Below are 57,671 nucleotides of genomic sequence, written 5' to 3'. Positions count from 1 at the left end.
GTCAACGTTGGGTTGACCATTCTGTATGCTATTTTAGCATTGGTCTTATTATTCACCATGTTCAATTATAATTTCCTATCCTTTAGGTTTTTGAACATCATTATCACCATTGGTTTGTTGGTAGTTCTTGCTATTAGCATCTTCCTTCAGAAGACTAAGAAATCACCACTAGTGACAACGGTTGAACTGGTTATCTTCTCGCTAGTTTCTCTGGTTGGTATTTTTGGTTTTAAACAAATGATTGACATCACTAACCGTATGAATCAGACGGCAGCATTTTCTGAAGTAGAAATGAGCATCGTGGTTCCTAAGGAAAGTGACATCAAAGATGTGAGCCAGCTTACTAGCGTACAGGCACCTACTAAGGTTGATAAGAACAATATCGAGACCTTGATGTCAGCTCTCAAAAAAGATAAAAAAGTTGATGTTAAAGTTGATGATGTTGCCTCATATCAAGAAGCTTATGATAATCTTAAGTCTGGCAAATCTAAAGCTATGGTCTTGAGTGGCTCTTATGCTAGCCTATTAGAGTCTGTCGATAGTAATTATGCTTCAAATCTAAAAACAATTTATACTTATAAAATTAAAAAGAAGAATAGCAACTCTGCAAAACAAGTAGATTCAAAAGTCTTCAATATTTATATTAGTGGTATTGATACCTACGGTTCGATTTCAACAGTGTCACGTTCAGATGTCAATATCATTATGACCGTTAACATGAACACACATAAGATTCTCTTGACGACCACTCCACGTGATGCGTACGTTAAGATTCCTGATGGTGGGGCAGACCAGTATGATAAATTAACCCACGCAGGTATTTATGGTGTCGAAACATCTGAAAAAACTCTGGAAAACCTTTATGGCATTAATATTGATTACTATGCACGAATTAATTTCACATCTTTCCTTAAGTTGATTGACCAACTTGGTGGTGTGACAGTCCATAATGATCAAGCTTTCACAAGTCTTCATGGGAAGTTTGATTTTCCAGTTGGAGATATCCAAATGAATTCAGAGCAAGCACTTGGATTTGTTCGTGAACGCTATAGTTTAGATGGCGGAGATAATGACCGTGGTAAAAATCAGGAGAAAGTTATTTCTGCGATTGTAAACAAGTTGGCTTCTCTAAAATCTGTATCAAACTTTACTTCAATCGTTAATAATCTCCAAGACTCTGTTCAGACAAATATGTCTTTGGATACCATTAATGCTTTGGCTAATACACAACTTGATTCAGGCTCTAAATTTAAAGTAACGTCTCAAGCAGTAACTGGTACTGGTTCTACTGGTCAATTGACCTCTTATGCTATGCCAAATTCTAGTCTTTACATGATGAAACTAGATGATTCGAGTGTGGCAAGTGCCTCTCAAGCTATCAAAAATCTGATGGAGGAAAAATAAGTGATTGACGTTCACTCACATATTGTTTTTGATGTTGATGATGGTCCTAAAACTTTAGAAGAAAGTTTAGACCTTATTAGTGAAAGCTATGCCCAAGGGGTACGTAAGATTGTTTCAACATCTCACCGTCGTAAGGGGATGTTTGAGACTCCAGAGGATAAAATTTTTGCCAACTTTTCTAAGGTAAAAGCAGAAGCAGAAGCACTTTATCCAGACTTAACTATTTATTATGGTGGTGAACTTTATTACACCTCAGACATTGTGGAGAAACTTGAAAAGAATCTTATTCCGCGTATGCACAACACTCAATTTGCTTTGATTGAGTTTAGTGCTCGCACATCTTGGAAAGAAATTCATAGTGGGCTTAGTAATGTTTTGCGAGCGGGGGTAACGCCTATTGTTGCTCATATTGAGCGCTATGATGCCCTCGAAGAAAATGCTGACCGTGTTCGAGAAATCATCAACATGGGGTGCTATACTCAAGTTAATAGCTCTCATGTTCTAAAACCAAAGCTCTTTGGAGATAAAGATAAAGTAAGAAAAAAACGTGTTCGTTATTTCTTGGAGAAAAATTTGGTTCATATGGTTGCTAGTGACATGCATAATCTTGGTCCAAGACCACCATTTATGAAAGATGCTTACGCTATTATCGAAAAGACTTACGGAACGAGACGTGCTCGTAACCTTTTTATCGAAAATCCACAAACACTACTTGAAAATCAATATATATAGGAGAAACTATGACTCAGGAAAACACGAAGCGTGTTGAAATCGATGTACTTGCACTATTGCAAAAACTTTGGACTAAAAAAGTATTTATTTTATTTACAGCCTTTTATGTCGCTGTCTTTGCCTTCTTAGGAACTTACTTCCTCATTCAGCCAACATATACATCGTCTACACGTATTTATGTGGTTAATCAAGCTAATGATGGCAAAAACCTTTCTGCTCAAGACTTGCAGGCCGGTACATTTTTGACAAAAGACTACAAAGAAATTATTACATCAAACGATGTCTTGTCAGAAGTTATCAAAGATGAAAAATTGAATATGACAGAAGCAGAACTTGCTAAAATGATTTCAGTTAATATTCCTACTGATACTCGTCTTATTTCAATTTCTGTTAATGCTAAAACTGGTCAAGATGCGCAAACACTTGCCAATAAGGTTCGTGAAGTTGCTTCAGAAAAAATCAAGAACGTGACAAAAGTTGAAGATGTTACAACGCTTGAAGAAGCTAAATTGCCAGAGTCACCATCTTCACCAAATATCAAACGTAATGTGCTTCTTGGAGCAGTGCTTGGAGGATTCCTTGCAGTGGTTGGTGTATTGGTACGTGAAATCCTAGATGATCGTATTCGCCGTCCAGAAGATGTGGAAGATGCCCTTGGAATGACACTTCTTGGAATTGTCCCTGATACAGATAAAATTTAAGGAGAAGAAATGCCTCTATTAAAGTTAGTAAAATCTAAAGAAAACTTTGCCAAACAAACAGAAGAGTATTACAATGCCATTCGCACAAATATTCAATTTTCTGGTGCTCAGATGAAAGTGATTGCGGTTAGCTCTGTTGAAGCTGGTGAAGGAAAATCAACGACATCTGTTAACTTGGCGATTTCATTTGCTAGTGTCGGGCTCCGAACACTTCTCATTGATGCAGATACTCGTAACTCTGTTTTGTCAGGTACATTTAAATCAAATGAGCCTTATAAAGGCCTTTCAAATTTCCTTTCTGGAAATGCTGATTTAAATGAAACGATTTGTCAAACTGATATTTCAGGTTTGGATGTCATTGCATCTGGTCCTGTACCACCTAATCCAACAAGTCTTTTGCAAAATGACAATTTTAGACATTTGATGGAAGTTGCTCGTAGTCGTTATGATTATGTCATAATTGATACGCCACCAATTGGTTTGGTCATTGATGCTGTTATTATTGCCCATCAGGCTGACGCTAGTCTTTTGGTTACAGCAGCTGGGAAAATCAAACGTCGCTTCGTAACTAAGGCTGTTGAACAATTGGAACAAAGTGGTTCTCAGTTCTTAGGTGTCGTCCTTAATAAAGTTGACATGACAGTTGATAAATATGGATCATATGGTTCTTACGGATCATATGGTGAGTACGGGAAAAAATCAGACCAAAAAGAAGGTCATTCAAGAGCACATCGTCGTAGAAAAGGATAGCATTAATGGGGATGATGCGGCTCCTTATACCTTAACAGATTAAAAAGGGGTTTAGAGTGAAAGAAAAACAAGAAATTCGTCGCATTGAAATTGGTATTATACAGTTGGTTGTGGTTGTTTTCGCGGCCATGGTAGCTAGTAAAATACCATTTACAGAGATTACCCAAGGAAGCATTGTCCTTTTAGGTGTCGTACATGTAGTGTCTTACTATATCAGTAGTTATTATGAAAATCTTAAGTATAGAGGCTACTTGGATGAACTCATTGCAACTGTCAAATATTGTTTCATATTTGCTCTAATTGCAACATTCCTCTCGTTTTTTGCAGATGGAAGTTTTTCAATCTCACGTCGCGGACTTCTTTATGTCACCCTAATTTCAGGTGTTCTCTTATACATTACAAATACAGTTCTTAAGTATTTCCGCTCATCTATTTATACACGTCGTAAAAGTAACAAGAATATTCTCTTGATTTCTGATCAGGCACGTCTTGAAAATGTTTTGTCTCGTATGAAAGACAATATGGATGGTAGGATTACAGCAGTTTGTGTCTTGGATAATCCTTATTTCACTGATCCATTTATCAAGAGTGTTAAACCTGAAAATTTGATTGAATATGCGACACACTCAGTAGTAGACCAAGTTTTGATTAATCTGCCAAGTGAGCAGTACAAGATTTGGGATTATGCGTCACCATTTGAACTTATGGGAATCCCAGTATCCATTAATTTGAATGCCCTTGAATTTATGAGTCAGGGAGAAAAACGTATCCAACAATTGGGTCCTTTCAAAGTTGTTACGTTTTCTACGCATTTTTATAGCTATGGAGATATCTTGGCGAAACGCTTCCTCGATATCTGTGGAGCTCTAGTTGGTTTGGTGCTCTGTGGTATTGTTGGAATCTTCCTTTATCCTCTTATTCGTAAAGATGGAGGGCCAGCTATTTTTGCTCAAGATCGTGTGGGAGAAAATGGACGTATCTTCAAGTTTTATAAATTCCGTTCTATGCGTGTTGATGCGGAAGAAATCAAGAAGAATTTGATGGCACAGAATCAAATGTCTGGTGGTATGTTTAAGATGGACAATGATCCACGTATTACCAAAATTGGACATTTCATTCGTAAAACGAGTCTTGATGAACTTCCACAATTTTGGAATGTTCTAAAAGGTGATATGAGCTTGGTAGGAACACGTCCACCAACATTGGATGAGTACGAATCTTATACACCGGAACAAAAACGTCGCCTCAGCTTTAAACCAGGTATTACTGGTCTTTGGCAAGTAAGTGGTCGAAGTGAAATTACTGATTTTGATGAAGTTGTAAAACTAGACGTTGCTTATATGGACGGATGGACAATCTGGCGCGATATCAAAATATTATTGAAAACAATTAAAGTAGTAGTAATGAAGGATGGAGCAAAGTGATGGCTTTCTCCATTTCTTTTAATGGTGATTAAATGACAAAAACAGTTTATATCGTTGGTTCTAAGGGAATTCCAGCAAAATATGGTGGATTTGAGACCTTTGTTGAGAAGTTGACAGAGTTCCAACAAGACAAAGATATCCAATATTATGTAGCTTGTATGCGTGAAAATTCTGCTAAATCAGGAATTACAGCAGATACTTTCGAACATAACGGTGCTAAATGCTACAATATTGACGTCCCAAATATCGGGCCCGCACGTGCCATCGCTTATGACATCGCAGCTCTTAATAAGGCCATTGAGATTGCTAAGGAAAATAATGATCAAGCACCAATCTTCTATGTTTTGGCCTGCCGAATTGGTCCATTTATCTCAGGTATTAAAAAGAAAATCAAGGCTATCGGTGGTACCCTTATGGTTAACCCGGATGGTCATGAATGGCTTCGTGCAAAGTGGAGTCTTCCGGTTCGTAAGTATTGGAAAATTTCAGAGCAACTCATGGTTAAACATGCAGATCTCTTGATTTGTGATAGTAAAAACATTGAATCTTATATTCAAAATGATTATGCGAAGTATCGTCCTCAAACAACCTATATTGCCTATGGAACTGATACAACTAAATCTCGATTGACTAAGGTTGATGATAAGGTACGCACATGGTACTTCGAAAAGGGTGTTATTGAAAACAATTATTATCTTGTTGTAGGACGTTTTGTGCCTGAAAATAACTATGAGGCTATGATTCGTGGTTTTATGGCGTCTAGCTCCGATAAGGATTTTGTTCTCATTACCAATGTTGAAGAAAACAAATTTTACGACAAGTTGCGCCAGGAAACTGGTTTTGACAAGGATCCTCGTGTGAAGTTTGTCGGAACTGTTTATGACCAAGAATTGCTCAAGTACATTCGTGAGAATGCCTTTGCTTATTTCCATGGTCATGAGGTAGGTGGAACCAATCCATCACTTCTTGAGGCACTTGAGTCAACTAAGCTCAATCTCTTGTTGGATGTTGGCTTTAACCGTGAAGTCGGTGAAGATGGTGCTCTCTATTGGAAAAAAGACCAATTGGCAAGTGTCATTAATCAAGCTGAACAATTGGATGAACAAGCTATCGCAGACCTCAATCAAAAATCAAGTAAACGTATCGAAGAAGCCTTTACTTGGGAAAAAATTGTTACAGACTACGAGAAAGTATTTAAAGGATAGAAATGCAGAAAATTTTATATCTTCACGCTGGTGCCGAAATGTATGGTGCTGATAAGGTTTTGTTGGAGCTTATTAAAGGATTGGATAAAGAAGCCTTTGAGGCTCATGTCATTTTGCCCAACGATGGCGTCTTAGTGGGTGCATTGGAAAAGGTTGGTGCTAAGGTAAAAGTTATCGATTATCCAATCTTGCGCCGGAAGTATTTTAATCCTAAGGGAATTCTTGAGTATTTTGGCTCTTATAATCGTTATTCAAAGCAAATTGCTAAATATGCAAAGGAAAATGGCATTACTCTTATTCACAATAATACGACTGCGGTACTTGAGGGAATTTATCTCAAACGTAAGTTGAAACTTCCTTTGATTTGGCATGTTCACGAGATTATCGTCAAACCAAAAGCAATCTCTGATTTCATCAACTTTTTGATGGGGCGTTATGCTGATACGATTGTGACAGTTTCAAATGCTGTGGCCAACCACGTGAAGCAGTCTCGCTTTGTAAAAAATGACCAAGTTCAGGTCATCTATAATGGTGTTGACAATGCCGTCTATCATGAAATGGATGCCAGCGCAGTTCGTGACCAGTTTGGTATCGCACAGGATGCCTTGGTTATCGGAATGGTTGGTCGAGTGAATGCTTGGAAAGGTCAAGGCGATTTCTTGGAAGCAGTGACTCCAATCTTAAAGGCTAATCCAAAAGCAGTAGCCTTTCTGGCAGGGAGTGCTTTTGAAGGTGAAGAGTGGCGTGTTGATGAGCTGGAAAAGGCAATATCAGACTCACCAGTAGCTGGACAAATCAAGCGTATCAATTATTATAGTAAGACAACTGAGCTCTATAATATGTTTGATATCTTTGTCTTGCCAAGTACCAATCCAGATCCCCTACCAACCGTAGTTCTCGAATCAATGGCTTGTGGCAAACCTGTAGTCGGCTACCGTCATGGTGGTGTCTGTGAAATGGTTAAGGAGGGTGAAAACGGTCTTCTTGCCACACCAAATCAGCCTGCAGAATTGTCTAAGGCCATCCAAGAATTGGCTGATAACACTGAGAAGAGAGAGCAATTTGGCAAGGCCTCTGTTAAACGCCAAAAAGAACTCTTCTCATTACAAAGTTATATTCGTAATTTCTCAGAGCTATATAAGAAATAAAAAGAAGTTCTAAGAAGTACTAATATGAACAGTGAAACACTAAAAAATAAATTATAACCAATCGTTTATCCAATTATTAATTTTATTCCTAGACGAAGACTTAAGAATAAAAATTTTACGATCATTTGTGATAATTGTTGGGCTGGAAAAGTCTATCAGGAATTGGGCTTACCTTATCAAACACCATTTGTAGGGATGTTTGTCTTTTCTCCTGATTACATCAAGATGCTTAAGAATTTAAAACACTATTTGAGTGGTAGTATCTCTTTGACATTTGTTAAGGAATCGAAATACATCAAAGACTTTGATAATGCCTATCCTCTAGCACTTCTTGATGATATTGAACTTCATTTCCTGCATTACGCTGATGAAGAAGAAGCAACTCAAAAATGGAATCGTCGTTTAGAAAGAATACATTGGGATAATTTGTATTTCAAGTTCAATGATAATGATGCCTGTACTTACGAGCTGATGAAAGAGTTTGAAGAACTTCCATACAAGAGTAAGGTGATTTTCTCTTCGAAGAATTACAGTGATCTACCTTCATTGGTCCACTTTAAATCAGCTGAGAAGCAAGGACATGTTGGGATTGATTTAAAAACTTACCACCGCTATTTTAATGCTGTTACCTGGTTGAATAAGGGTGGTGAAGATTTAACATAAAATAAAAATTTAGGTGAAGAATCCATGAAACCACTTTTAACTGTTGTCATTCCAGTTTATAATGTCGAAAAGTATTTAAAACGTTGTGTAGAGAGCGTTCTTGTCCAAGAGTGGCATAATTATGATATTTTACTTGTAGATGACGGAAGTACTGATAGTTCTCCTCAAATCTGTGATGATTATGCTAAAGTTTATGACTTTATCTCAGTAATTCATAAAGAAAATGGAGGGCTTTCTGAAGCTCGCAATACAGGGATTTTACATGCAAAGGGTGACTATGTTTATTTCCCTGATTCTGATGACTGGCTTGAACCACAAACTTTTAAAGAATTAGCAGAGGTGTTGGAATCCCAAGAGTTTGATATCGTTTCTTTTAACCGTGAGTTTGTGAAGGGTGAAGAAGATCCTATAGTTTCAGATCCATTAGTAACTCAAGTGTTTGAAGGTAAAGATGCTTTTGTCCAAATGCTCAAGCATAGTTATATCACAGGTTTTGCCAACGACAAAATATATAAAAAGTCTCTATTTATTGATAATAATATTTCTTTTCCAAAAGGAAAATATTATGAAGATTTGGGAACCAATTACAAGCTTTTTCTTTCAGCCAAAAATGTCTTTGCTACCAATCAAAAGTATTATCACTATTTAATTGATAATCCCGATTCTATTACTCAGTCATGGAACGAGAAGAAATTTAGTGATATGTTTGGATTCTACAAAGAAGTTTTCTATTCTGACTTTGTTCGTTCACAATTAAATAAAGAAGAATTACAAATTTCGCAACTTTATTATGTAAACGGATTGGTTCATATATTAGCAAGTTTGTATAAATCTAAATTAGATAAACAATATATAGAAATTACGAATGAAGTGAAACAAGAATTGCTTAAGAATAGTGTTTCTCTTTCTCAAATGAAAGACCAACCAAATAAGTTGAAATATGTACTGTTTAGACTAAAATTGTTAAAACTAGCCTTCAGTATACAAAACGTTTTTTGATGTTATTTTAGGAGTCTAAATTGAAATACTCTGTTATTATTCCAGTTTATAATGTTGAGAAATACATTGACCGTTGTTTGAAAAGTATTATTTCTCAAAATTATGATGACTTGGAAATTATAGTGATAGACAATGGATCTACTGATAGTAGTGGCAGTATTTGCGATACTTATGCTAGTGAATACTCAAATATCTCAGTCTATCATATTGAAAACCACGGTGTTGGTTCGGCACGAAATTTTGGCTTGTCCAAAGCCAGGGGAGAGTTTATCTACTTCGTTGATAGTGACGATTATCTTGTTGGTAATCTCTTTGCTGATTTTGCAGATAAGCTAGTCTCAGATTTGGATTTGGTTGTTTTTAGTTATTATAATTCTTTTGAGGAAGATTTAACTGAGAAGAGCCGTACTGAAAAGTCACTTCCGTTTAAAGGGAGTTACGACAAGGATGGTTTTATCAAGATATTTAAAGAACTATTCTTATCGGATATGCTTTACACAGTTTGGAATAAGATATATCGCAGAGAATTTCTTCTTGAAAATAACCTTTCTTTTGAGCAGTATGAGTTAGGTGAAGATGTCCGCTTTAATCTTGATGTTTATCATAAAGTCAACAAGATTTATCTTTCTCAAGATTCTTACTACGTTTATGTCATTGGTAGAAAAGGTTCCGCCATGTCGGGCTATAACCCCAAACGTCTTCAGTATCAGCTTCAAGAGTTGAAGATGGTTGATAATCTACTTTCTGACTGGAATTTGGATAGTTTTGATTTTGATAATACTGTAAAAGCAAGAATACTGATGAGTAACATCTACAATATAACGAAACAGAATTTATCTGTAAATAGAAAAGTTAAGCTCGTTAAAGATACATGTGAGAGACAAGATATGGAGGATTTTATAAAGAATGATTCTTCTGCATTAAATCCACTCATAAAACTGTTGCTGAAATGTCGAATGTATGTTGTTTTGATTTATCTTAAAAAGATACAGATGGTATTACAACATTTATAAGAATAATTGAAAGGTATGGAAAGTACTTGTGAATAGCAGTCGCTTTATCTCAGAGAAAATCTATTTATTTACTCTTTTTATTTGGGTATTATTTGCATCTCTGGTAACTACAACTTATTTTGTAAGGGTGGATGGTTTTTTGTCACTCTATCGTATCTTGCTATATTTTACAATAGGTATGATTACGATAAAGGAACTCATTAATCTTCCTGATACCATAAATTATTTCAGATACCACTTGAAGGAATTAATAATTTTCCTATTATTTACCTTGACCATGTTAATTGTGTCAAAAAATCGAGATGGTCTTTCTGATATTAATGTTTTGCTGTTGGTTTTTTCAGCTAGGGATATAGAGTTCAAGAAGTTATTAGGGACCTTTTCTTTTGCTACCTTTTTAGTGCTATTTGTAACTATTTTAGCTAGTAAGATGGGCTTTATTTCTAACATGTTGATGAGTGCTGACAATGGTTATCGTTATAGTTTGGGATTTAACTATGTTTCCTTTGCTTCTCAACGTATGTTTTTTGCCCTATGTAGCTATCTTATGTTTAGAGGGAAGAAGGTTACTTATATAGAGTTGTTAGCTCTACTATTTGCTACGTTTTATATGTACCAACAGACCTCAACCTCAAGTCCACTTTATCTAAGTCTCTTGATTTTGACTTATGCTTTAATTAGTCTTAAGGTCTTTAAATTTGATTTTATAGATAGAAATGTTATAACAGCAAATCTTGCCAAATATGGTTTTATTATAGCATTGGCTATAATCCTCTATTTCTGTTTCTATTCAACTGGTGATTTATTCCATCTTGTTGACCAATTTACACATAATCGTCTAAGACTTAGTGTTCAAGGATTCCGAAACTTCGGAGTTTCCTTATTAGGTCGACCAATTTCATTTACAACCATGGACATCTTCGGTAATTTTTCAAGCAACTATAACTTTATTGATAGCTCGTTTGTGCAGTTACTCGTAATTGATGGATTGGCTGTTAGTGCATTTATGTTATTTGCTTTAACACGTGTCATGAATTATTTTGTGACTAATCGAAAAGATATTGTCCTTGCTTGCTTAGGTGTTATGATTATTCATGGCATGTTTGATCCGCAAATGCTTGTTCTTCGTTACTCACCTCTTATCTTATTGATTAGTCGACTCTTTGTGATGAAGACTGATAAAGATTTTTTGTAATTGAAACAGAGGTATATCATCAAGAAAGTCTAAACAGAGTCATATACATATGAAAGTTTTAAAAAATTACGCCTACAATCTTTCCTATCAATTACTGGTCATTGTTTTACCAATCATTACGACACCTTATGTTACTAGGATTTTTAGTTCTAAGGATTTAGGTACTTATGGTTACTTTAATTCGATTGTGACCTACTTTATTCTTTTGGCGACTTTAGGTGTTGCTAACTATGGTACTAAAGAGATTTCAGGACATCGAAAGGATATTCGTAAAAATTTCTGGGGTATTTATACCCTCCAATTGATTGCGACTATTTTGTCTCTTGTCTTGTATACATCATTATGTTTGTTCTTTCCTGGTATGCAAAATATGGTGGCTTATATCTTAGGATTAAGCTTGATATCGAAAGGAATGGATATTTCTTGGTTATTCCAAGGTTTGGAGGATTTTCGTCGTATTACCGCTAGGAATACAACGGTAAAGGTTTTAGGAGTTATTTCTATCTTCCTATTTGTGAAAACACCTGGTGATTTGTATCTCTATGTTTTCCTATTGACCTTCTTTGAATTGCTTGGGCAATTAAGTATGTGGTTACCAGCGAGACCTTACATTGGAGAACCACAATTTGATTTATCCTATGCTAAGAAACATCTTAAACCTGTTATTTTGCTGTTTCTCCCTCAGGTTGCCATTTCACTATACGTGACTTTGGATCGTACAATGTTGGGTGCCTTGTCATCGACAAATGATGTAGGGATTTATGATCAGGCTTTGAAAATAATTAATATTTTGTTGACGTTGGTGACTTCATTGGGAAGTGTAATGCTTCCAAGGGTATCTGGTCTTTTGTCTAGTGGAGACTATAGGGCTGTTAACAAGATGCATGAATTCTCTTTCTTGATTTATAATCTCGTCATTTTCCCAATTATTGCTGGTCTCTTGGTTGTCAATAAAGACTTTGTTAGTTTTTTCCTAGGAAAGGACTTCCAAGCAGCTAATATTGCCATTGCCATCATGGTCTTTAGGATGTTCTTTATTGGTTGGACAAATATTATGGGAATCCAGATTTTGATTCCACACAATAAACATCGTGAGTTTATGCTCTCTACGACTATTCCGGCTGTTGTCAGTGTTGGACTTAATCTCTTGTTAATTCCTCCATTTGGCTTTGTTGGGGCCTCAATTGTATCAGTTCTAACAGAGGCTTTGGTATGGTTCATTCAATTGTACTTCAGCCTTCCTTACCTCAAGGAAGTACCGATTCTTGAGTCTATGGCAAAAATTGTATGCGCATCTGCTATGATGTATGGCTTGTTGCTAAGTGCAAAACCATTCTTGCATTTTCCACCTACTTTAAATGTTCTTGTGTATGCAGTGCTTGGTGGCCTCATTTACCTTCTTGCTATTCTAGTTTTGAAAGTGGTAGATGTTAAAGAATTAAAAGAAATAATAGGAAAAAATTAGGAATGAAGAAAACACGGAATATAAACTTAGACTTGATAAAAGTAATTGCTTGTATAGGAGTTGTTTTGCTTCATACTATGATGCCAGGGTTTAAGGAAACAGGGCGATGGAATTACTCATCTTATTTATATTATCTAGGTACTTATTCAATTCCCTTGTTTTTTATGGTAAATGGTTATTTATTATTGGGTAAGAGCAAGATAACATATCCCTATATACTACATAAAATAAAATGGGTTCTAATAACAGTGTCTTCATGGACCGTTATCATTTGGTTTCTTAAAAGAGACTTCACAATTAATCCAATTAAAAAAATTTTGGCTTCTTTGATACAAAAGGGTTATTTCTTCCAATTTTGGTTTTTCGGCTCACTAGTACTTATTTATTTATGCTTGCCGATATTGAAGAAGTATTTACATTCAAAAAGAAGTTATTTATACTTTCTATCTGTATTAACAATTATTGGTTTGATTTTTGAATTGATAAATTTTTTGCTTCAAATGCCAGTGCAAATTTATGTTATACAGACGTTTAGATTATGGACTTGGTTCTTTTACTACATTTTAGGTGGTTTTGTAGCACAATTCAATATAGATAATTTAAAATCAATCTTTAAGGGATGGATGAAAATAGTTAGCATACTTTTGTTATTGATTTCACCGATAGTATTATTTTTCATAGCAAAAACTACTTATCATAATCTTTTTGTTGAATATTTTTATGACAATCTTTTGGTAAAAGTAATTAGTTTAGGACTATTTCTTACCTTATTGACGCTAACCATTGATGCTTCTAAACATAGAATGATCTACTTGTTATCAGTCCAAACGATGGGGGTATTTATTATACATACCTATGTTATGCAAATATGGCAAAAGTTGATAGGGTTTAACATAGAAGGTGCACACTTATTTTTTCCTGTTTTCACATTAGTGATTAGTTTTCTAATAAGTATGATATTAATGAAAATCCCTTATATCAATCGAATAGTTAAATTATAAAAAGGAGTTTATAATGTACGATTATCTTATAGTTGGTGCTGGTTTGTCTGGAGCAATCTTCGCACATGAAGCTACAAAACGTGGCAAAAAAGTAAAAGTGATTGACAAGCGTGATCACATCGGTGGCAATATCTACTGTGAAGATGTTGAAGGTATCAACGTTCACAAGTATGGTGCCCACATTTTCCATACCTCAAATAAAAAAGTTTGGGATTATGTCAACCAATTTGCTGAGTTTAATAACTATATCAACTCACCAATTGCTAACTACAAGGGCAGTCTTTACAACCTTCCATTTAACATGAATACATTTTATGCTATGTGGGGCACTAAGACTCCTCAAGAAGTTAAGGACAAGATTGCTGAGCAAACGGCTGATATGAAAGATGTTGAGCCTAAAAACTTGGAAGAACAAGCTATCAAGTTGATTGGCCCAGATATCTACGAAAAGTTGATTAAGGGATACACTGAAAAACAATGGGGACGTTCTGCCACAGACCTTCCACCATTTATCATCAAACGTCTCCCAGTCCGTTTGACTTTTGATAACAACTACTTTAATGACCGTTACCAAGGAATTCCGATCGGTGGTTACAATGTCATCATTGAAAATATGCTTGGAGATGTAGAAGTAGAGCTTGGAGTTGACTTCTTTGCCAATCGTGAAGAGCTTGAAGCTTCAGCTGAAAAAGTTGTCTTTACAGGAATGATTGACCAGTACTTTGATTATAAACATGGTGAGTTGGAGTATCGCAGTCTTCGTTTTGAACACGAAGTCTTGGATGAAGAAAATCATCAAGGAAATGCCGTGGTCAACTACACAGAGCGTGAGATTCCTTATACTCGTATTATTGAGCATAAGCACTTCGAGTATGGTACACAACCTAAGACAGTTATCACACGTGAATACCCAGCTGATTGGAAACGTGGAGATGAACCATACTACCCAATCAATGATGAAAAGAACAACGCCATGTTTGCTAAGTACCAAGAAGAAGCCGAGAAAAATGACAAGGTTATCTTCTGTGGACGTTTGGCAGACTATAAATACTACGACATGCACGTGGTTATTGAGCGTGCTCTAGAAGTCGTTGAGAAAGAATTTACTAAATGACACAAGAAAAAATTGATATCGTTGTTCTCTGGGTGGATGGAAGTGACCCAGAGTTTATCCATGAAAAACAGGCTGTGACTGCTCAAGTCTCAGATTTAAACCAAGAAATTGATGGAGAGCAACGTTATCGTGATTATGGCATTTTTAATTACTGGTTTCGAATGATTGAAAAGCATGCTCCTTGGGTAAATCATGTTTACTTAGTCACCAATGGACAAAAACCTGAATGGTTGGACTTGGAGCATCCAAAACTTAAATTGGTAACTCATAAGGAATTTATCCCTAAAGAGTATTTACCTACTTACAATTCAGCAGCAATTGAGCTTAATCTTCATCGTATCGAAGGCTTGTCGGAAAACTATCTCTATTTCAATGATGATATGTACTTGATTAGAGACAGTCGGCCTTCCGATTTTTATAAAAATGGTCAACCTAAACTTTTAGCTGTATATGATGCTTTGGTTCCTTGGTCACCATTTACGAATACATATCACAATAATGTTGAATTGATCTATCGTCATTTTCCTAATAAGAAGGCTTTGAAATCTTCACCTTGGAAATTCTTTAATTACCGTTATGGGTCCTTGATTTTGAAAAACCTGTTACTCTTGCCATGGGGACCTACGGGATATGTAAACCAGCATTTACCTGTTCCGATGAAAAAGAGTACCTTAGCACATTTGTGGGAAATTGAGGGACCAACATTAGATAAAACGTCACGAAATAAAATTAGAGACTATGGAGTAGACGTCAATCAATACATCTGTCAGCATTGGCAAATTGAAAGTAATCAGTTTTATCCTATGTCAAAGAATTTTGGAGAGTCGATAGATCTGAATCAAGTTGATAGGTTAGAGAGTATCTTTAAAGATAAACATAAAAAACTGCTTTGTGTGAATGATGATGTTGACTTTAAAGAGGAGAATATCCTTCGTTTTAAGGAAATCTTGAAAGAACGCTATCCTGAAAAATCAGCTTTTGAAAAATGAGAAATAAGAGATGAAATACTATTTAAAAGAAGAATTTTTACACGATAACAATGTTAAAAATGCCGGTAATAAGGCACGGAATGATGTTGAAGAAATTGTAAAGAGAGAAGGTTATCAAGCCTTGGTTCTTTCAGTTGATAATTGGTACGAGATGAGTACACTTAAAGCACAGCTTCATAAATCTAAGGCTTTTGATCAGGCCTTAAATGAACTAAAGCAAGGTGATGAGTTACTTATCCAGTTCCCAATGCTTCATCATAGCTTTTTCACAACACATCATGTAAAGAAAGCACAGAAAAAAGGCGTAAAAGTTAATTTTATTATCCACGATTTAGAAGCTCTTCGTTATATCAATGTTGAGAATTTCCCATTGAAGCATAAGATTCGCATTCAAATTCAAGAATCAGGTCTTCTTGGTGCTGCTGATGGTATCATTGCCCACAATCCAATTATGAAATCTGTTTTAGTGGATAAAGGGGTTGCAGAAGATAAGATTGTCAGTCTTGGTATTTTTGACTATTTGATTCCAAATTTCCAAGAGAAGACAGGTTTCACGAAGAATCAGCCAATTATTGTAGCTGGTAACTTGGCACAAGAAAAAGCTGGTTATCTTTACTCTCTTCCTGCAGAACCTGCTTATAACCTTTATGGTGTCGGCTTCGACGAAAGCAGAGCTCTTGAGAATGAGAACTACTTTGGTTCCTTCCTACCTGATGAGCTTCCTGCAGCTCTTGAGGGTGGTTTTGGGCTTGTCTGGGATGGCGACAGTGCTGAGACATGTAGTGGTGTTTTCGGCGAGTACCTTCGCTATAACAACTCTCACAAGGCGTCACTTTACTTGGCCTCAGGATTCCCGCTTGTCGTTTGGAAACAGTCAGCCTTATCTCATTTTGTGCTTGAGAACGGCTGTGGAATTGCAGTAGAGTCACTTCATGAATTGAAGGCGACAATTGACAATCTTTCAGATACTGATTACCAAGATTTGGTTGAAAACACCAAGCGTATCGGTAAAGGTATTCGTGATGGTCACTACCTACTTACTGCATTGAACAATTTAAAATAAGATAAAAAATCCTCATTTTAGTGAGGATTTTTTGCATTATTTGGAGACTTCAAACTGGTATTGGGTTCCTGGAACTTTTCCATTTGAATAGATTGCTTCAATATAGTCGTCATAAGTGATTGACTTGGATTTACCTGCTTTTACGAGCTCTGGATCACGCCATATATTTGGATCAGCAGCATTAGTATCACGCTTGGTGAGGTAGAGGTACTCAATATAGGTTCTATTGTCGACAAAGGCACCAGCAACCTTTTCCTTACCATTATCAGATCGCGTGTACATACGAGTCGTTCCACCACCATCTAGTAGGAAGGCAAGACGAATATTCGAGTAGCCTATATTTTTTAAAAGCTTATAGATGTCTTCGTGATTCAAGCCCTTATTGAGGGAGTTGTGGCCATAGGTTTGGATAATACGGATAATACCATCATAGGTCTCTACGTAAATGGAACGAGCATTTGGTTGGTCAGGATCACCTTTTTCCCAGGTTTTATCTACTTTTTTATCTTTAATGAGAATACCAAAGGCACCTGTATCCCAACCGTTGCTTCCCATGTGGGTAAACATTTTAGCTGTGTCGATATTTGGATAGGTTCCGGCAGTGATATTATTTTGATCATCTCCATATAGAAGGCCTGTTTTACCCAATTCGATTTCCTTTTGAGCGAAAGGACGATCTAGCCCTTCGTAAGACCAAAAACCAGAGTTAATAAGAGCAAGAGCTTCTCGTCGCTTAGCTTCGTACTTAATACTTTGCTCTGTGAGTTCAGGATTATTGTCTTCGGTTCTTCCTTTTTGTAGGACATACTTTCCGTCCTTCTTGAAGGAGAGAATCTGCATGTCTACATTTTTAATATTGCCTTTTTCAAGTAAGACAGACTGATCTAAGAGCTCTTTATTCTTTATGGTAAAGTTCAATCCATCCTTATTTGATGGCATGGAAAGCTTCTTAATATCTCGATTGTTGAAATAGATGGTGAGGTAGAGCAGTCCACCAACTATGGCACCTATCATTAGAAGAGAAAATAGTATTCTTAAAATATTCTTCAATTTCATACTATAATTATAAACAATCTAGGCTTACAAAACAATCCTAAGACCATTAAATATCCAAGAATAGTATCAGTTTTTCCTAGTATGGTACTGGTAAGCGTTTTCCAAAAGGGTTATAATAGGATAAGTTAGTCAAGGAGGTGCTTTATGACCATTAAGGTGATTGCATCAGATATGGATGGAACATTTTTAGACGATAAAGGGAGCTATGATAAGGAGCGTTTTAGTCAGATTTTGGATGCCATGGCTGCGCGTGATATGCACTTTGTTGTTGCCTCAGGTAATAGTATGAGTCGCCTTAAACCTATGTTTGCGGAGACTTTTGACCGCCTGCATTTTGTAGCCGAAAATGGTGGTCAGGTGGTTAGCTATGGCAAGCTTCTGTGTCAGGAGTTTATGGCATCAAATGATGTTGAAAACTTGCTAAGCTATTTTAATTATGATTTGTTAGATAAACCGACTATATTTAATGGGTCTAAATCTGCTTATATGCTATCAGGAACGAAACTACATTTTGGTAAAGAGATGATAACAGAAGAAGAGCAAGCCGCTATGGAAGCATCCATTCACCGTTTGAATAGGTTGGAGGATTTAGAGGATGATTTCATAAAGATCACCATGTTGCTGAGTCCTGAAGAGGCTAATCAGGTTTCGCAAGCCTTTAATCGTGATTTTGATGGTAATTTTGTCGCTGTTCCAAGCGGTTTTGGTGCAATTGACTTCATTCAAAAAGGCATGCACAAGGCTTGGGGGCTTAAGCAGCTTCTTAACCATTGGGACTTGAATGAGGCATATGTTATGGCTTTTGGTGATGGTGACAATGATATTGAGCTCCTGCGTATGGCTAGTCATTCTTATGCGATGGAAAATGCCAGCCCTGCTCTTTTGCAAGTGGCAGACCAAGTAGCACCGCATCATAAGGATCAAGGTGTCTTGACTATCTTAGAAGATTATTTAGGTTTATATTAAAAAAGGGTGGTAAAGTAATGAAATTATATTTAATGCGACATGGTGAGACATTATTTAATACACAAAAGCGTGTTCAGGGATGGTGTGACTCTCCCCTAACTGAAAATGGAATCTGTCAGGCAGAACAAGCTAAGCAGTACTTTGCGAAGAAAGGTATTTCTTTTGATGCTGTCTATTCATCTACGCAAGAGAGAGCAACTGACACGGCAAAGATTGTGGCGCCTGAGTACACTGTAACCCAGCTCAAGGGAATTAAAGAAATGAATTTTGGGTCTTTTGAAGCTCAACCAGAGCATCTCCTACCCAAACATCGTCCAGGTTCACGATCCTTTGAAGATCTCTTGGTCCCATACGGTGGCGAAGATATTCGCAAGGTTGGACAGAGGGTTTTAAAGACTGTATTAGAGAAAGCAGAAGAACACACTAAAGATGGTGCTGAGAATCTCCTATTTGTCAGTCATGGGGCGGCTTTATGGGGATTAATCATTACCATGGACTTAGCCTTTCCTGAAGGAGTACGTTTTGGGAATTGTAATATTTGTGTTTATGATTATAACCAAGGACAATTGGAGCTTCTTCAGGTGATTGATCCGATTTCTGGTTTAGAGGTAACATTATGAAAGAATTTTATTTAATGAGGCATGGGCAAACACGATTTAATGTTCAGCATAGGCTTCAGGGGGTCTGCGATGCCCCTTTGACGGAAGTCGGGATTGAACAGGCTAAAAAGGCTGGTCAGTATCTAGCCAAGCAAGAGCCAATTTTTGATCATGTCTTTACGTCAACCTCTGAGAGAGCTAGCGATACTCTAGAAATTGTGACAGGACGAACAGATTATGAAAGACTTAAAGGCCTTAAAGGACAGGATTTTGGAGCTTTTGAGGGCCAACCAGAATATCTTACCCCTAAAACCTTACCTGATGGCCAAGGCTATGGTGATTTCTTTGTTCAATTTGGTGGCGAGAGTACGAGCCAGGTCCGGGATCGTATGGAGTTGACGATTAGGGCCATCATGGAGAGTGTGGCCGATGGTTCTAAGTCCTTGCTGGTTAGTCATGGTCCATCTATTTTGCAATTCTGTAGACGTGTTTTAGATCCTGTTCCAGATATTCGTGGTCTTAAAAATTGTTGTATTTTACACTTTACTTATGATCAAGGTCAATTTGAACTGGTCTCAGTTTATAATCCAGTAGAAGAAGAGTATATCTATGGAGGTGAAGAATGACACGATTCTATTTAATGCGACATGGACAAACACTTTTTAACACACTCAATCGAATTCAAGGTTGGTGTGATTCCCCTTTGACTGAAAAAGGTCAGGAACAAGCTCGTCAGGTGCGTGACTATTTTGAAAAACATGGTTTGACTTTTGATCAGTATTATTGCACGACTACTGAAAGAGCTTCTGATACGCTTGAATTGGCTACTGGGCGTACTGATTATAAACGTGTTAAGGGTCTTAAAGAGTTTCACTTCGGTATTTTTGAGGGGCAACCGGAGTATCTTCATCCTAAAACTCAAATTCTGGGTCATTTCGGTGACCATTATGCGCAGTTTGGCGGGGAAAGTCAAGCCCAGTTTGTAGATCGAGTGGTAAATTGTGCGAGAGAGATTGTAGATAAACATCCTGATCAGTCTATTTTGGCTGTCAGTCACGCAGGAGCCTTGATGACTTTTCTTCATGCTGTGGAGCCAGATCAGGCGTTTGAGTCGTGTCCAGGCAATTGTGCCATCTTAGTTTTTGATTATGAAGGATCGGACTTTCACTTTGTCAAGCTGATTGATCCTTTAACGGACCAAGAGTTGGTGGAATTTTAGTGGCTTTCATGATCAAAGATAGTAAGAAACCCTTTCTTAGTGTATAATGGAAGGGTATTTTAAATTATGGAGTGCCTATGAAATTTACAAAAAATCAGTTCATTTGGTTGGCTGTCCTCTTTTTCAGCTGTTTCTTGATTTATACTTACTGGGAAACAGTTGTTTCAATTTGTAACACCATTTACGTTGCCAGTCAGCCCTTCCTGGTTGGAGCAGGGATTGCCTTTGTGGTAAATATCCTGATGTCTTTTTATGAGAAGCTGCTGGTCAAGTTTATACCATTTGGTTTTATCGCTAAAATCAAGCGTCCTATTGCTCTGCTCTCGGCATTGGGAACCATTGGTTTGGTTTTTACTTGGGTCGTGTTCACTGTTCTTCCTGATTTGATTGACAGTATCAACACCTTGATTAGTCAAGACCGCTCAGCTATTAATAACTTGATTAATTGGTTGCTTAAGAACAAATCCTTGCAGAAGGTCATCCAAGACCTGGGTGGTGTGACACAGGTTAGAGAACTAATCAATAGCTATAGTGCTCAGTTGCTTCAACAAATCATGAATGGTTTGTCGAGCTTCTTGACTTCTTTAACGAGTCTGCCATCAACCTTGATTAATCTTTTTATCAGTATTGTCTTTTCTTGTTATGTCTTAGCTGGAAAAGAGAAACTTGGGAATCAGGTCAATCGTTTGGTAGACGTCTATTTAGGACGTTATGGTAAGACTTTCCACTATGTAGTTGCTATTCTCAATAATCGATTCCGTAATTTCTTCGTCTATCAGTCGCTTGAGGCTTGTATTTTGGGGACCTTGTGTTATATTGGGATGCGTATCTTTAACTTCCCTTACGCAGCGACTATCTCTATCCTGATTGGTTTTTCAGCAATGATTCCAGTTGTGGGGGCTTATATTGGTGTGACGATTGGTACCATCTTGATTATGACACATTCTGTGACCTTGGCGCTTTTGTTTGTTGCCTACGTGGTTATTTTGCAGCAGTTTGAAGGGAATCTCATCTATCCTTATGTGGTCGGTGGATCTACCGGACTTCCTGGTATTTGGGTTATCTTCGCAATCACCATAGGTTCTGCCTTGGGTGGTATCTTAGGTATGTTGGTTTCTGTGCCAGTAGCCGCAACCCTATATCAGATTGTTAAAGATAATGTTGTTAGGCGAGAAGAAGCCAAAGCAGCAAATGCTCTTGAAAGTAATGACTAATTCAAACAGACTTCGGTCTGTTTTTTTCGTGCTATAGTATCAGATTTCAATAATATAGTATAAGTGTAATCGTTTTCCAAGTGTTATACTATTAGTAACTTGAACAATGCAAGGAGATAAACGATGACATATACATTTCCAAAAGATTTTCTCTGGGGTGGTGCAACAGCTGCCAACCAGTTTGAGGGTGCTTACAACCTAGATGGCAAAGGGTTGTCCGTACAGGATGTAACGCCAAAAGGCGGTGTTCCCTTTGAACCCGGGGCCTTGAATCCTTTGATTACTGACCAACCAACACTAGATAATTTAAAACTAGAAGGTATAGATTTCTATCACCGTTATAAAGAAGACATAGCACTTTTTGCAGAGATGGGCTTTAAGGTCTTCCGCATGTCAATTGCATGGACTCGTATCTTTCCAAATGGTGATGATGCCGAGCCAAATGAAGCAGGTCTAGCCTTCTACGATAAGGTTTTTGATGAATTGGCCAAATATGGCATCGAACCGCTTGTAACCTTGTCCCATTATGAAACACCACTCAACTTGGCGCGTGAGTACAATGGATGGACTAATCGTAAATTAATTGGTTTTTATGAGAATTATGTTCGTACAGTCTTCACACGTTATAAAGATAAGGTCAAATATTGGTTGACCTTTAATGAAGTGAACTCTGTTTTACACGCACCGTTCATGTCAGGCGGGATTGCAACTCCGATGGAAGAGCTCTCTAAACAGGATCTTTACCAAGCAGTTCACCATGAGTTAGTCGCTTCGGCTTCAGCAACCAAGATTGGTCATGAAATCAACCCTGACTTTAAGATTGGTTGTATGGTTCTTGCCATGCCAGCTTATGGAATGACAGCTAATCCTTTGGATCAGTTGGCTGTTCACGAGTTTGAAAATCAAAACTATCTCTTCTCAGATATCCATGCGCGTGGGAAATATCCAAACTATATTAAACGCTATTTCAAAGAGAATGGTATTGAAATACAATTTGCTCCAGGTGATGAAGAAATCTTGAAGAATACCGTTGATTTTATTTCATTCTCATATTATATGTCTGTGGCAACAGCACACAATCCGCAAGACTATAAGGTTGGAAAAGGCAACATTTTAGGTGGTGTCGAAAATCCCTACCTTGAAAAATCTGAATGGGGTTGGGCTATTGATCCAATAGGTCTTCGACTAGTTTTGAATGACTTTTATGATCGATATCAGTTGCCATTGTTTATCGTCGAAAATGGTTTGGGTGCTAAGGATGTACTTGTTGAAGGTCCAGAAGGTCCAACAGTTGAAGATGATTATCGTATTGATTACCTTCAAAAACACTTGATTCAAGTTGGCGAAGCCCTTCAAGATGGTGTAGAACTTTGGGGCTATACGACATGGGGGCCAATTGATTTGGTATCAGCTTCAACGGCTGAACTCAGTAAACGTTATGGCTTCATCTACGTTGATCGCAATGATGATGGTAGTGGTAGCTTGGCTCGTTATAAGAAAAAATCATTTGCTTGGTATAAGTCTGTTATCGAAAGTAATGGTGCAGCTCTTTACAAATAGAAAACCGGCAAGAATCTCAGCAAAAGCTTGAAATTCTTGCTTAGTATTTCACTACAACCCTGATAGATAAGCATTTGTATACTTATGCGCGACATTTAAGTATTTAGATACTAAATACAATCATCTGCGTTAATTAACATATTTTCTGAAAAAGTGGTAAAATAAAAGTGTGAAAACGTTCTTATATTTTCCGAAGAAGTAGCGAGTCTATCTCTTTGCTTTTCCTACTTAGATGGAGGTAACGATAATGAATGATTTGAAAAAAGTTCTCTTAGCTGGAATCGGGTTGACTGCTATGACAGTTGATAAGGCCGATAGCTTTGTCAAAGAATTGGTTGAAAAGGGGCGTTTGACTGTTGAAGAAGGTAAGGAACTGGAACAAGAGCTCAAACGTCAAAGTAAGGAAGAAGCTCAAGAATTTTTAGCGAAACTTGATGCTAAGAAATCTTCAGTTGAGTATGCGACTAAGGATGATGTGAAACGTCTTGAAGAAAAACTTGACGCTTTGCTCAGTCAAAATAAATAAAATGTAAGGAGTCTAAAATGGCTAGTAAACGATTGAGACATGTGTTGAAGGTTTTCTCGTCAGTTGGTCTCCTTTCTTATCGCGAAAAGCATCTTCCTCAAGACCAACAGACAACACCTGTCAAGCTACGCCAAGCCTTTGAGCAATTAGGACCTAGTTTTGTTAAAATTGGTCAAATCCTATCCACGCGCTCTGACCTTTTGCCAGAAAACTATATCAAAGAATTATCAAAGCTTCAGAGCTCAGTTCCTCCCTTGAATAAAGAGGAAGTCATGACTGTCATTAGGCGAGAATTACCTAATGAGCTTTCTGACAGTTTCCTTGATTTTTCGGAAGAGCCCTTAGCTTCTGGTTCTGTCGCTCAGACCCATAGAGCTAGATTATTGTTTGGTCAGGAAGTGATTGTAAAAATCCAGAGACCTGGTATTGATGAGGTCGTTAAGGAAGATATTCAGCTTCTCATTAAGCTTGCACGGCATATACCAAAGCATTTTATCCCCATGGTCGATGTTCAGGAGGTTTTGGAAAATCTGCGTGAAACCTTAATTAAGGAGCTAGATTTCAGGAATGAAGCAGAGGCCATGAAGTGCTTTAAGGCCAATAACAGGGCTATTGCTTGTCTAGGTGTCCCCGAGGTCTATGATACCTTCACGACACCTCACCTCATAGTCGAAGAGTACATCAATGGGATTCCGCTTAATCATTATAGCCAACTGGCTGAAGCTGGTTATGATCTGGAAGATGTGGGCAAGAAGCTTATGCTGTCATTTATCAAGCAAGTCTTCAAAGATGGCTATTTTCATGGTGACCCCCATCCTGGAAATCTCTTGGTACGTGATGGCAAGATTTATTTCATTGATTTTGGAATTATGGGTGAGTTGGAAGTGGGGATGCGTGCGTCCTTAAATGACATCCTGTACAGTTTTACCGCACAAGATGTTGATGGTATGACTAAGGCCATCTTGTCCGTTACACAATTTGATAATGGTCTTAATCGTGCAGTCCTAAGTCAAGATGTAGAGCAAATGTTAGGTCGTTATTCTGGTATTGACTTGGGAAGTCTCTCTATAACAGATTTGCTGCAGGATTTGATGGCTATTTTCCAGAAAAATCATCTTAAAGCCTCCTCTCAAATTACCATTTTGGAGAAGGCTTCGCTTCAAATTGAGGGGATTTTCCGAGAGTTAGCGCCAAATATGGATCTTATGACCCTGGCCAAGGATTACTTCCTAGAAAATATGGGACCTGACATGCTTAAGCAGGCCCTGAATAAAGAGAGTATCTTGATTGAACTCTTTTATCTGATTCGCAATGGGAAGAACATTCCACGTCGTCTGCATCAGCTCTTGGAGCAAATTTTAAACGGACGAATTGTGGTGAACCATGATTTTATTAACTTTTCGGGTCGAATTAAAGTTTTTGAGAAAATATTAAATAATCTGGTTTTAGCCTTATTGACATTGGGATTTCTACTTTCCGGTGCCCTTTTGGCTAATAAATCAGGTTTTGAAAATCTTGCCTGGCTATTTCTTGGACTTGGAACTTTTCTAGCTTTAATCACAGTAGTGCGTATAATATTTAAGAAAAAGGATAAAGTATGATTGAAACAACTAGGCCTGAGCTTGTGGCCTATCAAGAAGAGCGTTTAGCCAAATTTGTGAATGAAAATCAAAAGTTAGACAAAGGCCAAATCGTTTTTGCAGGGGACTCCATCACGGAGTTTTTTGCATTGAAAAAATATTTGGGTCGAGAGTTTCCCCTTGTAAACCGTGGGATTGCAGGAACAGACTCGGTTTGGCTTTTAGAACACCTTAAAGAGCAGGTCTTAGATTTAGAACCAAGTAAATTGGTGCTCTTGATTGGCATTAATGACATCGGAAGAGGTTACCCTATTCGAGATATTGTCACTCGTATTTCCGATATTATCATGACAGTTCGTCAGGAATCCCTCTTTACTGAGATCTATTTGCTGAGTGTCTTTCCAGTTAGTGAAGAATCACAGTATGCTTCTAAGGTTAAGATTCGAAATAATACGACTGTACGTGAGCTAAATCAACAATTAGCTGTCCTCCCCGGTGTGACCTATGTCGATTTTTTTGATTATCTTACTGATGACATGGGACAGTTAAATGACAACTATACAACGGATGGTTTGCACTTGAGTCCACAAGGTTATCAAGTCCTTGCGGAACCAATCATAAAGGAGATCTTAGAATGAAAGTTGGCTTAGTCCTCGAAGGCGGGGGGATGCGTGGCTTATATACGGCTGGTATATTAGATGCCTTTTTAGAAGCTGGAATTAAGGTGGATGGCGTTGTTTCGGTATCGGCTGGAGCACTTTTTGGTGTTAATTACCTTTCTAACCAGCCCCAAAGAGCCCTTCGCTACAACAAGCGTTTTATGGGAGACCGTCGCTATATGAGTTTCTGGTCATGGCTGACAACAGGTAACTTCGTTAATAAGGAATTCTCCTATTATAAGGTTCCCATGGAGTTGGACGTTTTTGATCAGGAGGCCTTTGCTGATTCAGGTGTTCCCTTCTATGTGGTCACTACAGATATTGAGACCGGAAAACCAGACTATATCAAGATTGACCATGTCTTTGAGCAAATGGAAGCCCTTCGTGCAAGTTCCGCCCTACCTCTGGTTTCTGAAATTGTCGAGTACAAGGGTAAACGCTACATGGATGGTGGTCTGTCTGATAGTCTCCCTATTGATTTTATGGAAAATTTGGGATTTGATAAACTCATTGTAGTTCTGACACGTCCTAAAGGCTACCGTAAACAGCCATCTAAAACGAGTAAGCGAATCTACAAGCTCTTTTATCGTAAGTATCCTGAGTTTGTCCAAGTGGCTTCGAATCGCCACCTCCACTACAATAAGAGTATTGAAAAGATAGAGGCTTTGGAAAAAACTGGCAATCTTTATGCTATCCATCCAGAACACGCACTTGAAGTTAGTCGTTTGGAGAAGGATCCTGAAAAGTTTGAAGCCATTTATCAAGAAGGATTGGATCAAATGCGTAATGATATGTCTAATCTCAAAACATTTCTTGGAGACAACTAAAAACGTGCTCAGTTGAGCACGTTCTTTTAGTTATTCATTTGTCTTGCTTGACGACGTTCTTTAACTTTTTGACGACGTCCTTTTTCATTAAGGTAAATCAAGTAGAGGAGTCCAACTGGGACAAGACATAGCAACCAGAAATAAACTGGGAGTTGGCTCTTATCTGTTGTTTTAGTAGCCTTTTTATCTTTCTGGTTACTTCCAAAATCGAACCATCCCTTAACTTTAGTTGCCTTAACAGAAGTAGCTTTGATATTAGGTGACACTGTCTTCAGACCATTATCAATGACAATGTGATCATCTTTAACAGAGATTTTAGGCTCTTTACCTTTTTTAACGGTGGCATAGACGTCTTTTTCGACATTATATTTTTTACCGTCGATTTCTTGTTCACCCTTGCTAAGAACTTTCTTGTAAGAGAAGTCTTTGTACATCTTCTCAACGAGAGCATTACCAAAGGTATGACGAATCTCTTCACCTGTTTGGTCAGACCAATCACCAGAACCCATGATGACAGCAATCATACGTTGATCACCACGCTTGATGGTATCAATATAGTTGAAAGCACCTTCTGGGCTAGATCCTGTCTTCAACCCATCAACCCCATCAATTCCGTATTTGGCACCTGGAATAGAGTAGTTGTAGGTTTCAAAGGTTTCCTCGTAAGGTGTTCCCTTTTTAACTGTGACAACAGGTTTGCTAGTGTACTTGAGAATTTCTGGGTATTTCTTGATGAAGTTATAGGTCATGATAGCCAAATCACGCGCAGTAGTTTGGTTGGTTTGGTTGTTATCATAACGTTGAGGACTGTAGTAACCTTTGAAGGCAACAGCAACGGCACCAGAAGCGTTGAACCATTTGGTATTGGTCATCCCTAGCTCTTTAGATTTCTCATTCATCATGTCTAGCCATTTATCAGGATCATTATTGGTCAAGTAGTTGGCTAGCATCACGGTTGTAACGTTAGAGGAAGGCACCGCTGTCATAGTGATGAGTTCTGAAACGGTATAATCAACACCCGCAACAATCTTGTTGTTTGAAATTTCGTAAATATCGGCAATAGCTTGGTCGGTTGGAGTAGCTGTGATAACAGTATCTTCAGAAATCTCTCCTTTAGACATAGCTTCAAAGACCAAATAAAGTGTCATGGCCTTAGACATAGAAGCAGGGTCACGCACCTCATCAGCATTTTCTTCCCAGAGGACATCTCCGGTATTTCCATCGATTAAGAGGGTTGATTTTGGGCGATAGGCCTCAGTGGCTTCAGTATAACCAGCAGCGCGTGTGATATCCATCAATTCGTCTGCACTAGACAAACTCGGTGCTAGGGCTAGACAAGCTGCTAAAAGGATGGCAACAATTTTCTTTTTCACAATGTGTCTCCTTTAATATCTATGGGGTTCTGTAGCTGCCAGAACCTATTTTTATCTATTAATATCATTTGCCTGTCAAAACCCTAAATTCGGTAGTGACAAACATCTTCATTATAACATATAAAAGTTAGAGTTTTCCTAACATTTAGTATTTTAATGTAATTTTTAGAATCGATTGAATGTTACACAAAATCTATTTGAAAGCAGAAAAAAACGAGCTTGCTTGCTCGTTACTTTTCATCTTTTATCCTTGTGACTTGGTGGTAAATCATGAACCAGGTTTCATTTCGACGCCAGATACTAGTGTGGAAATTTCCTCCCAACTCATAACTAATTAATTTCGTTTTTTGACTAACAGATGTCATCTTGAAGCTGTCAAAATTATTGAGAAGTGGTTGGTGATTGGCAATGACTTCTTCACGATTGTGGTGGTGACCATTTTCATCGATTAAGTAGAAGTCTGGTGCTAGGAGATTTTCATAGTCAGGAATTTTTGACAGAATAATCTTTTCATTGCGAGAGAGTTTGTGAAGGACATTGCCATAAATTTCATCTTCGGGAATAGCAGCTGGTTCTACATGGACGTCAGTGTCATAGACAGAGAAACGCTTGCTGAGAACCTCTTCAATTTGTTCAGTAATGGCATGACTCTCGTAAACAGAGAGGTCAGGATTCATTTCAACCACAATATCAAGATAGACGTTGCTACCATAAGAACGGCCACGCTGCTTTTTAACCTTAGTGACTTTTGGAATCTCAAGAATCGCTTTCTCATAGGATTTGAGGTTTCTCTCATCGAAACCGTCTGACAAACTAAAGGTTGCTTCCATGAAGATATCATAGGCTGTCTTTAGAATGAAGGAGGTAATGATAATAGCTGTAATATAGTCAATAATCGTGAGGTTGAAGGATGCTGCAACAATGGCGATTGACGTTCCAATAGAAGTTACGGCATCGGAGAGATTATCCTTAGCAGCCGCAATCAAAGCGCTAGATTTCAGCTTTTTGGCAAGTCCTTTATTGTATAAGTAAACGCCACACATGACGATAGCAGAAAGAACTCCGACGGTTGCACCAAGGGGATCGACTACAGTTTCCTCTCTTAGAAAAATCTTTCGGACTGTTTGAATTAGGACTTGGAAGCCCACCACGAACATGATAAAGGAAGTGACTAGGCTTGATAAGTCTTCAATCTTCCAATGACCAAACCTATGATCTGCATCAGCAGGTTGACTAGCTAGGTGCAATCCAATGAGTAGGGCCACGTTCCCTAAAATATCTGACAAGTTATTGAAACCATCGGCAATCAAAGAGCTAGAATTTAAAAAGTGTCCAGCTAGAAGTTTTGCAATGGTAAGAAGAAGGTAGGCAGCGATGCTGACAATGGGACCTCGTCTGGCTGCTCTTAAATTTTCATACGTAGTCATAGGGTTACCTTTTCTGTTAAAATACAAGTTTAAATTATAGCATAAAACTATAACGAGTTAAAGGTTGTAAGCCCTTTAAACTTGTGGAGTAATGTATTTTTAAAACTTGATAGGAAATGCTTCGTAATCATGGTGCTTTTTCAGTATTTTCCGAATATTCCCTACAAATTATGGTATAATTTAGGGTGTAAAACAGTCTAAAAAGAGGTTTTTATGGAACATTCGACATGGCACGAGCTTCTGAAAGAGGAACTGCCTGACCATTATTTTTCAAAGATAAATCAGTTTATGGACCAGGTTTATAGCCAGGGGACGGTTTATCCGCCGCGTGACAAGGTTTTTAATGCCTTGTTGGAGACTCCGTTTGAAGAAGTGCGGGTGGTAATCCTTGGTCAGGACCCTTATCATGGGCCTCATCAAGCACAGGGACTTTCCTTCTCGGTACCTGATAGCCTTCCAGCTCCCCCGTCTTTGAAAAATATTCTCAAGGAATTAGAGGAAGATTTAGGTCCTAGATCCTTTCATGATTTAACGTCATGGGCCGAGCAGGGGGTGCTTTTGCTTAATGCCTGTCTAACAGTTCCAGCAGGTCAAGCAAATGGGCATGCTGGTCAGGTTTGGGAACCTTTTACAGATGCTGTGATTAAGGTTCTCAATCAAAAGGATACTCCTGTTGTCTTTATACTTTGGGGTGGCTATGCTCGTAAGAAGAAGGCACTAGTGACTAACTCTAAACATGCCATTATTGAGAGTGCCCATCCGAGTCCCTTGTCGGCCTATCGTGGTTTTTTTGGCAGCAAGCCATTTTCAAAAGCCAATGCCTACCTTGTATCTCAAGGCCAATCTCCAATTGATTGGTTGAAGTAAAATAGAAAGTTGGAAGATTATGTTACTGATTAAAAATGGTCGTGTTGTAGACCCTAAGTCTGGTTTGGATACGCAAGCTGATGTTCTTGTTGATGGTAAAAAAGTTGTTAAGATTGCTGAAAATATCGAAGATGGAGATGCTCAAGTCATCGATGCGACTGGTCTTGTGGTTGCTCCTGGCTTGGTGGATATCCATGTTCACTTCCGTGAGCCAGGTCAAACTCATAAGGAAGACATTCATACTGGAGCCTTGGCAGCAGCTGCTGGTGGTTTTACAACAGTTGTAATGATGGCTAACACTAATCCAACGATTTCAGATAAGGAAACCTTGGAGGAGGTCTTGACTTCGGCATCTAAGGAAAATATCCATGTTAAGTCTGTTGCGACTATTACTAAGAATTTTGATGGTGAAAACCTCACTGATTTCAAGGGTTTGCTTGAAGCCGGTGCTGTCGGATTCTCAGATGATGGTATTCCATTGACCAATGCTGGTATTGTCAAAAAAGCCATGGAGCTAGCTAAGGAGAATAATACCTTCATCAGCCTTCACGAGGAGGATCCTGATCTAAATGGTATTCTCGGTTTCAATGAAAATATTGCTAAAAAAGAATTTCATATTTGTGGGGCAACTGGCGTAGCTGAGTACAGTATGATTGCGCGTGATGCCATGATTGCTTATGATACACAAGCCCATGTTCATATTCAACACTTGTCAAAAGCTGAATCTGTAAAAGTCGTTGAGTTTGCTCAAAAACTTGGAGCACAAGTCACTGCTGAAGTAGCACCCCAACATTTCTCTAAGACTGAAGACCTTTTGCTTTCAAAAGGTGCTAATGCCAAGATGAACCCACCACTTCGTTTGGAATCAGACCGTCAAGCCGTTATTGAAGGTTTAAAATCAGGAGTAATCTCAGTCATTGCTACGGACCACGCGCCACACCACGCAGATGAAAAGAATGTGGCTGATGTGACTAAAGCACCATCAGGAATGACAGGACTTGAAACATCACTCTCTCTTGGCTTGACTTACTTGGTTGAGGCGGGTCATTTAAGCTTGACTGAACTTTTGAAAGTGATGACTAGCAACCCATCTGATCTTTATGGTTTCGATGCCGGTTATTTGGTTGAAAATGGACCAGCAGACCTTGTTATCTTTGCAGATAAGGAAAAACGTCAAGTGACAGCAGACTTTAAGTCTAAAGCAGCCAATTCACCATTTGTAGGCGAAGAGCTTACTGGAAGTGTTAAATACACTATCTGTGATGGTGAAATTGTCTATCAAGCCTAGTCATAAGAGAAGAGAGGTAAAACGCTTATGTTTCAATCTCGATATTTAAAGATTGACTGATATGTAAGGAGTGACTGATGAAAAAAGGACTGCTTTGGTTAGGACTAGTCTTAGCTATGATACTAACGATTGGAGCTTGTGACATCGCTAAAGCCAGTGATAGCGATAATGAGGTGTCGTATAGCATTCCAAGTTATAAGGGACACTTGGCTATTCACGAGGATGGCGGAGCGACCTTTACCCAAGAAGTGACTTATGATTTTTCAAGTTCTTATAATGGTCAGTACGTGACATTAGGCAGTGTAAAACCACTTCCAAAAGGTTTTAATATTGAAGAAAATCCAACTGTCACAGTCTCTGATAAAGCTGAAAAAATAACCACAGAAAATGGTGTGGAAACTGTCTTTACGAAAAGACAGATACGTGTGGAATCAGAAAAACTCAAAGACGGTATCAAACTAAAGGTCTATAATCCTGGGGCTTATGATAAAGTGGTTCTTAAGGTGACTTGGCAAATCAAGCACATGTTAGACCTCTATTCTGATGTGGCTGTCCTCAATTGGTTTCCGATTTCCGATTGGGATAAGTCAATTGGTCATGTTGATTTTACTGTTGATGGTTTAGATTCCAATAAGGGTGAGCTTTATGCTCATGCAGGATTCTTTCAAAAAAATCCTCAGGTTCAAAGGACGGATGAAGGCTATAATATTCAGTTTGATAATTTTCCTGCAAAGGGAAAACTCGAACTTCATGCTTATTGGCCTATGACAGCAAGTCTAAAATCTAAAAATTCCACTAATATCATCGATAGTTCAGCTAAAGATAAATTCCTAAAACAGGAAAATGATATTGTGAGAAATAGAAAGATTTATCACATCATTTTCTATGGTCTTTTTCCAGGACTTCTCCTCGTCTTGTTTGTTATAGCAATCGTTTTATATAGTTCAGTCTTGAGAAGCACGAGACCACCACGTTTCCCAAAGGATAGTAGACTTTATGACATTCCTCAAAATCTAGCTCCTCTTGTTCTTGCTCAGAACGTCTACAACCAACGATTTGACATTAGTGGTCTGAATAGTGTGACTTACCCAATATCCTTTAACCATATGGTTCAAGCGACGATACTGGATCTTATAGATAGAGGAAACTTATCCTTTAGTCAATCAACGGAAGAGCCAATTCTTGAATTTGTTAAAAGGGATGGTTTAGCTGATTTTGAATTAGCTTTTATTGAGATGCTTTTTGATGGTCAAACTCAAGTCAAAGAGAAAGATATGTTCTCACGATACTATATTAACGAAGATGAAATTGAAAGTCAGTATAAAAAAGCTAAAAATAGGACAGAAAGAGATAAGCTTCGTTCTATAGGTAGAAATATTAGAAGTCTGTTTTTAGAAGATGCTACAAGGGTTACCGAAGGTGTCGAAAGGCAAGAAAAGCAACTCGGACTACCAAGCCTATATAGGCAACTTACTTCTTCAGAAACTCATTTATCTTCAGTGGCGAACAACATATTTGTATTCCTCTACATACTTATTGCGATTGGTTTCTTCCTTCTCTCAATTGGTTTCTCCTCTAATTTATCCTTGTTATATTTACTCTTTTTCTTCCCAGTTATTACCATGCATCTTATTTATCGTTTTCAAATCAATGGGCGGGCAAACGGATGCCTTGTTCCAGAAAACTCAGATATTTATTATCAATGGCATAGTTTTAACAACATGATTAAGAGTATTGGGCAGTTTAATCAAGCGGAATTACAATCCATTGTTTTATGGAATCGTATTCTAGTTTATGCGACACTTTATGGAGAGGCCAAGAAAGTCAGTGATGTTCTGAAACGTTACAACATTCACCTTAGCAATCCATCTTTAGACGCTTTTACTTATTCACCTGTATCTTTTGCAATGCTATACAATTCAACTGCATTGCAAAACTATGTTTCTGCTTCAGATACCGTAAGTAACTTCTCTATTAACTCAAGTAGTGGTAGTGGAGGCTTTAGTGGCGGTGGCTTCTCTGGGGGCGGAGGAGGCGGTGGCGGCGGTGCCTTCTAAACCCCACCTATCCATCGTAGAATATTAGCAGAAAACGTCACTCAGGTTTGTAAACTGGGTGTCCTTGTTTAGCACGAGGATTATCTGGTTTACCTCCTCTCATTTCAAGATATTTTAGTAAGAAGATATATGAGGTTGCAAAAAAAGAGCCATTGGCTCTTTTTCTTATCGTTTAATAACCAGGTTCAAAGATTTCAATAATTTGAGTCAGATAACCTGCATGTAAACCGATACGATAGTCAACATTTGGCAAACTCTTTACTAAATCATTCAGTTCTTTATCTTTGCTAACCTTATCAGCCAAAACTGGTAATTCAACAACAAGGAGTTGTGAGTGATCTAGTTGAAGGTAACTACTATTGACCTTGACATCAGGACGAAGTAGTTTAAATATCGCTCTTTCCGAAGCTTGGAGCAGTTGATATAAATCGAGGTCAGATAAAGGAATCTCACCAAACTGAGGACTGATGTTTATAGCAATATCAATATGAGCAGCTCGCATTTCTAAAATGCGGTTAGAGAGGAAACTAGATATTATTGGATTGCTAAGCCTATCTAAGTTTTCTTGAGTCTCTGGATTACCAATGCTAGCATTGTCCGTTTTATAAATCTCAAGTAGACTAGTAGCTTTGGCAGTATCTTCATTTTCCAAGGCAAGAGAAACCTCCTTGAGATTTTTCTTGAATAAGTCGAAGGACGTTTGCTTTTGCATAATAATCTGGATAAAGGATTTGCTATAGTTAGTCATAGTACCCAACAATTTATGACGTTCTTTGTTCAGTCTATCGATAGATTGTTGGTGGACAGCCTGGTTCCAATTGTAAAAATCCCATAGTAGTAGGGCAATATAGAGAACTAAGATAACAGAACTATTAGGACTGACCTTGAAAACTATTTCAAATAAATTTTTAGGGTCATTTGCTGTTGGAAGAATACTGTTAAGACCATGGATAACAGTAAAGAAGACATAATAGACAGCTAGGAAGGCAGTGCTTCGCAACCAGTTACGTCTAGCCCAAGCTTCGTCAAGACTACTCATCTGATTTAGGTCTACAGCGAAGATTTTAAGCATTAGGTAAATGATTAATGGTGCTAAGATGTAGGTCAAGATATGTAAGTTAGTGTTGAGGGTAACATCACCTTTGATATGTAAGACGTGAGGGATAATGACAATTGAAAGTAGTCGTGTTGCCATATCAAAAAGGATAGTTGGATAAAAAGCGTAAAGCAATCGATGATAGAAAGAACGCTCTTTGACAAGGGCCAAATCGGCAACAAGGAAGAAAAGCGGGTCCACAACGATTTTTACGAGACTAAAATAGGACGCTGCAGCTACATAGGACAAAAATAGAAGTAAAAGGTGTCCTCGTAGTGGCTTAATCTTAGACATAGTCTGGTAGAGGTACCAAATAGAAATGAAACTAACGGCCTGTAAGAGAGGATTGATAATATTAGTAATCATTGTAACCTCCTTTAGTCATGTCAATTTCAATTTGTAAGCGATAAATCCCAGCACGTGTATTTGAAACAATGTTAACGTTTGAATAAGTAGATAGAATAGTATTGACGCGTTTTAGTTCAGGATCAGAGAAATCAGATGTAATAGCTGAATCTTCTTTAGTGCTTGAACTTTCAACGACAAAGTGTTGACTATCCTCATCCTTAAAATAAGCATAGCTAAGGTATTTCTGTTCACTATCTTGTGCTTGGTCAATGACATGATCCAAGATAGTTGATAGGACATATACCCAGTCTAAAGGATAAATAGGATAGACGGTAATAGGTTCTGGGACCTCCATACTAACCCAAACATCCAGTTCTTTTGCCTTTAGAAATTTAGCTTCAAAGAGTACCTGTAAATCTGGCAGTTTAATATTTTCTAGTTTGTCTCGATAAAAATGATCAATCTTCTTATCTAGCGGATTCGGTGTCAGCAAGTAGTCAATTAACTCATGAGCTTCCTCATTTTGTTGAAAACGGATGATATCGTAGAGGTTTTCAGCTTCGTCTTTGATGAAGAGCTCTTGGCTAGTCTTTTTCTGGTACCAGGTATTGATGTTCTGACTTGATTTTTGAAGAAGGAGAGAATGTTCCTCTTGGGCTGCTTGTGTTTGAGCATTGAGGTCTTTTCTATAGAGATTAACCTGCTTAGATAGAATCAGAGCCGTAATGATAAGAAAGGCAATGGTAAAGTGAATGTCTGTTGAAACGAGTTCAGAAGCAAAGTAAATAAAGGCTAAGCTACAAAGAGCGACAGACGTTGACCTGTACCATGGTCTTGCTTTATCAATTTGCATCATTCGAGAGTAGTCCACCTGAAGAAGGGCACTTTGTGCAAACCAAAGTAAAAAAGCAAGAAAGAGAATAAAGGGACCAGCAAAATAATAATCCAAGACTGCAGGGAAAAAAATTGGAATAATCAGGAAAATGACCAATCTTACCATTAAGGCAAAGGTGAAAGGTATGAAGAAAGTCTCCAAAATGGTATGTCTTAGATTTTTGTAGGATTTGGCAGCTAGAAAGAGTACAAGTGCAATAAAACCGGATTTTGGATAAAACATGCCAAAATAACTAGAGGCAAAAATTGCTATACCAGCTAAAATAATAATCCAGTATCTAAGCGGCCTTTGCGTGGTCACCTTGAAGATAATAATTTGTAAAATAAAAGCTATACATGCCGTAAGCCCGTGAATTATGACATCACTCAATATCAAATATTCTCCTATTCGGGTAAAATCTATATAATCATACCATTATACCATATCGCAAACAAAAAGAGCATACGAATTGACTATAAGTGATAAGGATGTAAGGCTTTTCATTTTTCAAGCATATTTCTTGCTCATTAAGTTTTTTTAACCTATCCTAGATGTATAGAAAAATTTCGATAGAGGAGATCGATATGGTAAAACTTTCTAAAGAGACACATCTTGAGATGTTCACTAAAATGGAACGTATTCGTGAATTTGATTCACGTATTAATAAATTGGTTCGTCGTGGTTTTGTTCAAGGAATGACTCACTTTTCAGTTGGTGAGGAAGCAGCCAACGTTGGGGCTGTTCAACACTTGAGCTATGACGATATCTTCTTTTCAAATCACCGTGGTCACGGACAATCTATTGCCCAAGACATGGATTTGAATAAAATGATGGCGGAGCTTGCAGGTAAGGCGACAGGTGTTTCTAAGGGCCGTGGTGGTTCTATGCACTTGGCTGACTTTGAAAAAGGTAACTACGGAACTAACGGTATTGTTGGTGGTGGTTATGCTCTTGCAGTAGGTGCGGCTCTCACTCAGCAATACAAAGAAACAGGAAACATTGTTGTGGCCTTTTCAGGAGATGGTGCAACTAACGAAGGTTCATTCCATGAGTCAGTCAATATGGCAGCTACTTGGAAATTACCTGTTGTCTTCTTTATCATCAATAACCGTTATGGTATCTCAATGGATATCCATAAAGCTACAAATACACCTCACCTTTATACACGTGCGGAAGCTTATGGTATTCCTGGTTTCTACTGTGAAGATGGTAACGATGTTTTGGCTGTATACGAAACAATGGGCAAGGCTGTTGAGCATGTCCGTGGTGGCAACGGTCCCGCGATCGTTGAGGTAGAATCTTACCGTTGGTTTGGTCACTCAACTGCTGATGCAGGTGTTTACCGTACTAAGGAAGAAGTTGACGAGTGGAAGAACAATAACGACCCAATTATTAAATACCGTGACTATCTCGTTTCTGAAAATATCGCAAGCGCTGAAGAGTTAGATGCTATCCAAAGCCAAGTCAAGGCTGAGGTTGATGCAGCTTATGAGTTCGCCCAAAATAGCCCAGATCCAGAACTTTCAGTTGCCTTTGAAGATGTATGGGTAGACTAAAGAGAAAGGTTGAGGAATACAAGTATGAGTGAAACAAAATTGATGGCCTTGCGTGAGGCAGTAAACCTTGCTATGAGCGAGGAAATGCGTAAAGACGAAAACATCTTCCTTATGGGTGAAGATGTTGGTATCTATGGTGGTGACTTCGGTACATCAGTTGGGATGTTGGCAGAGTTTGGTGAAAAACGTGTTAAAGATACACCAATTTCAGAGGCAGCTATCGCTGGTGCAGCTGTTGGCTCTGCCATCACAGGTCTTCGTCCAATCGTTGACTTGACTTTCATGGACTTCATCACGATTGCCCTTGATGCTATCGTTAATAATGGTGCAAAAAACAACTACATGTTTGGTGGTGGTTTGAAGACTCCTGTAACCTTCCGTGTAGCTTCTGGTTCAGGGATTGGTTCTGCGGCACAGCACTCACAATCTCTCGAGTCATGGTTGACTCACATTCCAGGGATTAAAGTGGTTGCTCCAGGTAATGCAAACGACGCTAAAGGTCTTTTGAAATCTGCTATTCAGGACAATAACATTGTTATCTTCATGGAACCAAAAGCACTTTACGGTAAGAAAGAGGAAGTGACTCAAGATCCTGATTTCTACATTCCACTTGGAAAAGGTGAAATCAAGCGTGAAGGGACAGACCTTACTATTGTCACATATGGTCGTATGTTGGAACGTGTTCTTAAGGCTGCTGAAGAAGTGGCTGAACAAGGTATTAACGTTGAGGTCGTTGACCCACGTACGCTTATCCCACTTGATAAGGAATTGATTTTCGAGTCAGTTAAGAAGACTGGTAAACTGATGTTGGTCAATGATGCATATAAGACTGGTGGATTCATCGGTGAGATTGCTGCTATGGTTACTGAAAGTGAAGCATTTGATTACCTTGACCACCCAATTGTACGTTTGGCAAGTGAAGATGTGCCTGTACCTTATGCGCGTGTCTTGGAACAAGCAGTTCTTCCAGATGTTGAAAAGATTAAGGCTGCTATTATCAAGATGGCCAATAAAGGAAACTAACTTTCTAGCGACGGTTAAGTGATATGTCTCGCTAGTAAAATCTGTTTCTTGTTTTAACTGTGAGAGTATCGGAAAATATAATTTAAAGTAGAAAGGAGAGGGCGTTAAAGCGTTTGAGTTGATTTGAACTCGAACGAAATGCTTCGGAATTTAGATAGTTTTACTTGTGTGCAAGCACACTAACGTAAAACTCCTAAAATTCTGTCGCATTTTAGCGTTCTTAGTATCATAAAATATGGCTTTTGAGATTATTATGCCTAAACTTGGTGTGGACATGCAGGAAGGTGAAATCATCGAGTGGAAGAAACAAGAGGGTGATGTGGTTAATGAGGGGGATATCCTTCTTGAAATCATGTCAGATAAAACGAACATGGAACTTGAAGCAGAAGATTCTGGTGTTCTTTTGAAGATTACCCGTCAAGCTGGTGAAACAGTTCCAGTTACTGAGGTTATCGGTTATATTGGAGCAGAAGGTGAAGTTGTGGGCGATAATGCTGCGACCGCACCGGCTGCAGAAGCTGCTCCGCAAGTTGAAGAAGTTGCTACTGTGGAAGCACCTGTAGTGGCAGCACAAGCCCAAGCCCCTGTCGTACACGAAGGTGGCAAAGTACGTGCAACACCTAAAGCACGTAAAGTAGCGCGTGAGTTGGGGATTGACCTCGCTCAAGTTCCAGGAACTGGAGCAAAAGGTCGTGTTCATGCTGATGACGTTGAGAACTTTAAGGGTGCTCAACCTAAGGCAACTCCGTTGGCACGTAAGATTGCAGCGGACCTTGGTATTGATTTAGCTACCGTATCTGGAACAGGCTTTGGTGGTAAGATTACCAAGGAAGATGTCCTTGCAATCAGTGCCTCAGCTCAAGTTAAGGAAGCTGCAGCTGCACCTGTGATTGAAGCTAAGCCAGAAAAAGTCTTGCCAGAAGGTGTGGAAGTTATCCCAATGTCTGCTATGCGTAAGGCTATCTCTAAGGGAATGACGCATTCTTACTTAACTGCGCCAACCTTCACCCTTAACTATGACGTAGACATGACTAACCTTATGGCTCTTCGTAAGCAAGTCCTTGATCCAATCATGAATAAGACTGGCATGAAGGTAACCTTCACTGATTTGATTGGTTTGGCAGTTGTGCGTACCCTTATGAAAGAGGAACACCGTTACCTCAATGCATCCTTGATTGATGATGCGCAAAATATCGAATTACACAAATTTGTTAATCTCGGTATTGCCGTTGGTCTCGATGATGGCTTGATTGTACCGGTCGTTCATGGTGCAGATAAGATGAGTTTGTCTGACTTTGTGGTGGCCTCTAAGGATGTCATCAAGAAAGCTCAGGCTGGTAAATTGAAGGCGGCAGAAATGTCAGGTTCTACTTTCTCTATCACTAACTTGGGAATGTTCGGAACCAAGTCATTCAATCCAATCATTAATCAACCAAACTCAGCCATCCTTGGTGTTTCAGCAACTATTCAGACACCGGTTGTTATTGATGGTGAAGTTGTCGTACGTCCAATCATGGGTCTATGCTTGACTATTGACCACCGTATTGTAGATGGTATGAATGGTGCCAAATTCATGGTTGATTTAAAACATTTGATTGAAAATCCAATGGAATTGTTAATTTAAGTAAAAAAATATCTGAAAACTGAAGTTTTAAATAGAAAGGAGAGGGCGAACCAGAGGGTGTAACTGAACCCGAGCGGAAAGCTTGGAAAATAGACCGTCCGTCTACGTCAGCAGGCTGACGTGTCGGACGCCTAATTTTCAGTCGCTTTCTGGTCGCTCTTGGTATCTTATAAATGGCTTTTGAGATTATTATGCCTAAGCTTGGTGTGGACATGCAGGAAGGTGAAATCATCGAGTGGAAGAAACAAGAGGGTGATGTGGTTAATGAGGGGGATATCCTTCTTGAAATCATGTCAGATAAAACGAACATGGAACTTGAAGCAGAAGATTCTGGTGTTCTATTGAAGATTACCCGTCAGGCTGGTGAAACTGTACCAGTTACTGAGGTTATTGGTTATATTGGAGCAGAGGGCGAAGTTGTGGCTGATAATGCAGCCAGTGCACCTGTTGCAGAAGCAACTGCTCAATTAGAATCTGCTGGTCTTGAAGTTCCTAAAGCTCCTGCCCCAGCTGCTCCAGCAGCTACTGCAGAAAAAGCACCACTTGCTGATAATGAGTACGATATTATTGTTGTCGGTGGTGGTCCTGCTGGTTACTATTCTGCCATTCGTGGGGCACAACTTGGTGGTAAGGTTGCTATCATTGAAAAATCTGAATTTGGTGGAACATGTTTGAATAAAGGATGTATTCCAACTAAGACCTACCTTAAAAATGCAGAAATCCTTGATGGGCTTAAGATTGCTGCAGGTCGTGGTATCAACCTAGCGTCAACAAACTACACTATCGATATGGATAAGACTGTTGACTTTAAGAACTCTGTTGTTAAGACACTTACTGGTGGTGTTCAAGGTCTTTTGAAGGCTAACAAGGTTACTATTTTCAATGGTCTTGGTCAAGTAAACCCAGATAAGACAGTTACTATTGGTTCAGAAACAATCAAGGGACGTAATATTATCCTTGCGACTGGATCAAAAGTTTCACGTATCAATATCCCTGGAATTGAGTCACAACTTGTGATGACATCAGATGATATCCTTGACTTGCGTGAATTACCTAAATCACTTGCTGTTATGGGTGGTGGTGTCGTTGGTATCGAACTTGGTCTTGTTTATGCTTCATACGGTGTAGAAGTAACTGTTGTTGAGATGGCTGACCGCATTATTCCTGCTATGGATAAAGAAGTGTCACTTGAACTTCAAAAAATCCTTGCTAAGAAGGGTATGAAGATCATGACATCTGTCGGAGTTTCTGAGATTGTAGAAGCTAACAACCAATTGACCCTTAAACTCAATAATGGTGAAGAGATTGTAGCTGATCGCGCCCTTCTTTCAATCGGTCGTGTTCCTCAGTTGGATGGTCTTGAAAATCTTAACCTTGAATTAGACCGTGGTCGTATCAAAGTGAATGCTTATCAAGAAACATCAATCCCTGGTATCTATGCACCGGGTGATGTAAACGGAACTAAGATGCTTGCTCACGCTGCTTACCGTATGGGTGAAGTTGCAGCTGAAAATGCTATGCATGGTAACGTTCGTAAGGCTCACCTTGACTACACACCTGCAGCTGTTTACACACACCCAGAAGTCGCAATGTGTGGTCTTACTGAAGAAGATGCACGCGCTAAATATGGTGATGTCCTCATTGGTAAATCAAGCTTTGCTGGTAATGGACGTGCTATTGCTTCAAACGAAGCTCAAGGTTTTGTTAAAGTCGTTGCAGATACGAAGTACCATGAAATCCTTGGTGTTCATATCATTGGACCGGCTGCAGCTGAATTGATTAACGAAGCGTCAACAATTATGGAAAATGAATTGACTGTAGATGAGCTCTTGCAATCTATCCACGGTCACCCAACCTTCTCTGAAAACATGTACGAAGCCTTTGCTGACGTACTTGGAGAAGCAATCCATAACCCACCAAAGCGTAAATAAGGATAAATTAAATTCTCGGACAAAGGTTCGGGAATTTTTTCATACATTTTCATTTGTATTTATTTGAAAAAATCGTTACGGATTTTCAATAGTTTTGTAGAAACATACGAATAATAAGTTAAAGAGTTTTCTATCAAAAGAGAAAGTTTATTTATAATTTTATAATATTTCTATTTTATTTAGAAATTTTTTAATAATAACCTTTCCACGAGAGTTTTTCTGTGGTAAAATGGTTCAAGTATTACAAATGCAAAAGGAAAGTTAAATGCGAACGAAAGATTTTATATACTATGCCAGTGCGGCTGTTCTCTTGGCTGTAACTACTCAGGTTGCTCAAGCAGACGAAGTGGCGACACAAACGCCTTCTATTACTGAAGGAAATCAGTATCAACCTGCAACAGCGGCTGAGATTTTTGGTGGAGAAGCAGCCTTACCTGTAACTCCTAGTTCAACGGTTTCAGCACCCGCAGCTTCGAGTGAAGTGGCAAAAGCTAGTGCTCCAGCGGTATCTACGTCTCCTGCTTCACAGAGTTCCGAGGCTGCAACGGCAACGGCATCAACTTCGGTAGCTAACTCTACTGTTACTGCAACATCAAATTCAGTTGCGACTTCTGTAGTAAGTTCAGACAGTGGAACTGCTTCTACAAGTGCGACAAGTTCAGAAATGTCAAATAGCACTGTAGCAACACCTGCTAAATTAACGAATTCTACGGATGTTCCTTCGCCAACCCTTAAGGTGCAACCGAAGACTTTTATCGATGTCAGCAGCCATAATGGTGAAATCAGTGTAGATGACTATCGTGCTCTTGCACGCCAAGGTGTTGGTGGTGTCGTTGTCAAGTTGACTGAGGATACTTGGTACAACAACCCTAAAGCACCATCACAAGTTCGTAATGCTCAAATTGCCGGTCTTCAAGTATCTACCTATCATTTTTCTCGATACACAACAGAGGAAGAAGCACGTGCAGAGGCTCGTTTCTACATTCAAGCTGCACAAAACCTTAACCTTCCAAAGAGTACTGTTATGGTTAATGATTTCGAAGACTCTAAGATGCTTCCAAATATCAACCGTAACACTCAAGCATGGGTTAACGAAATGCATAAGCATGGCTACAACAACTTGATGTTCTACACAAGTGCTAGCTGGTTGGATGAGAATAATCTAGGCTACCGTGGACCTGTCTCAACCTCTCAATTTGGGATTGAAAATTTCTGGGTTGCACAGTACCCATCATCAACTCTTACAGCAACGAGTGCCAAAAATATGCGCTATAATGCCAAAACTGGTGCATGGCAGTTTTCAGCTACGGCTAATCTCTTGCCAAGTAAACATGTCTTCGACCACAGCGTGGATTATACAGGACGTTTCACAGCTAATGCTAGTGCTGAGGTTGATGCAACTCAAGGCAATTTGAGTGGAACCATTTCTATTGTCAACAATAATCCAACTGTTGGTAGCTTTGATGTAGTCATCTCTAATGTCAAAGCACCAAATGGTGTTGAAACGGTCTCTGTTCCAATTTGGTCAGAAATTAATGGTCAAGATGACATTATCTGGTATACGGCTAACCGTCAAAATAATGGAACTTATACAGTAAACGTTAAGGCTTCAGCTCATAAAAACTCGACAGGGCTTTATAATATCCACCTTTATTATGTTCAAAAAGATGGTCAATTGACGGGTGTTGGTGGAACAACTACTCAAGTTTTCATTGGTAAGACACCTGAGCAGTTGAAACCTAAAGCAAGTTTTGCTATTGAAAACAATAATGCTAAGGCTGGAACTTTTGATGCCGTTATCACTAATATCTCAGCACCACTAGGTGTTAAAGAAGTTTTGGTGCCATCATGGAGTCTTGAAAATGGCCAAGACGACCTTATTTGGCATAAGGCGACTAAGCAAACTGATGGCAGCTATCGTGTAACCATTAAGGCAAGTGAGCATAAGGGCACTAAAGGAAATTACCGTGCCGATGCTTATATCGAGGATAACTCTAACAATCGCCATTATATTGCTGAAAAAGTAGTGGCTGTTGATTATGCTCGACCAAGTGGTGTCCTTACGATTGAAAACAACAATACTGCAGCAGGCACTTTTGATGCAGTTGTTCGTAACATTGTTGCTCCTACAGGTTTGAAAGAAGTTCTTGTTCCTTCATGGAGTTTAGCTGGTGGTCAAGACGACCTTATCTGGCATAAGGCAACTCGTCAAGCCGATGGTTCTTACCGAGTGACTATCAAAGCAACGGATCATAAGAATTCAACTGGTAAATACCGTGCCGATGCCTACCTTGTAGATGACTCTAACAAACGTTTCTACCTTACTGAAAAAGTGGTAGAAGTTTCTCAAACTCGTCCTAGTGCAAGCCTCTTTATTGAAAATAATAATGCTGATTTAGGTACTTTTGACGCTGTTATTCGCAATATCGTAGCACCAAATGGGGTTAAGGAAGTCTTAGTTCCATCATGGAGCTTGGTTAACGGACAAGATGATCTGGTTTGGCACAAAGCTAGTCGCCAATCTGATGGTAGCTACCGTGTTACTATTAAGGCAAGTGAGCATAAGAATTCCCTAGGAAATTACCGTGCTGACCTTTATATCGTAGATAATGCCAACCAACGTCATTATGTCACTGAAACAATTGTAGACGTAAAACATAATAAGCCAGTCGGTACTATTTCAGTAGTTAATAATAATAAAGACACTGGAACTTTTGATGTCATTATCAGTGATGTTTATAGTCCTAAAGGTGTTCGTACTGTTCAAGTACCTATTTGGTCTGAAAAAGACGGACAAGATGATATTCGTTGGTATGAAGCAACACGTCAAGCTAATGGCACTTATACGGTAAATGTTCAAGCTACTAACCATAAAAACTCAACAGGCTTGTACAATGTTCATTTGTACTACATTTTAAATGATGGGTCACAAGTTGGTGTTGGCGGTACAACGACAACTCTTGAATTCCGTAATGCTAAGACTAAAACGCAAACCTATATCACTAATGTTAACTCAGAAGCAGGTAGTTTTACAGTTGTAGTTGATCAAGCGCCACAAGGACGTCAGATTAAGAATATCCGTGTAGCTGTATGGTCAGAAAGCAACCAAGGAAACCTTTCTTGGTACAATACGGCACCTACTGGAACACATACTGAAATCAATGTATCGACTGTTAATCATAAGAATCTCATTGGTAACTATACGACTCATGTTTATGTAGACTATGTAGACAATACTGTAGACGGATTCAACCTTGGTGAGACAGCTCTTGCTCCACGTAATCGTCGTGTTGAGCCTCAGACGACTTATTATTCTCAACGTGATCCTCGTTGGGCTTCTAAGTGGTATGGTGTCAGCAATATGGATCAGTCAGGCTGTGTTCCAACATCACTTGCCATGACCTTTACAGATATCTTGGGAACTGTAATTGCACCAACGACAGTTGCGGATTATTTGTACTACAATACAAATTCATTCAATAAAACATCAGTTGCTGGTACAGACGCGGATGGTATTGTATTAGCAAGTAAAAATTGGGGTCTCAATAGCAACGTGCTTTCAAGCATTGCTAACATTGCTTCAGCTTTGATGTCAGGCCAACATGTTCTGGCAGCAGTAGGAGCAAGCCAATTTATCAATTATCCTTACACGCATGAAATCGTGCTTCATGGCTATGATAATGGTAAAACTTATGTTCGTGATCCATTTAACGCCAATAACAATGGATGGTATTCATTGGATTACATTCATGGTGTTCAGAGTAGAGATGCAATGGATACTAAGCTTGGTGCACCATTCTTCTCTGTCTTTGCTTAATCTATCAATCAAAGGTCTTTAGAAGGAAACTTCTAAGGGCTTTTTTAGTGTTGATTTTTGATAGTTATGTTGTTATTTACCTATTTTCATAATATTATATACAGGATTGAAATCTTATATTTATAGGTTTTTACGTTATTATTTTGGATTGTGTTAGTACTATTAGCATAGAAATTACTTAAAATTTTATCATTTTTGTAGTTTTTTTAGAGAATTATCACTTTTCCTCTATTCGTAAGATATTTTCTATGGTAAAATGGGTGACGTATTAAAAAGTGTCAAAGGAAAGTTAAATGCGAACAAAAGATTTTATCTACTATGCTAGTGCAGCTGTCCTCATGGCGGTGACCACTCAGGTAGCCAGTGCGGATGAGGTAGCCACTCAAATGCCTACAGTTACTGAAGGGAACCAATATCAACCTGCGACTGCAGCAGATATTTTTGGTGATGGAGCAGTTCTTGCACAAGAGTCACCAGCAGCAAGACCAAGTTTAACTGTTGCGGAAACATCTACAGCCACAAGTGAAGTAACAAACTCAAGTGCTCCACAAGTCAGTCAAGCGAGCTCAACAACGGTTGTAGCATCTGAATCAAGAGGAGTTGCATCTGAATCTGTAGTTCAGCCGAACACGGTAGAGAGTTCTGAAAATGCTAGGGTATCGACTGCTTCTGAGGTTTCAAGTGAGGTTGTAGCTGAACCTGCTAAATTGACTCATGCTTCAGGTTCATCTAATGATACTGATGTTTTAAAACCGAAGGCTAGCTTCTCAATTGAGAACAACAACAAGGTAACTGGTACCTTTGATGCGGTGGTTCGAGATATTGTTGCACCATTGGGTGTTAAAGAGGTTCTTATCCCATCTTGGAGTCTAGCTAATGGTCAAGATGATTTGATTTGGCATAAGGCAGCTAAGCAGCACAGGGAATCGAAACTTATTATTACCAACCTTATGCAGAATACCCATCACGCATTAATGCGACCTACCATGCTAATCCGACTCGTTTGAGTATGAGTGACACTTTGGCCAATGCCATCCAGTCCAGCCTTATTAATGCGACTGGCGCTCAGAATCAGGGCGTGAAACGTCAAACCTTTGCAGTCTTGCGTGAAACGACAGCGCCAGCAGTTCTCCTTGAACTTGGCTTCTTGTCAAATCCTCAAGAAGCAGCCCGTTTGAATACCTCTGCTTATCAAGAGACTTTAGCTAACGCAATTGTGGCAGGGATTAAGCGTTATTATTCTGTTTATAACTAATAGATTGAGAGAATTTTATAGTTCTCTCTTTTTTTATTTTAAAGGAGCGAAAACGCTTGCATAAATCTAATCTAAATGGTATATTAAAAAACATGAAAACGTTAACAAAAGGAGTTAGTATGAAAAGAAATACTCAAGCTAATGATGAAAAAGTTCTTCGTTATAGCCTTCGCAAGTACAAGTTAGGGTTGGCTTCTGTAACCATTGGAGCTGTTTTTTTGAGCTTTGCTGCTACTCATGGAGTCAAGGCGGAAGAAGTAGTGTCAACACCTGCCTCAAGTACACAGGTAGAATCAGCTGATTCTAGTCTTACCACCAGTGGTCTAGTAACTGAAACGCCAACAGCTCCTCTAACAGCTGAGAATGCTACAGTGTCCAAGGAAAATGAGCCAGTTTCTCTTCCAGCAGAAAATACTAGCCGTACTGAGCCTACCAAGCTAACTGAAACTAGCGAAAACACGCCAAAAACAGTAAGTACTAATAATAGTCAAGCTCTCACTAATGCATCTGAGGAACCTATTGCTGAGGGGACTATTCGCTTGCATTTCCAAGAGTTGCCAAGTCAGGATAAGGCATCACTTGGGCTTTGGACTTGGGATGATGTGGAGACGCCATCATCTCAGAAAGGTGCTTGGCCAACAGGAGCAACCTCATTTGCAGAAGCCAAACAGGATAATTATGGTGTTTACTTGGATGTGAAGCTGTCTTCAACACCTAAAAAGCTTAGTTTCTTGATTAATAATGCTGCTGGAACGAACCTTTCAGGGGATAAAGCAGTAGAAATTCTTAGTCCTCAAATGAATGAGGCTTGGATTGACAAGGATTTTCAAGTTTACAGTTATCAACCTATCCCTCAAGATCACGTTCGTATCAATTATTTCCGTACGGATGGCGACTATAGTAATAAGTCTGTATGGTATTGGGGAGATGTAAAGGATGCCCCAAGTAATTGGCCTGATGGTGTTAATTTTCAACCAAATGGTAAGTATGGTGCCTATTTAGACATTCCGCTAACCGAGGCTGCTAAATCTATCGGATTTTTACTCTTAGATGAGAGCAAAATAGGAGATGATGTGAAAATTCAACCAAATGATTATAAATTTAGTGACTTGAAAAAAACTCGTCAGCTTTTCGTACGAGATACTGATACGACAGTCTACACCAACCCTTATTTTGTTAAGGATGTGCGTTTGACTGGAGCTCAGCAGCTTAGTCCAAGCCAAATCGAACTTAGCTTCACCAATTTAGAAGATGTTTCATCTGAGGATATTCTCAAAGACCTAAAGGTGACAGACAAGGATGGTAACAGTGCAACTCTTAAACAGCTTGAGTTGGATGCTAAACGCAAAAAAGCTACATTAACAGGTGATTTTGCTGCGGAAAATCTGCCTTACAAGGTCACTTTGGGCAATGATAGTTTTAAAACGTCTGAGAGTTGGCAATTGAAGGATGCGCTCTACAGTTACGATGGTGAATTGGGTGCCCGTCTTCAAGAGAATGGTACTAAGGCACATGTGACACTTTGGTCACCAAGTGCAGATCAAGTAGATATCATTGTCTATGATAAGAATAATCAAGACATGGTTCTTGCTGAACATGCTCTAAGCAAAGGACCTCGAGGGACTTGGCAAGCTGACTTGCTTGCGACTGATCTTGGTTTGGAAAACTTAACAGGTTATTTCTATCAATATCGCATTAAACGTGGTGAACAGTCTGTAATTGTTTTGGATCCTTATGCTAAGTCTTTGGCTGCTTGGAATAGTGACGATGCCAGCAAGGGACCTGAACACAAGATTGCCAAGGCTGCCTTTGTAGATCCTGCTAATTATGGACCAAGAGATCTTGACTACGCTAAGATTCCAAACTTTAAATCTCGAGAAGATGCCATCATTTATGAGGCTCATGTCCGAGATTTCACCTCTGATAAGGCTATCTCAGCTGAATTGAAACACCAGTTTGGGACTTTTGCAGCCTTTGCAGAGCGTTTGGATTATCTTAAAGATCTCGGTGTTACCCATATTCAGCTTTTACCAGTATTAAGTTACTATTTTGTCAATGAAATGCAAAATGGGAAGCGTTTGGATGCCTATGCATCAAGTGATAGTAACTACAACTGGGGCTATGATCCACAAAACTATTTCTCTTTGACAGGTATGTATTCTGAAAACCCAAGTGAACCAGCTAAACGTATCGAAGAATTCAAGAATTTAGTTGCTGCTATTCATGCCCACGGTATGGGCGTTATCTTGGATGTAGTCTATAATCATACAGCCAAGACAGCTATTTTTGAAGACCTTGAGCCAAATTATTATCACTTTATGGATGCTGATGGTACTCCTCGTTCGAGTTTTGGAGGGGGTCGTCTAGGCACGACTCACTATATGAGTCGTCGTGTCTTGGTTGATTCGATTGCTTATCTTACTAAGGAGTACAAGGTGGATGGTTTCCGTTTTGATATGATGGGTGACCATGATGCTGAAAGTATCGAGCAAGCTTATCATGCTGCACGTGCCCTTAATCCAAACCTTATTATGCTTGGTGAGGGCTGGGTGACTTATACTGGCGATGAAAATAGCCCTGTTCAGCCTGCCGATCAGTCTTGGATGAAAGATACAGATACCGTAGCTGTATTTTCAGACGATATTCGAAATACCCTCAAATCGGGTTATCCAAACGAGGGGACACCTGCCTTTATCACAGGTGGCAAACGTGATATTAATAAGGTCTTTGACAATATCAAGGCACAACCAACTAACTTCGAGGCTGATTCTCCAGGTGATGTGATTCAATATATTGCTGCTCACGATAATTTGACCCTTTTTGATATTATTGCCCAATCAATCAAGAAGGATCCAAGCAAGCCTGAGAATAATGCTGAAATTCATCGTCGCTTGCGTCTAGGAAACCTCATGGTCTTGACTGCTCAGGGAACACCATTTATTCACTCTGGTCAGGAATACGGCCGCACCAAACAGTTCCGTGATCCTGCCTACCGTTATCCTGTGTCTGAGGACAAGGTGCCGAATAAGTCACATCTCTTAGTGGATGAAAAGGGCAATCCATTTGACTATCCTTACTTTATCCATGATTCTTATGATTCTAGTGATGCCGTCAATCATTTTGATTGGACTAAGGCAACTGATAGTCAGGCATTCCCAGAAAATACGAAAACACGTGCCTTTACCAAAGGGTTAATCGCCTTACGTAAGTCGACAGATGCCTTCAATTTCAAATCAAAAGCAGATGTAGATGCACGTCTAACGCTATTGACAGTTCCTGATCAGGACAATGTCGCTCAAGAAGATTTGGTATTGGGATACCAAACTGTTGCTTCGAATGGAGAACGTTACCTTGTCTATGTCAATGCTGATAGCAAGGCTCGTCAGTTTGATTTGAGCAAGATTACAAATGGTCTATCTTATATGGTTTTGGCAGATGGCAGTCAAGTCAATTTATCCGGAATTAGTGAGTTATCAGGTGTGACAATCAACAATCACATCTTGACCTTGGATCCACTAACAGCGACTATTATTCGTTTGACTAATGCTCAGACGCCAACTGAGGCAGTAGATCAGCCTTCTGAAAAGACCGGGTCATTTGGTGGTAAAGATACTGAGGCAACTAAAGCAAATGTCAAGGCTTCAGGTAAAGAGGACCTTGTTGGAGATGCTGAACTTGTTAATCGTGACAATGGTCAGGCTAAGACTGAAGCTAGTCGTCAGACTGATAAGCAACTGCCATCTACTGGTGAAAAGACAAATAGTGGACTCTTTGTAGCAGGTCTTCTAAGCATTCTTAGTCTAGGATTCCTTCGAAAACGACGGATGAAATAAATAAGTGACAACAGGTTATTTCCTGTTGTTTTCTTTTATTTAGAATCATTCTTATCTGCTCTTTAGAATAGTTCTTAAATAGCCTAAAACCGTTGACAGTGCTGGTTTCTTCTGTTAGTTTAGATATGTTCTCTTACATACGAGAGATCATTATTGACTTATCATCGTTCGTTCTTTATTAATATTAAAACGACGATTCACATATATAACGACAAATGTCGAACACTATCTTGAAAATAGGAGACATTCATGAAAAAACTTAGCAAACTTGGTGTTGTTCTTTTGGCATCAGGACTTTTATTGACGGCTTGTGCCAAATCTGGTAATTCAAGTCATTCAAGTTTAACTAGCTCAAAACTCACAGCCAGTGAGCAAAAGCAATTGAAGCAGGCCACAAGTGATTATAAGACTTTCGTAGAAGGCGAAATTGATCAGCTTTTGAAAGATACTGAGGGATTCAGTGAAACCCTCAAGTCAGGAAATCTTGAAGAAGCTAAGAAACAATACCCATTGATTCGTATGGCTTACGAGCGTTCAGAGCCGATTGCAGAAAGCTTTGGTGAGTCTGACGTGAAAATCGACTACCGTTTGGTTGATTACATGGACGAAAATAAATCAGAAGACGGTTGGTCAGGGTTCCACCGTATCGAACGTATCATGTGGCAAGACAACACGACAGAGGGTACAGATGCCTATGTAGATCAATTGGTTAACGATATTAAGGAACTCAAGGCTAAAATTGCAACTGTTAAAGTTACTCCAGATATCATGTTGACAGGTGCTGTTGACCTTCTGAACGAAGTAGCAACTCAAAAGATTACAGGTGAAGAAGAGGTCTTCTCACACACTGATCTTTACGACTTCCGTGCCAATATTGAAGGGGCAGAAAAAATCTTTGAACTCTTCAAACCGTTGATTCAGAAGAAAGATGCTAAACTTGTTAAGACTCTGGAAACTGAATTCAAGAATGTGAATGGTCTTTTGGACAAACACATGACTGATGAGAAAAACTATAAGTCTTATACAGATTTGAGTGAGACAGATACTAAGGAATTGGCCGAAGCTGTAACTAAACTTGGTGAACCATTATCACAAATGGGTGTTATCCTAGATGGGAAATAAGAAAAATGACTGACGAAAAATTTTTAGATCAAAAAATGGACCGTCGTGAATTTCTTAAAAAAGCAGGTATTGGAGGGGCTGGGCTTGCGCTTGGTCTTTCTGGTGCATCTGCTTTTTTCGCTAATCAGGATAGTTCAAGTAAAAAGGCTTATGATGGTGATGAAGATATTAGCTTCTTTGGCAAGCACCAGGCTGGGATTACGACTCCTATGCAGAAGGCTTGCTACTTGGTGGTACTAGATCTTCATACAACCGATAAAAAAGAAGTCATCCAGCTTTTTAAAGACTGGACAGATTATAGTAGTAAATTGGTCGAAGGAGAGTTAGTCAAAAAAGACGGTTCTAATGCCCTCTTGCCTCCTACGGATACAGGCGAAACGGTGGGACTCAATCCCTATCGCCTGAGTCTGACTTTTGGAGTTTCGGCTGACTTTCTTAAAAAACTTGGTTTAGAATCCAAACGTCCTAAGCTCTTCCGTGATTTGCCTCCATTTCCTAAGGAGCAGTTGCAGGACAAGTATACGGGTGGTGATATCGTGATTCAAGCCTGTGCGGACGATGAACAAGTAGCTTTCCACGCTGTCCGCAATCTGATTCGTAAAGGTCGTAATAAAATCACCATGAAGTGGAGCAAATCAGGGTTTGCAGCTATCGGAGACCGCAAGGAAACGCCTCGAAATCTTTTTGGTTTCAAGGACGGTACTGCCAATGTTACGACAGAAAAGGAATTCAACAAGGTTGTCTGGACTGATAGTCAAGATTGGATGAAGGGTGGTTCTTATATGGCTCTTCGTCTGGTACAGATGCATTTGGAGACTTGGGATCGTACCAACTTGCAGGAACAGGAAAACACCTTTGGTCGTTACAAGGAATCAGGCGCTCCCTTTGGTAAGAAAGATGAGTTTGACGAAGTAGATTTGTCAAAATTACCAGTCGATTCGCATGTGCGTTTGGCTAAAGAAGTAGACCTTCCTATCTTACGTCGTTCATATTCTTATTCAGATGGCATTGATGAGAGAACTGGCCAGTTTGATTCAGGTTTGATTTTCATTGCCTACCAGAAGGATCCAGACCGTTTTGTTAAAATTCAGACCAATCTTGGTGCTGTAGACAAGATGAACGAGTACATCACCCATATCGGAAGTGGGCTCTTTGCTTGCTTTGCTGGCGTGGAGAAAGGAGGCTACCTTGGTCAAGCACTCTTTGAATAAACTCCTCGTTTTGCTTGGGCTTTTAGCCTTATTCTGGACCTATCCGGTAGCTGCTGAATCATATAGTGACCTCTATATCAAAATTACAGATGCCACAACAGCTGTTCAAAATAAAGATCAAACAAAAGCTAAGGAATTGGTTGCTGAGATTAAGACTGATTTCGAAACAAAAGAAAATCACGATTCTAAGGCAGGTAAAAAAGTTAGCAAAGCTCTTGATATTAAGGGTGACGTGACAGAAGAGGACCTAACCTCCATTTCGTCAGCCCTTCTTAAATTTGAGAAAGAGCAAAATCCTGTTGATTTAGATGCCGAAAAGGAAAAACTTGAAACACGCCTAGAGCCTTATTTCAAAAACTTACAGGATGCCATTACGGCCAAAGACCTGACTGCAACACGCAAAACTTACAGTGAATTAAATAATGCTTGGACGCGAAATGAAGCTGTTGTCCGTGACCACAGTACTGCCTACTACGGCAAGATTGAGACGGCCATTTCACTTTTGCGAAGTAGCATTGAGACGGAGCCTACTGATTTCACCAGCATCCAGTCATCTTATGATGATCTCAAGGGTGGGATTGATGACTTTATCAAGGGTGTCCCTCTTGATAGCACAAGCTCAAGTTTAACCCTAAAAGATGGTATTAAGCTCTTGGAAAAGGCTCTAGGTCAATTCCAAGCAGGTGATGAAAAAACGGCTGCGGCAACTATGAAGAAGTTCATCACTATCTGGCCAACCATTGAAGGCGATGTAAGCACAACTAATCCAAGCCTTTATACGCGCGTGGAAAGTGAAACACCTGTTATAATGGTTAAGGGAAAAGAAAAAGCTTACCAAGACAAACTGCAAGCCTTGATCACAGACCTATCTGCTATTGATACAAGTGCTTCTTATAATGCCTTTGATGCCATGTTGATTCTCTTACGTGAAGGGGTTGAAGCCCTCCTCATTGTTATGGCCCTTGTGACAACTCTTAAGGCAGCCAAGATGCGTAAGGGACTCAAATGGGTTTATGGTGGAGCCATTGCTGGTGTTCTTGCTAGCGCAGTTATAGCTGTTATCTTACAAGTTGTCTTTCCAGCTGTGACCTCGGGGGCTAACCGTGAAATTATTGAAGGTGGCGTTGGTATCTTTGCAGTTGCGATGATGATTCTGATTGGAATCTGGCTCCATAGCAAGTCTTCAGTCAAACAGTGGAATGATTTTATGGACCGCCAGATGAAGACAGTGACGGCTACTGGAAGCTTTGTGTCCATGTTTGCACTCAGTTTCTTGGCTGTCTTCCGTGAAGGTGCCGAGACTATTCTTTTCTATGTCGGTATTGTCCCATGTATCACGACAGCTAATTTCTTGATTGGTATTGCTTCAGCCATTGCAGTTCTTGTTATCATTGCTGTGGCTATGACTAAAGCGAGTCACTATATTAAACCGCACCGCATTTTCTTTATTTTGACTTGGTTGATTTATGCCTTGGCCTTCAAGATGCTCGGTGTCAGTGTTCATGCCCTTCAGTTGACTAATATGATGTCTAATCATTTGATTAGTGGTTTCCCAACCATTGATTGGGCTGGTATCTATCCAAGCTGGGAAGTCTTGATTCCACAACTTATCTTTATTGCTATTATTGCCTTTGTGACGGTGAAACAGCATGGTAAGAAATAAGGATGAGATGACAATTGTTGAGCATCTGGTGGAATTTCGGAGACGTTTCATTGCAGTAGTGTTGTGCTTTTTCCTAGTTTTTTGTATTACTCTGTTGTTTGCTGGGCAACTCTATGCTTATCTAACCAGAGGATTTGACAAGCCTTTATTAGTTCTAGGGCCTAACGATATTCTTTGGATTTACATTAACTTGGCTAGTCTCATGGCTTTTACGGTCACTTTGCCTTTCACCACCTACCAGATTTGGCAGTTTGTGAAACCAGGTTTGAGGGACAATGAAGCGCGTGCTATCTTTGCTTATATCCCAGCAACTTTTGTCTGTTTTGTATTGGGTTTGGCTTTTGGTTATTATTTTGTTAGTCCTGCTATCTTAGAAGTGCTTTTAAAACTAGGCGAAGGGCTCTTTAATACACAAATTACAGCACAGAACTACCTTAGTTTCTTACTGCATACGACAGTGCCTTTGGCTGTTCTCTTTGAACTTCCCGTAGTTGTGAGTTTTTTGACATCTATCGGCATAATAACACCAGTTTTTCTGACACACTATAGACGCTATGCTTACTTTATTCTCTTAGTTTTGGCGGTCATTCTAACACCAGCTGACTTTATCAGTGACCTGGCCATGACGGCACCCTTAATCTTGCTTTATGAAGTTAGCGTAACTCTAAGTAAGCTCATTTATAAACGTAAACAAAGAAAATATAAAGATAAATAGAAAGGAAATCTCATGGGAATTCTACGTGATATCGGAGCCCCAGGACTTATCATTATTGTCCTAGGAGCCCTCCTCATATTTGGTCCTAAACGCTTGCCAGAACTTGGCCAATCCATCGGTAAAATGCTAGCCGAATTTAAAGCAGCTGTAAATAAGACTGATGAAGATAAAAAGGATCAAGAGACTGGGAAGAAAGACTAGTTCCTAGATACTCTATTTTCTTGACAATTCTAAGCTTTTATGACATAATACACCTGTATTGAATAGTAAGTCTATATCATAGGCAAGAAAAGACCCCAAGCTAACTTCCACATAAGCTCGGGGTCTTTTTTAGCACTATCTATCCTTGTTTAACCACTTGTCGATCAGACGAAGGATAACACCGACCACAATAGGTCCGATGATAGTTTTGAATAGTAAATCCATCATAGGCAAACTCACCTCCCTTCGTAGGCGGTGTCGAGGTGCCAAGGGATATTATATCATAGATTGAGAGAGTTGTTTAGTGAGTCTCAGGAAGTAAAAGTTAGAAGGTAGTTTAATCATGCCATACAAAAAAATCAGCCCTCTTGAGCTGATTTTTTTATCTTACAAACTGATACGTTTTTCTGTCTCAGCGTCGAAGAAATGACCTTTTGCAACGCTGAAAGTAAGATTTACTTTTTCACCTGGATTGTGGAAGTCACGCGCATCAACACGGGCAGCAAATTCAGTTCCTCCAAGTTTTAGGTAAAGCATTGTTTCTGCACCAAGAAGCTCTGAAACGACGACTTCAGCATCTATATTGGCATCTGGATATACTTCTTGAACGATTGGACGGCTTGAAACATCTTCAGGACGGATACCAAAGATAACTTCTTTGCCTTGATAACCTGTTTCTTTCAAGATTTTAGCTTGACCTTCAGAAATTGCAATATCCAAGCCTTCAGAGTTAGTGATACGGTTGCCATCAACCTTAACATTGAAGAAGTTCATAGCAGGACTTCCGATAAATCCAGCAACAAATTTGTTGGCTGGTTCATTGTAAAGTTCCTGAGGTGTACCAATTTGTTCGATACGACCGATAGTACCAGAACCATCAGGATTTTTAGTAGAACTCATGATAACGATACGGTCAGCAAGAGTCATAGCTTCTGTTTGGTCGTGGGTAACGTAGATAGTAGTTGCACCAATATTACGAGTAATTTTAGCAATTTCAGCACGCATGGTCACACGAAGCTTAGCATCCAAGTTTGAGAGAGGTTCATCCATAAGGAAGACTTTAGCATCACGAACGATAGCACGTCCCATAGCTACACGTTGACGTTGACCACCAGATAGGTCTGCAGGCTTACGATCTAAGAACTCAGTCAAACCAAGGCTAGCAGCAGCTTCACGCACACGTTTGTCGATATCGTCTTTTTTATATTTACGAAGTTTAAGACCAAAGGCCATATTTTCATAAACAGTCATGTGAGGGTAAAGTGCATAGTTTTGGAATACCATGGCAATGTCACGATCTTTTGGTGATTTGTCATTA

Annotated in this window: 47 protein-coding genes and 1 pseudogene (2 of these 48 cut by a window edge); 41 read left to right on the top strand and 7 right to left on the bottom strand. The window is 39.1% G+C overall.

The window, feature by feature from the left end; all coding sequences use genetic code 11:
* The 16 genes in view from PCY16_RS08305 to PCY16_RS08230 are tightly spaced (at most 60 nt apart) and all read left to right on the top strand, a layout consistent with a single transcriptional unit that may run on beyond the window.
* On the top strand, positions 1-1,404 hold the 3' portion of the coding sequence (locus PCY16_RS08305; protein ID WP_195414103.1) for an LCP family protein. 57 nt of this gene lie to the left of the window's left edge; the window shows 1,404 of its 1,461 coding nt (coding positions 58-1,461); its start codon lies off the left edge, out of view; the stop codon is at positions 1,402-1,404.
* Positions 1,405-2,136, top strand: coding sequence for a capsular polysaccharide biosynthesis protein Cps4B (gene cps4B, locus PCY16_RS08300; RefSeq protein ID WP_070577186.1), 732 nt, complete (start codon positions 1,405-1,407; stop codon positions 2,134-2,136).
* Between the two features lie 8 nt (positions 2,137-2,144).
* Positions 2,145-2,837 carry a capsular polysaccharide biosynthesis protein gene (locus PCY16_RS08295; RefSeq protein WP_048790943.1) on the top strand — a complete coding sequence of 231 codons (693 nt, stop codon included), beginning with the start codon at positions 2,145-2,147 and terminating at the stop codon, positions 2,835-2,837.
* Between the two features lie 9 nt (positions 2,838-2,846).
* Entirely contained in the window at positions 2,847-3,587 is a 741-nt protein-coding gene (locus PCY16_RS08290) for a tyrosine-protein kinase (RefSeq protein ID WP_002890888.1), read from the top strand.
* Between the two features lie 56 nt (positions 3,588-3,643).
* Positions 3,644-5,011: a sugar transferase gene (locus PCY16_RS08285; protein ID WP_195414104.1), complete on the top strand. Its 1,368-nt coding sequence runs from the start codon at positions 3,644-3,646 to the stop codon at positions 5,009-5,011.
* Positions 5,012-5,043: 32 nt separating this feature from the next.
* Entirely contained in the window at positions 5,044-6,216 is a 1,173-nt protein-coding gene (gene cps2T / locus PCY16_RS08280) for a beta 1-4 rhamnosyltransferase Cps2T (RefSeq protein WP_070577188.1), read from the top strand.
* A gap of 2 nt (positions 6,217-6,218) precedes the next feature.
* A complete protein-coding gene (locus PCY16_RS08275) occupies positions 6,219-7,364 on the top strand; it encodes a glycosyltransferase family 4 protein (protein WP_070577189.1) in 1,146 nt (381 codons plus the stop codon).
* A 60-nt stretch (positions 7,365-7,424) separates the two neighbouring features.
* Positions 7,425-8,027, top strand: coding sequence for a DUF1919 domain-containing protein (locus PCY16_RS08270; RefSeq protein WP_324250392.1), 603 nt, complete (start codon positions 7,425-7,427; stop codon positions 8,025-8,027).
* Between the two features lie 24 nt (positions 8,028-8,051).
* A complete protein-coding gene (locus PCY16_RS08265) occupies positions 8,052-9,026 on the top strand; it encodes a glycosyltransferase (RefSeq protein WP_183137180.1) in 975 nt (324 codons plus the stop codon).
* A gap of 20 nt (positions 9,027-9,046) precedes the next feature.
* Positions 9,047-10,039, top strand: a complete 993-nt coding sequence (locus tag PCY16_RS08260) for a glycosyltransferase (RefSeq protein WP_183137181.1) — start codon at positions 9,047-9,049, stop codon at positions 10,037-10,039.
* A gap of 28 nt (positions 10,040-10,067) precedes the next feature.
* Positions 10,068-11,234, top strand: a complete 1,167-nt coding sequence (locus PCY16_RS08255; protein WP_183137182.1) for a polymerase — start codon at positions 10,068-10,070, stop codon at positions 11,232-11,234.
* A 49-nt stretch (positions 11,235-11,283) separates the two neighbouring features.
* Positions 11,284-12,699, top strand: a complete 1,416-nt coding sequence (locus tag PCY16_RS08250; RefSeq protein ID WP_301354522.1) for a flippase — start codon at positions 11,284-11,286, stop codon at positions 12,697-12,699.
* A 2-nt stretch (positions 12,700-12,701) separates the two neighbouring features.
* Complete coding sequence (locus PCY16_RS08245; RefSeq protein ID WP_183137184.1) at positions 12,702-13,700, top strand: acyltransferase; 999 nt, start codon at positions 12,702-12,704, stop codon at positions 13,698-13,700.
* Between the two features lie 13 nt (positions 13,701-13,713).
* Entirely contained in the window at positions 13,714-14,814 is a 1,101-nt protein-coding gene (gene glf, locus PCY16_RS08240) for a UDP-galactopyranose mutase (RefSeq protein WP_038675955.1), read from the top strand.
* Complete coding sequence (locus PCY16_RS08235; RefSeq protein ID WP_183137185.1) at positions 14,811-15,803, top strand: stealth family protein; 993 nt, start codon at positions 14,811-14,813, stop codon at positions 15,801-15,803. Before glf ends, PCY16_RS08235 begins: the two co-directional genes overlap by 4 nt.
* 10 nt (positions 15,804-15,813) lie before the next feature.
* The gene (locus tag PCY16_RS08230) at positions 15,814-16,866 is read left to right on the top strand and encodes a sugar transferase (RefSeq protein ID WP_183137186.1); all 1,053 of its coding nucleotides are present in this window, start codon (positions 15,814-15,816) and stop codon (positions 16,864-16,866) included.
* 36 nt (positions 16,867-16,902) lie between these two features.
* On the opposite strand, the gene PCY16_RS08225 is transcribed toward PCY16_RS08230, so the two are convergent.
* Positions 16,903-17,922 (bottom strand): phosphodiester glycosidase family protein, encoded by a 1,020-nt coding sequence (locus PCY16_RS08225; RefSeq protein WP_171963582.1) that lies wholly within the window; start codon positions 17,920-17,922, stop codon positions 16,903-16,905.
* 144 nt (positions 17,923-18,066) lie between these two features.
* Here PCY16_RS08225 and PCY16_RS08220 point away from each other — a divergent pair, with 144 nt between their 5' ends.
* The 10 genes from PCY16_RS08220 (at position 18,067) to PCY16_RS08175 (ending at position 27,072) form a co-directional block, all read left to right on the top strand.
* Positions 18,067-18,888: a Cof-type HAD-IIB family hydrolase gene (locus PCY16_RS08220; protein WP_195414121.1), complete on the top strand. Its 822-nt coding sequence runs from the start codon at positions 18,067-18,069 to the stop codon at positions 18,886-18,888.
* A gap of 17 nt (positions 18,889-18,905) precedes the next feature.
* Entirely contained in the window at positions 18,906-19,508 is a 603-nt protein-coding gene (locus tag PCY16_RS08215) for a histidine phosphatase family protein (protein WP_064524746.1), read from the top strand.
* Positions 19,505-20,113 carry a histidine phosphatase family protein gene (locus tag PCY16_RS08210; protein WP_195414120.1) on the top strand — a complete coding sequence of 203 codons (609 nt, stop codon included), beginning with the start codon at positions 19,505-19,507 and terminating at the stop codon, positions 20,111-20,113. The genes PCY16_RS08215 and PCY16_RS08210 overlap by 4 nt, the downstream gene beginning before the upstream one ends.
* Positions 20,110-20,706: a histidine phosphatase family protein gene (locus PCY16_RS08205; RefSeq protein WP_195414119.1), complete on the top strand. Its 597-nt coding sequence runs from the start codon at positions 20,110-20,112 to the stop codon at positions 20,704-20,706. The genes PCY16_RS08210 and PCY16_RS08205 overlap by 4 nt, the downstream gene beginning before the upstream one ends.
* 77 nt (positions 20,707-20,783) lie before the next feature.
* Positions 20,784-21,920 carry an AI-2E family transporter gene (locus PCY16_RS08200; RefSeq protein WP_195414118.1) on the top strand — a complete coding sequence of 379 codons (1,137 nt, stop codon included), beginning with the start codon at positions 20,784-20,786 and terminating at the stop codon, positions 21,918-21,920.
* A 123-nt stretch (positions 21,921-22,043) separates the two neighbouring features.
* A complete protein-coding gene (locus PCY16_RS08195; protein ID WP_195414117.1) occupies positions 22,044-23,480 on the top strand; it encodes a glycoside hydrolase family 1 protein in 1,437 nt (478 codons plus the stop codon).
* A gap of 247 nt (positions 23,481-23,727) precedes the next feature.
* The gene (locus PCY16_RS08190) at positions 23,728-24,006 is read left to right on the top strand and encodes a phasin family protein (RefSeq protein ID WP_013990645.1); all 279 of its coding nucleotides are present in this window, start codon (positions 23,728-23,730) and stop codon (positions 24,004-24,006) included.
* Positions 24,007-24,023: 17 nt separating this feature from the next.
* Positions 24,024-25,607 carry an AarF/UbiB family protein gene (locus tag PCY16_RS08185; RefSeq protein WP_183137188.1) on the top strand — a complete coding sequence of 528 codons (1,584 nt, stop codon included), beginning with the start codon at positions 24,024-24,026 and terminating at the stop codon, positions 25,605-25,607.
* The gene (locus PCY16_RS08180) at positions 25,604-26,224 is read left to right on the top strand and encodes an SGNH/GDSL hydrolase family protein (protein WP_183137189.1); all 621 of its coding nucleotides are present in this window, start codon (positions 25,604-25,606) and stop codon (positions 26,222-26,224) included. The genes PCY16_RS08185 and PCY16_RS08180 overlap by 4 nt, the downstream gene beginning before the upstream one ends.
* Positions 26,221-27,072 (top strand): patatin family protein, encoded by an 852-nt coding sequence (locus PCY16_RS08175; RefSeq protein WP_183137190.1) that lies wholly within the window; start codon positions 26,221-26,223, stop codon positions 27,070-27,072. The genes PCY16_RS08180 and PCY16_RS08175 overlap by 4 nt, the downstream gene beginning before the upstream one ends.
* Positions 27,073-27,098: 26 nt before the next feature.
* Here PCY16_RS08175 and PCY16_RS08170 read toward each other — a convergent pair whose 3' ends face one another.
* Positions 27,099-28,445, bottom strand: a complete 1,347-nt coding sequence (locus tag PCY16_RS08170) for a D-alanyl-D-alanine carboxypeptidase (protein WP_183137191.1) — start codon at positions 28,443-28,445, stop codon at positions 27,099-27,101.
* Between the two features lie 230 nt (positions 28,446-28,675).
* The gene (locus PCY16_RS08165; protein ID WP_183137192.1) at positions 28,676-29,872 is read right to left on the bottom strand and encodes a cation diffusion facilitator family transporter; all 1,197 of its coding nucleotides are present in this window, start codon (positions 29,870-29,872) and stop codon (positions 28,676-28,678) included.
* Between the two features lie 213 nt (positions 29,873-30,085).
* Between PCY16_RS08165 and PCY16_RS08160 the strand changes: the two genes are divergently transcribed.
* The 3 genes from PCY16_RS08160 to PCY16_RS08150 all read left to right on the top strand — a co-directional run bounded on the left by PCY16_RS08160 (position 30,086) and on the right by PCY16_RS08150 (position 34,084).
* Positions 30,086-30,739, top strand: coding sequence for a uracil-DNA glycosylase (locus PCY16_RS08160; RefSeq protein ID WP_183137193.1), 654 nt, complete (start codon positions 30,086-30,088; stop codon positions 30,737-30,739).
* Positions 30,740-30,758: 19 nt separating this feature from the next.
* Positions 30,759-32,027, top strand: coding sequence for a dihydroorotase (locus PCY16_RS08155; protein ID WP_183137194.1), 1,269 nt, complete (start codon positions 30,759-30,761; stop codon positions 32,025-32,027).
* Between the two features lie 77 nt (positions 32,028-32,104).
* Positions 32,105-34,084: a DUF2207 domain-containing protein gene (locus PCY16_RS08150; protein ID WP_183137195.1), complete on the top strand. Its 1,980-nt coding sequence runs from the start codon at positions 32,105-32,107 to the stop codon at positions 34,082-34,084.
* A gap of 172 nt (positions 34,085-34,256) precedes the next feature.
* On the opposite strand, the gene PCY16_RS08145 is transcribed toward PCY16_RS08150, so the two are convergent.
* Complete coding sequence (locus PCY16_RS08145; RefSeq protein WP_195414116.1) at positions 34,257-35,546, bottom strand: hypothetical protein; 1,290 nt, start codon at positions 35,544-35,546, stop codon at positions 34,257-34,259.
* Entirely contained in the window at positions 35,536-36,645 is a 1,110-nt protein-coding gene (locus tag PCY16_RS08140) for a hypothetical protein (protein WP_229056681.1), read from the bottom strand. The genes PCY16_RS08145 and PCY16_RS08140 overlap by 11 nt, the downstream gene beginning before the upstream one ends.
* Positions 36,646-36,986: 341 nt before the next feature.
* On the opposite strand from PCY16_RS08140, the gene PCY16_RS08135 reads away from it, so the two are divergent.
* From PCY16_RS08135 to PCY16_RS08075, 12 genes and pseudogenes are all read left to right on the top strand, one after another.
* A complete protein-coding gene (locus PCY16_RS08135) occupies positions 36,987-37,958 on the top strand; it encodes a thiamine pyrophosphate-dependent dehydrogenase E1 component subunit alpha (RefSeq protein ID WP_195414114.1) in 972 nt (323 codons plus the stop codon).
* Between the two features lie 24 nt (positions 37,959-37,982).
* Entirely contained in the window at positions 37,983-38,981 is a 999-nt protein-coding gene (locus PCY16_RS08130) for an alpha-ketoacid dehydrogenase subunit beta (protein ID WP_013990622.1), read from the top strand.
* Between the two features lie 235 nt (positions 38,982-39,216).
* The gene (locus PCY16_RS08125) at positions 39,217-40,605 is read left to right on the top strand and encodes a dihydrolipoamide acetyltransferase (RefSeq protein WP_195414113.1); all 1,389 of its coding nucleotides are present in this window, start codon (positions 39,217-39,219) and stop codon (positions 40,603-40,605) included.
* A gap of 173 nt (positions 40,606-40,778) precedes the next feature.
* Positions 40,779-42,536: a dihydrolipoyl dehydrogenase gene (lpdA, locus tag PCY16_RS08120; protein WP_037601193.1), complete on the top strand. Its 1,758-nt coding sequence runs from the start codon at positions 40,779-40,781 to the stop codon at positions 42,534-42,536.
* A gap of 265 nt (positions 42,537-42,801) precedes the next feature.
* Positions 42,802-46,353, top strand: a complete 3,552-nt coding sequence (locus PCY16_RS08115) for a GBS Bsp-like repeat-containing protein (RefSeq protein WP_195414111.1) — start codon at positions 42,802-42,804, stop codon at positions 46,351-46,353.
* Positions 46,354-46,646: 293 nt separating this feature from the next.
* A pseudogene (locus PCY16_RS08110) lies at positions 46,647-47,608 on the top strand (N-acetylmuramoyl-L-alanine amidase).
* A 119-nt stretch (positions 47,609-47,727) separates the two neighbouring features.
* Positions 47,728-51,441: a pullulanase gene (locus PCY16_RS08100; protein ID WP_195413640.1), complete on the top strand. Its 3,714-nt coding sequence runs from the start codon at positions 47,728-47,730 to the stop codon at positions 51,439-51,441.
* 249 nt (positions 51,442-51,690) lie between these two features.
* On the top strand, positions 51,691-52,563 hold the full coding sequence (efeO, locus tag PCY16_RS08095) for an iron uptake system protein EfeO (RefSeq protein WP_195413639.1): 873 nt from the start codon (positions 51,691-51,693) through the stop codon (positions 52,561-52,563).
* 5 nt (positions 52,564-52,568) lie between these two features.
* Positions 52,569-53,774 (top strand): iron uptake transporter deferrochelatase/peroxidase subunit, encoded by a 1,206-nt coding sequence (gene efeB, locus PCY16_RS08090; protein ID WP_002890938.1) that lies wholly within the window; start codon positions 52,569-52,571, stop codon positions 53,772-53,774.
* Positions 53,752-55,437, top strand: coding sequence for an FTR1 family protein (locus tag PCY16_RS08085; RefSeq protein WP_195413638.1), 1,686 nt, complete (start codon positions 53,752-53,754; stop codon positions 55,435-55,437). Before efeB ends, PCY16_RS08085 begins: the two co-directional genes overlap by 23 nt.
* Positions 55,424-56,152: a twin-arginine translocase subunit TatC gene (gene tatC / locus PCY16_RS08080; protein WP_073949992.1), complete on the top strand. Its 729-nt coding sequence runs from the start codon at positions 55,424-55,426 to the stop codon at positions 56,150-56,152. The genes PCY16_RS08085 and tatC overlap by 14 nt, the downstream gene beginning before the upstream one ends.
* Before the next feature lie 12 nt (positions 56,153-56,164).
* Positions 56,165-56,353 (top strand): twin-arginine translocase TatA/TatE family subunit, encoded by a 189-nt coding sequence (locus tag PCY16_RS08075; RefSeq protein WP_002890941.1) that lies wholly within the window; start codon positions 56,165-56,167, stop codon positions 56,351-56,353.
* A 135-nt stretch (positions 56,354-56,488) separates the two neighbouring features.
* Here PCY16_RS08075 and PCY16_RS08070 read toward each other — a convergent pair whose 3' ends face one another.
* Both PCY16_RS08070 and PCY16_RS08065 read right to left on the bottom strand, forming a co-directional pair.
* Complete coding sequence (locus PCY16_RS08070) at positions 56,489-56,581, bottom strand: type I toxin-antitoxin system Fst family toxin (RefSeq protein WP_004182539.1); 93 nt, start codon at positions 56,579-56,581, stop codon at positions 56,489-56,491.
* 159 nt (positions 56,582-56,740) lie between these two features.
* Positions 56,741-57,671, bottom strand: partial view of an ABC transporter ATP-binding protein gene (locus PCY16_RS08065; protein WP_195413637.1) — the 3' portion only. The gene runs 206 nt beyond the window's last position; only the last 931 of its 1,137 coding nucleotides appear in the window; its start codon lies off the right edge, out of view — the gene reads right to left on this strand; its stop codon occupies positions 56,741-56,743.

The organism is Streptococcus sp. SS4 (assembly GCF_030440125.1).
GTDB lineage: Bacteria > Bacillota > Bacilli > Lactobacillales > Streptococcaceae > Streptococcus.
The sequence above is the reverse complement of the archived record's forward strand: the minus strand, read 5'-3'. Positions and strand labels throughout refer to the sequence as shown.

Excerpts from the sequence above, each read along its gene's own strand:
- PCY16_RS08295 (WP_048790943.1), top strand. The coding sequence starts at position 2,145 with ATGACTCAGGAAAACACGAAGCGTGTTGAAATCGATGTACTTGCACTA.
- PCY16_RS08290 (WP_002890888.1), top strand. The coding sequence starts at position 2,847 with ATGCCTCTATTAAAGTTAGTAAAATCTAAAGAAAACTTTGCCAAACAA.
- cps2T (WP_070577188.1), top strand. The coding sequence starts at position 5,044 with ATGACAAAAACAGTTTATATCGTTGGTTCTAAGGGAATTCCAGCAAAA.
- PCY16_RS08275 (WP_070577189.1), top strand. The coding sequence starts at position 6,219 with ATGCAGAAAATTTTATATCTTCACGCTGGTGCCGAAATGTATGGTGCT.
- PCY16_RS08265 (WP_183137180.1), top strand. The coding sequence starts at position 8,052 with ATGAAACCACTTTTAACTGTTGTCATTCCAGTTTATAATGTCGAAAAG.
- PCY16_RS08250 (WP_301354522.1), top strand. The coding sequence starts at position 11,284 with ATGAAAGTTTTAAAAAATTACGCCTACAATCTTTCCTATCAATTACTG.
- PCY16_RS08245 (WP_183137184.1), top strand. The coding sequence starts at position 12,702 with ATGAAGAAAACACGGAATATAAACTTAGACTTGATAAAAGTAATTGCT.
- glf (WP_038675955.1), top strand. The coding sequence starts at position 13,714 with ATGTACGATTATCTTATAGTTGGTGCTGGTTTGTCTGGAGCAATCTTC.
- PCY16_RS08235 (WP_183137185.1), top strand. The coding sequence starts at position 14,811 with ATGACACAAGAAAAAATTGATATCGTTGTTCTCTGGGTGGATGGAAGT.
- PCY16_RS08230 (WP_183137186.1), top strand. The coding sequence starts at position 15,814 with ATGAAATACTATTTAAAAGAAGAATTTTTACACGATAACAATGTTAAA.
- PCY16_RS08225 (WP_171963582.1), bottom strand. The coding sequence starts at position 17,922 with ATGAAATTGAAGAATATTTTAAGAATACTATTTTCTCTTCTAATGATA.
- PCY16_RS08220 (WP_195414121.1), top strand. The coding sequence starts at position 18,067 with ATGACCATTAAGGTGATTGCATCAGATATGGATGGAACATTTTTAGAC.
- PCY16_RS08215 (WP_064524746.1), top strand. The coding sequence starts at position 18,906 with ATGAAATTATATTTAATGCGACATGGTGAGACATTATTTAATACACAA.
- PCY16_RS08210 (WP_195414120.1), top strand. The coding sequence starts at position 19,505 with ATGAAAGAATTTTATTTAATGAGGCATGGGCAAACACGATTTAATGTT.
- PCY16_RS08205 (WP_195414119.1), top strand. The coding sequence starts at position 20,110 with ATGACACGATTCTATTTAATGCGACATGGACAAACACTTTTTAACACA.
- PCY16_RS08200 (WP_195414118.1), top strand. The coding sequence starts at position 20,784 with ATGAAATTTACAAAAAATCAGTTCATTTGGTTGGCTGTCCTCTTTTTC.
- PCY16_RS08195 (WP_195414117.1), top strand. The coding sequence starts at position 22,044 with ATGACATATACATTTCCAAAAGATTTTCTCTGGGGTGGTGCAACAGCT.
- PCY16_RS08190 (WP_013990645.1), top strand. The coding sequence starts at position 23,728 with ATGAATGATTTGAAAAAAGTTCTCTTAGCTGGAATCGGGTTGACTGCT.
- PCY16_RS08185 (WP_183137188.1), top strand. The coding sequence starts at position 24,024 with ATGGCTAGTAAACGATTGAGACATGTGTTGAAGGTTTTCTCGTCAGTT.
- PCY16_RS08180 (WP_183137189.1), top strand. The coding sequence starts at position 25,604 with ATGATTGAAACAACTAGGCCTGAGCTTGTGGCCTATCAAGAAGAGCGT.
- PCY16_RS08175 (WP_183137190.1), top strand. The coding sequence starts at position 26,221 with ATGAAAGTTGGCTTAGTCCTCGAAGGCGGGGGGATGCGTGGCTTATAT.
- PCY16_RS08165 (WP_183137192.1), bottom strand. The coding sequence starts at position 29,872 with ATGACTACGTATGAAAATTTAAGAGCAGCCAGACGAGGTCCCATTGTC.
- PCY16_RS08160 (WP_183137193.1), top strand. The coding sequence starts at position 30,086 with ATGGAACATTCGACATGGCACGAGCTTCTGAAAGAGGAACTGCCTGAC.
- PCY16_RS08155 (WP_183137194.1), top strand. The coding sequence starts at position 30,759 with ATGTTACTGATTAAAAATGGTCGTGTTGTAGACCCTAAGTCTGGTTTG.
- PCY16_RS08150 (WP_183137195.1), top strand. The coding sequence starts at position 32,105 with ATGAAAAAAGGACTGCTTTGGTTAGGACTAGTCTTAGCTATGATACTA.
- PCY16_RS08145 (WP_195414116.1), bottom strand. The coding sequence starts at position 35,546 with ATGATTACTAATATTATCAATCCTCTCTTACAGGCCGTTAGTTTCATT.
- PCY16_RS08140 (WP_229056681.1), bottom strand. The coding sequence starts at position 36,645 with ATGTTTTATCCAAAATCCGGTTTTATTGCACTTGTACTCTTTCTAGCT.
- PCY16_RS08135 (WP_195414114.1), top strand. The coding sequence starts at position 36,987 with ATGGTAAAACTTTCTAAAGAGACACATCTTGAGATGTTCACTAAAATG.
- PCY16_RS08130 (WP_013990622.1), top strand. The coding sequence starts at position 37,983 with ATGAGTGAAACAAAATTGATGGCCTTGCGTGAGGCAGTAAACCTTGCT.
- PCY16_RS08125 (WP_195414113.1), top strand. The coding sequence starts at position 39,217 with ATGGCTTTTGAGATTATTATGCCTAAACTTGGTGTGGACATGCAGGAA.
- lpdA (WP_037601193.1), top strand. The coding sequence starts at position 40,779 with ATGGCTTTTGAGATTATTATGCCTAAGCTTGGTGTGGACATGCAGGAA.
- PCY16_RS08115 (WP_195414111.1), top strand. The coding sequence starts at position 42,802 with ATGCGAACGAAAGATTTTATATACTATGCCAGTGCGGCTGTTCTCTTG.
- PCY16_RS08100 (WP_195413640.1), top strand. The coding sequence starts at position 47,728 with ATGAAAAGAAATACTCAAGCTAATGATGAAAAAGTTCTTCGTTATAGC.
- efeO (WP_195413639.1), top strand. The coding sequence starts at position 51,691 with ATGAAAAAACTTAGCAAACTTGGTGTTGTTCTTTTGGCATCAGGACTT.
- efeB (WP_002890938.1), top strand. The coding sequence starts at position 52,569 with ATGACTGACGAAAAATTTTTAGATCAAAAAATGGACCGTCGTGAATTT.
- tatC (WP_073949992.1), top strand. The coding sequence starts at position 55,424 with ATGGTAAGAAATAAGGATGAGATGACAATTGTTGAGCATCTGGTGGAA.
- PCY16_RS08075 (WP_002890941.1), top strand. The coding sequence starts at position 56,165 with ATGGGAATTCTACGTGATATCGGAGCCCCAGGACTTATCATTATTGTC.
- PCY16_RS08070 (WP_004182539.1), bottom strand. The coding sequence starts at position 56,581 with ATGATGGATTTACTATTCAAAACTATCATCGGACCTATTGTGGTCGGT.